A 57,671-nucleotide genomic window follows, 5' to 3' on the forward strand; every position below is an offset into this window, starting at 1 on the left:
TTCGGGGTGGGCCGTGCCCCCCCCCCCAGCGGGGGGGGGGGCCGGCCTTCCGCGTGCCGGTCGAGGGGGTGGCGCCCCCCCCCGCGGGGGGGGGGGGGGCCCCCCGCCCCCCGCCCCCCACGACGGGCTCTGCGCCCACGCACTTCAATGGGCCACTGGTTCGTGCCCTTGCCGCGCACCTCCACGCGCCACCGGCCCGTACCGCTCCGGCGCGCCTCCGCGCGCCACCGGGCCCAAACCCCTCCCGCGCACTCTCCACGCGTCACCGGGCCCGAACCCCTCCCGCGCACTCTCCACGCGTCACGGGTTCGCCCCACCCCCGGCGCCCCGCAAACCGCGATCCGCGGTCCACGGCGTTCCGTACCGCTTCCGCCTGTGCGGCCTCAGCGGCTCGTGCCGAGCGTCCTGACGACGTCTGAGACCCGCGTGTAGACCCCGGGGCTTCCCGCCTGCCCACAGCCGCTTCCCCAGGACACGAGGCCGATCAGCCGCCCCTGGGCGACGAGCGGGCCACCGCTGTCCCCCTGACAGGCATCCCGCCCACCCGCGGCCTCCCCGGCGCACACCATGGAAGCGGCTTGATAGGCCCCGTCTTCACTCCCCGGGTACGCCCGTTCACAGGCCGAGTCGGACAGCACGTTCACGCTTGCGGACCGCAGACTGAGCGCGTAGTCACCGGTGCCTGACGTATCGCCCCAGCCGTAGACCGCGGCGGCCGTGCCGGGCGCGTACGCGGAATCCCCCGAGGCGGCCATACGGATGACCGAGCTCTGGGGCAGCGGGGAGGCGAGCGTGATCACGGCGAAGTCCCCGGCGTTCGTGACGGCGTCGTACTGCGGATTGACCCAGGTGTCGCGCACCGGGATCTCCTTGCCCTTGCTGGACAGCAGGTCGGTACGGTCCGCGATGATCTTCAAGTCGTGGATCTGTCGCGGTGGCGCCCCCAGCACGAGCGCGCTCAGGCAGTGGGCAGCGGTCAGCACGAGCGAAGGGCCGATCACCACGCCGCCGCAGAACTGCCCGGCCCGCGTACCCCCGAACCGGTCACGGCTGGACAGTGCCACCGCCCACGGACTCTGAGCGATGTCGACCGGATGGCCCCCGATGATGACGTCGTCGGTCGCGGCCGCGGCGGGGGATGCCAGCGGTATGAGGGCCGCGGCGGCCGCGAGGGCCAGTACTGGGGCGAAAGGACGGCGCATGCGCGTTCCTCACTCTGGGATGGTCATGGAACACCCAGAGTGATCCAGCGGGCGACAGCGCGCACTCCACGCATGCGCCGAGGGCCCTGCTCCCCATCGGGAGCAGGGCCCTCGGCGACAGTGCGGTCGAGACCTAGTCGAGGTAGTCGCGCAGCACCTGCGAACGCGACGGGTGGCGCAGCTTCGACATCGTCTTGGACTCGATCTGACGGATCCGCTCACGCGTGACGCCGTACACCTTGCCGATCTCGTCGAGGGTCTTCGGCTGACCGTCGGTGAGACCGAAACGCATGGAGACGACGCCCGCCTCGCGCTCGGACAGGGTGTCGAGGACAGAGTGCAGCTGCTCCTGGAGGAGCGTGAAGCTGACCGCGTCGGCCGGGACGACGGCCTCGGAGTCCTCGATGAGGTCACCGAACTCGCTGTCGCCGTCCTCGCCCAGCGGGGTGTGCAGCGAGATGGGCTCGCGACCGTACTTCTGGACCTCGATGACCTTCTCAGGGGTCATGTCGAGTTCCTTCGCCAGCTCCTCCGGGGTGGGCTCGCGGCCCAGGTCCTGGAGCATCTGACGCTGCACGCGCGCGAGCTTGTTGATGACCTCGACCATGTGCACCGGGATACGGATGGTGCGGGCCTGGTCGGCCATGGCGCGGGTGATCGCCTGACGGATCCACCAGGTGGCGTACGTGGAGAACTTGTAGCCCTTGGTGTAGTCGAACTTCTCCACCGCGCGGATCAGACCGAGGTTGCCCTCCTGGATGAGGTCCAGGAAGAGCATGCCGCGACCGGTGTAGCGCTTGGCCAGGGAGACCACCAGACGGAGGTTGGCCTCCAGGAGGTGGTTCTTGGCCCGGCGGCCGTCCTCGGCGATGATCTCCAGCTCGCGCTTGAGCTTGGGGGCGAGCTTGTCGGCGTTGGCCAGCTTGTCCTCGGCGAAGAGGCCCGCCTCGATGCGCTTGGCGAGCTCGACCTCCTGCTCGGCGTTGAGCAGGGGGACCTTGCCGATCTGCTTGAGGTAGTCCTTGACCGGGTCGGCGGTGGCGCCGGCCGCGGCGACCTGCTGCGCGGGCGCGTCGTCCTCGTCCTCGTCGGACAGGACGAAGCCCTGGGCGCCGTCCTCGGCGGGCTCCTCGGCACCGGGCTTGCCCGGGGTCTCCTCGACCGCCTCGTCGTCGATCAGCTCGACGTCGTCCTTCTTGGCGGTGGTCTTCTTCGCGACGGCCTTCTTGGCGACCGTCTTCTTCGCGACGGCCTTCTTGGCGACCGTCTTCTTGGCAGCGACCTTCTTGGCGGACGCGTCCTCAGCCGGATCGTCGGCCACGGGCACTGCCGGGGCGGCGGTGGCGGTGGCCTTCTTGGTGGTCACCGTCTTGGCCGCGACCGTCTTGGTGGCGGTGCGCTTGGCCGGACTCTTCGCTGCGACGCTCTTTCGGGTGCGCTTGGGCTCCGCGGCACTGACCATCAGCGTCACACCCTCTTCCTCGAGGATCTGGTTGAGGCTGCGCAGTACGTTCTTCCACTGAGTGGCCGGAATCTGGTCAGCTTCGAAGGCCCGACGCACGTCATCGCCGGCGATCTGCCCCTCAGCCTTTCCCCGCTCAATGAGCGCCATGACAGAGACGGACTCGGCGATCTCCGGCGGGAGCGTACGGGATGTGCTGGCCGACACGAACAACCTCTCGGAACGTTGGAAAACGGCTTCCGGCCCCGTCCACTGCGGACAGGAACCGACGACCGACGACTTGGGGATGGGTCGACGGCGCGGGCGGGAGCCGGGAAGATGCACAGCGCCGTAAACGGCGTCCGTATTCCCTCCTCGGCTGTCACCTCTTAGGTCATCGCGCAGTTCCGAAGAGCGTTACGCCCAATCTGCGTGGCCCGAGTCACACCCCGTAAGTGCCCAAAAGCGGCCAGATACGGTCAGAGGGGGTCAGTCGATGGACTCATCACCTCAAACCGATGGGTTCATCACCTCAACCGATGGCTTGATCACCTTCATCACATCGCCGGATCCCGCCGGATCCCGGAAGGATCCGACGGGGTCCGGCGGGGGATGCTCCGCCGACCAAGCGATGCCACGAGAGGGCACACGCCCCCCGACCGCGCCGCCCTCGGGGCGCGATCAGTGCTCGCGCGGCGCGGGCACCACGCGCTCCACCTCGGGGTGAACGGCGAGCAACTGCCGCATGGCCGCCTCGGCCGCCGCGCCGTCGGCCTCCGCCAGGGCGTCGACGATCCGGCCGTGGTGCGTCAAGGAGGTCTCGTTCGGTCGGTCGCAGCCGGTGACGGGGCCACCGGAGACCTGGAGCGCGGCCGAGACAATCCCGGAAAGGTGCTCCAGCATGCGATTGCCCGATACCTGGATGAGCAGCGAATGGAATTCGGCGTCGGCCCGCGAGAAGGTGAGCGAGTCACCCTGCGCCATGGCGTGGCCCATGATCTCGACCATGTCTCCGAGACGCTGCTGGACCTCCTCGCGCCCGTGCCCGGCGGCCAGACGCGCGGCGAGCGGCTCGATCGTCCAGCGCAGCTCGCTCAGCTCGCGCCGCTGGTCGTCGCGCTGCGGCCCGAAGGCCCGCCATTCGATGATGTCCGGGTCGAGAAGATTCCAGTCACTGACGGGGCGCACGCGCGTGCCGACGTTGGGGCGGGCGCTGACCAGCCCCTTCGCCTCCAGGACGCGGAGCGACTCACGGACGACGGTACGGGAGACCTCGAACCGCTGTCCGATCTCCTCGGGGACGAGCGGGCGGTCCGCGCCCAGGTCGCCGGAGACGATCATCTGACCCAGCTGCTGGACGAGTTGGCCGTGCAGTCCGCGTCCGCGGCTGCCCGCGGCGCGCCGGCCGACGCGGCCCAGTTCCGGGTCCGCGCCCTCCCACGCGGAGGCGCCGACGCGTTCGGCACCAGGGCCCTCGGCGTAGGGGTAGCGGTCGAGTCCGCCCGGGCCGGCCAGGCCGGAGTCTGAGGAGCGGGCGGCGGTCATCATGGTGTGCGCAAGGGTACTCACGGATCATTTGTCGGCGCTGTCTCCAACTCCCTTGAGGTCTTTGGTGAAAAGCACACGAAAGGGTGATCGCTCACCGCGTCGCAATTGACGCCTTATCGGAAAGAAATGGGCGTTCTCCGGGGAGTTGTGCGCACGGCGGGAACGGAAGGGTAAGGACGGTCGTCATCGCACCCTGCTTCGCAGGGTCGTGAGCAGATACGCGCAGAGCAGAGCGGTCAGCGACAACATCAGGGCACCGCCAACGGGTTGGGCGACAAGGCGCGCCCCGGCCGCGATATAGCGCTCTCCCCCGAACGGCCATTGCATCAGCACGAGCTCGCGCAGTCGCTCGGAAAACCCGGCCGCCTTCCGCACGGACGGTCCCGCCAAGGTTCTTTGTACGAGTGGTACGACCACGACCGGGACGGCGAGCACCGCCGCGAGCCCGGCGGTGGTGGACCGGAAGATGCCCGCCGCCAGCACTCCCGCCCAGGCGCAGCCCACCGTGAGGCCGATCCAACTCGCGCTCAGCGAAAGCCAGTCCGCGGGAACTCCGACGAGCTCTCGTCCGTAGACGAGATAGAGCATTTCGAGGTCGCAGCCCACCGTGAGGACGGCCAGTGCCAGTGCGGTGACCGAGGCGACGAGGAGTTTGGCGGCGAGCAGTCCCAGGCGGCGGGGGACGGTGCCGCGGTCCGCTGCCAGGGCGGGGTGGCGGAACTCCTCGCCGAAGGCGAGCGCCCCGAGCAGTCCCGCACCGAGCGCCGCGGGCGGCAGGGGGCATTCCCGCGGCCAGGCGGCCAGGAGCCGCGGTTGGGGTGTGTGACCGATTCTGGCCAGGAGCACGGACAGCAGGGCGGAGGTGACCAGCACGGTGATCGCGGTGAGGTAGCCGGTGCCCACTCCGGTGGCGCGCCGCAGTTCGTAGCGCAGCGGACGCAGCGGGCTCGGGACCTGGCGTACGGCGATGGGGGGCGGGAGCCGGGGCAGGTCCCGCGCGCCCAGCGAAGCTGCCGGACGGGTCCGCGACTCGGCCGGCCCCGGCTCACCGGCCGTGTGCGCACCGGTCGCGGCTACGGCGGTAGTGGATTCGCCGGTCGCGGCCAGGGCGGTGGCGGAATCGCCAATCGCGGAATCGCCAATCGCGGAATCGCCGGTCGCGGGGGCATCGACCGTGGAGGTCGAGGTCGCGGAGACAGAGGTCATGAGGGCAGATGTCATGGTGACGACGGCCGAGGGGGCGAGGCCGTCGGCGGGGATCGTGGCCTGTGGTCCCATGTCGCCCGTCTCGTCGGCGAGTTGGTGCACGAGGATGCCGTGCCGGAAGGCGGTCTCGCCGATGTCGGCGCAGGTGCTGCCGTACACCGAGAGCCGGTTACCGTCCTCGCGCACGACCTCGACGGAACGCTGCGCGGCGCGGGCCTCCTTGGTGAGCAGGGCGCCGAGGCGGGCGGCGTGCGGACTGCGGACTGCGACCCGGGGGCGGAGCCTGGTGCGGGCGAAGTCCGCGGCCTCCTGGTCGGCGACGAGCCGGCCACCCTCCAGCGTGATGACCCGGTCGGCCGTCCGAGCGGCCTCCTTGGGGTCGTCCGTGCTGAACAGAACGGTGCCTCCGCGGGCCGCGTGCGCCCGCAGAATCCCGTGCAGCCAGCGGCCTTCGGTGATGGCGAGACCGCCGGCGGGATCGTCGAGGACGAGGGTGTGCGGATCGGACAGCAGCGCACAGGCCAGGCCCAGACGGCGGTCCATGCCGTGCGACAAGGTGCCCAGGCGTTCGTCGCGCAGGCTCACGAGCCCGACGACTTCGATCACTTCGTCGACGCGCCGAATCGGGACACCGACGGCCGCGCACATCATGCCGAGCTGCCCGCGGACCGTACGCGCGGGGTGGCCCGGCACCTCGCCCAGAAGCACACCTACTTCACGCGAGGGATGGGCGATCCGGTGCAGTGGACGGCCTCTGAAGTAGGTGATTCCTCGGCCCCGCTGGAGTTCGAGCATGAGCCTCAGCGCCGTCGTCTTGCCCGCGCCCGGGGCTCCGAGGAGCGCTGTGACACGGCCCGAGCGCGCCTCGAAGGACACGTCGTCGACGGCGGGGGGAAGCTCCTTGCGGGGGTTGCTGGTCAATCCGATGGCCTGGATCACTCACAGCAAGATAGCGGGACATTCCCGGTTTTTCGGGCACCTTGCGGCTCATCCGAGGCAGCTCTTCCCACTCTTTCGGGGCGACGGGGCCCCGTGAGTCGATCCGCCTCGTCAGACCTCGGGGCGCAGCATCGGCGGATTGAGCAACGTGGCGCCGCCGGCGCGGAACAGCTGCGCGGGTCGGCCGCCCTGGCGCGTGGTCGTACCGCCCGTGGGCACGAGGAACCCCGGTGTGCCCGTCACCTTGCGGTGGAAGTTGCGCGGGTCGAGTGCCACCCCCCACACAGCCTCGTACACGCGGCGCAGCTCGCCGACGGTGAACTCGGACGGGCAGAAGGCGGTGGCCAACGACGAGTACTCGATCTTGGACCGGGCGCGTTCCACCCCGTCCGAGAGGATCTGGGCGTGGTCGAAGGCGAGGGGGGCCGCCTGCTCTCCGTCGCGGCCGTAACCGCCCTGCTGCAGCAACTCCTCCACGGGCGCCCAGCGCGCGCTGTTGGCGTCGCCTCCGGCCCTGGGTGCGGGCAGATCGGGGGCCAGCGCGAGATGGGCGACGCTGACCACCCTCATCCGAGGGTCGCGCTTGGGGTCGCCATAGGTCGCAAGCTGTTCCAGGTGCGCGCCGTTGTCCTGTGCCGGGGCTGACGGGTCGTGGGCGCGCAGCCCGGTCTCCTCGACCAGTTCGCGCGCGGCCGCCTGCGCCAGGTCCTCGTCGGGCCGTACGAAGCCGCCCGGGAGCGCCCATCGTCCCTGGAAAGGCTGTTCCCCCCTCCGTACCGCCAGCGCACACAGGGCATGGCGACGCACGGTCAGCACGACCAGGTCCACGGTCACGGCAAAGGGCGGAAAGGCCGACGGGTCGTAGGGCATGTCGCGATCATAGTCGTCTGCCTGACGATAAACACGCCCTTCGCCAGTCGCTTCCACTGATGATCCACTTCCGTCCTGTACGGGTCCCACCGGCCGCTGCCGGTCGCCGTCCGAGGACGTGTCGCGCAAGGTCACACTCCCAACTGCAGTCCGTCGGCGGCCTCCTCCACCATCGCGAGACCGAGTCTGCTGACGCGCACGGAGAACGTGGCGCCCGCGATCCGCAGTCCCGTCAGTCCGATCTCGCCCAGCGGCGCACTACTGACCGGGCGCAGCGTCACCGTCCGGGCCGGGGCGTCGGGGCGGATGCCCGCGAGGGAGGTGAGGAGCAGCACCCCGGCGGCGGCCGCCGTGGCCGCAGGCCGACAGGCGGCAGGGTGCGGGAGCGGGGCGCCGCCCTCCGTGCGCTGCTCTCCCGCGTACATCTCGGGCAGCCTGTGTCCGAAGGTCTCGGCCGCCGCCAGCAGCCCCCGGAGCAGAGCGCTCGCCTCCTTCTCGTAGCCGGCGGTGACCAGACCGGTGACGGCGGTCGCGGTCTCCTGGACGCGCACGGCGCCGCCGCGGTGTCCGAAGGGGTTGTACGCCGCCTCCTTGGCACCCAGGCTGCGCAGACCCCAGCCGGAGTCCATGGCCGGGCCGCCGAGCAGCCGTGCGAGCTGCTCGGTCTGCACCTTGTCGAGCAGGCAGGGGGCGAACACGCCGGAGCCGAGCAGCCCCGTGTCGAGGAGGTGGGCGGTGCTCGCGCCGAGGTGGGGTACGAGGCGCCCGTCCGGGGCCCGGGCGGCCGCCGGTCTGCCGCCTCCCCGGTCCTCGGCCCAGAAGTCCCGGCGGAACGCGGTCCGCAGCTCCTGGGCCCACTGCACCAGTCCCTCGCCACCCGGCCGTCCGTACGCGTCGAGCAGATCGGCGCCCAGCAGCGCCGCGCGGTGGGCGTACGCCTGCGTCTCGCAGCGGAACGGCCCGCCGGGGTGCGGGTCGGCCAGATAGGTGCCGTCACCGAGGGTGGTCCGCAGCCATGCGAGGCACCGCTCGGCCGCGGGCAGCAGTTCCTCGGTCTCCTGTTCCGGAAGTCCCCAGCGCCGGGCTTCAGCGAGCAGCACGGGGAACAGCAGGGTCGCCTCGGTGGCCGTGCAGCCCGGAGGCAGATGCGGGCCGGCGTCCCGGCGCGGGCCGGGGATCAGGCCGGACTGTGCTCCCGGGCCCGCGATTTGGGTGCGGGCGAGGGTCCGCAGCGTGCCCGCGGCGAGCCGGGTGCCCAGTGGCAGCGTCATCCGGGCCGCGACCAGCGCCTCGGCCGGCGCCAGGCCGCATCGCCACGGCGCCCCCGCCGCGAGGTACGTGTCCGAGGGGTGGGCGGCATCGCGCAGCAGTAGCGCCTGGAGGTCCTCGACGCAGGTGTCCATGAGCGCCTGGACCCTGGGGTCGTCACCGGTGGCCCGGGCGGCGGAGAGCGGGCTCGTGGCGCCGCGGCTGACGGCTCTGGCCGGCCCCGCACCGCCCGGTCGCACCCGCAGCTCCACGCTCCGGGTGCCACCGGGTGGCAGTTCGAGCTCCCAGCGGAGCAGTCCCGCGGAGGCCAGGGCGTCGGCGGGCGGTGGGTCGGCGGTGACGATCGAGCTCCCGGCGGCACAGGACCATCGCAGGCCCGAGTCGTGGACGCTGGCGGGCAGTTCGGGCCCGGCTCGGCCGGAGGCGACGGAGCCGAGCTCCGCGAGATCCGTAGCGAGGGCGACCTCGACGGGCACCCGCAGGGCGCGCGGGGAGGCGCTGCGCAGGGTGATCCGCTCCGTCCCGTCCGCGTCGCGCGTCCGCTCCACGACGACGTCGGGATCCGGGCCGCCGTCGGCGCAGGCGCGCACCGTCCCGACGAAGCGGGCTCGGTCGGCGGCGACCATCCGGGCCTGTACGGCGAGTGGTTCGCGCCCCGCCACTCGCAGCTGGCAGCGGGACAGCGTCCGGCGGCCCGCGCGGTAGAACCCCTCAAGCCCGCGGCCGGTCAGCTGCCCCTGGTCCGTGGAGATCGCCAGCCCTGGCAGGGCGACGCAGATCAGGGCGTTGTGCACGGGTGGCAGGTCCGTGGTCCGGCGCGGCCCGGGAAGCGGGGTGTGACGAGCCGCCGGAGCGCCGGGCCCCGCGAAGGGGCTCAGAGCGCTCTCGACTCCTGCGAACGGGGCCTGTGAACCGGCGCGACGAGGGAAAGGCTGAGCGGGCCCGCGCACCGGCGGGAGGGCGCCGTCGGGATCGGAGGGTGGAATGGGCAGGGGCATGCGGCTTCCTCGGTCAGTGCGCCTGGGGCGCGCTCGGCGCCGGGTTGGGGGCTCCGGAGAGGCGAGGGCGTTCGGCGGCGCGGCCCGGCCACGGGTACCGCCACACAGGTGAACGGAACGGCCCTGTCCGGGGTCACGCCCTGGACCGGGCAAGCCGACCGAATGGCGGTGGGACGGACGGTGGGGCACGCCGCGGACGGCTGGTAGGGGTGCGGGGAGGGCCAAGGGTTCGGGCTTGGAGATCGCCGGCGCGCGCCGTCCGCCCGTGCCGCGCGGGCGGGAGCGCGCCGCCGCGTCGAGTGGAGTGACATCCGGTGCCGGGCGCACCTCATGTGTCACCCGACCCGACAACCGTCGATCCGCTCCGCTCCCCACGCTCACGTCTCCTCCCCCACGACCCGCCGACCGCCCGTGCGGCGGGCGCGCGGCCGTTCGCTCGACGTCTCAGGCACGCGCCCCGGTCCCTCCCCGCCGGGCGCGGCCTCATCGGTGGGCCGACGCCGACGGAAGCTACCCACCCCGGGGTGACGCCCACTTCCGCGCGGCGCCCCGATCCCCGCCGTGCGTGCCCTGCGCCGGCGTCGGTTCGGGGTGCCCGGCGGCTCGGCGACGTCACGCGGCGCCGCGCGATCGGGACCCGATGACTGCTCCGCTTCCGCCCCTGTCCGGCCGGTGCGCTCCGCGCGCAGGCAGCGGCGGATCGACTCCGGGTTGAGGCCCTCGTTGCACGCCTGGTGCAGGAGACGGGCGAAGAGGTAGTCGGGATCGGCGCCGAGTGCCATGGCCAGGGCCTCACGAGCCTCCAGTTCGTCACCGGTCGACCAGGCGACCCACCCGGCGAGGGTGAGGGGTGCCGCCGCGTGCTCGCCGTAGGGGCCGACGCAGCGGCGGGCCAGCGCCCGCCAGAGGCGCAGAGCCGGGCCGGCCTCGTCGCCCTCCATCCACTCGGCTGCGCGGTCGCGGGTTGTGCGGTCCTGAAGTCCGAGGATCAAGGTGGCGGCCTCGTCGTGCTCCAGGAGGCCGTCGTCACGGAGGTCCGCCGGGCGGGTGCCGGAAACGGGTGGGGCGTCGGCGAACCGCTTCATGATCTGCCGGGCCAGTCCGAGGGTCTCCTCGGCCACCTCCGCACGGCCCTCGCAATCGAGGATCATGGGAACCAGGGCCATGCTCGCCGTGTCGAGCGCGGTCTGCTGCTCCCGTGCGGCCGCGCCTTCCCACGGGATGAACCGAGCGGTGAACTCCCTCAGCGATCCGCGCACTTGGAGGCCGGCGTAGGTCGCGGCGGCGGCAAGGACGGAGGTCCCGGGCAGTCCCATCGGATGGCCCTCGGACGAACAGCACCCCTGGCCGGGGCAGCAGTACGACCAGAAGCGCCCGTCGGAGATGCACAGGGCCTCGACGACGGGGACGTCGAGGCGACCGCAGGCCGTGCGCAGCAACTGCGCGAGCTGCCGCAGACGTTCCATGACGTCCCGTCCCGACTCTCCGGTCCCTGGCTCCTGGCAGAGGTAGGCGACCATGCTCTCGGGCCGGGCCCCTCTGCGCTCGCTTCCCTTCACCAGTCCTTGCGCCAGCTGATCGGCGACGGACGGCCAGTCGTCCGCGTGCGCGGGGATGCCGAGCCGTGCCCGCCCGCCGAAGCGGCCGCGCCTCTCTCCGTCGTGCAGGGCGACCAGCACGATGCTGTCCTCGGGCCGGTATCCGAGCAGGTAAGGCAGGGCATCGGCCAGCTCGGCCGGTGTGCGCAGGGTCACCTGGTGCTGGCCGGGCAGGTCGAGCCCATCGTGCTCGCCCCGTCCGCTGCGCCCGCCCGGCGCGTGGCCCGCGCTGTCTCCCCCGTGCCGACCGCGCCCGCTGATGTCGCTGTCACCGGACGTGCCGGCGGATTCGCTGTGATTCGTCATGCCGTGACCATCCCGCGGATCCTGAAATTCCGCTTTGCCCTGTGGATAACCCTGGTCATGACCACGACATGACTTGTCCACAACCCGGCGGCCTCGTTCGCGCGATGTCCGACCCATCGGGTTGCATGGGGCCATGAGCAACGACGAGCCACGCCCCCCGACCAACACGGACCTGCCCAACGCCGACCTGCGCGGCGCGGCCGATGCCGTACTCGCCCGCCTCGTCGGCGCCCCGGCGGGCGAGGCCCGGCTGCGCGAGGACCAGTGGCGCGCCATCGAGGCCCTGGTGGCCGACAAGCGCAGAGCCCTCGTCGTGCAGCGCACGGGCTGGGGCAAGTCCGCCGTGTACTTCGTCGCCACCGCACTGCTGCGCGAACGGGGCGCCGGGCCCACCGTCATCGTCTCGCCGCTCCTCGCTCTCATGCGCAACCAGGTGGAGGCGGCCGCCCGCGCCGGTATCCACGCTCGGAGCATCAACTCGTCGAACACGGAGGAGTGGGAGACGATCCAGGCCGAGGTGGCCGCGAGCGAGGTCGACGTGCTCCTGGTGAGCCCTGAGCGGCTCAACAATCCCGACTTCCGCGATCAGGTGCTGCCCAAGCTGGCCGCGGCGACCGGCCTGCTCGTGGTCGACGAGGCGCACTGCATCTCCGACTGGGGGCACGACTTCCGGCCGGACTACCGCAGGCTGCGCACGATGCTCGCCGATCTCCCACCGGGCGTCCCCGTCCTGGCCACCACCGCGACCGCCAACGCGCGCGTGACGGGCGATGTGGCCGAGCAGCTGGGTACCGGCGCCAGCACCGACGCGCTCGTCCTGCGCGGGCCGCTGGACCGGGAGAGCCTGAGCCTCGGCGTGCTGCGGCTGCCGGACGCCGCCCACCGGATGGCCTGGCTCGCCGAGCACCTGAGCGACCTGCCGGGCTCGGGCATCATCTACACGCTCACCGTGGCCGCCGCCGAAGAGGTCACCGCGTTCCTGCGCCAGAGCGGGCACACCGTCGCCTCGTACACCGGAAAGACGGAGAACGCGGACCGCCAGCAGGCCGAGGAGGACCTCCTCGCCAACCGCGTCAAGGCCCTGGTCGCCACTTCCGCGCTGGGCATGGGCTTCGACAAGCCCGACCTCGGATTCGTGGTGCACCTGGGCTCCCCCTCCTCCCCCATCGCGTACTACCAGCAGGTGGGGCGCGCGGGCCGCGGGGTGAAGCATGCCGAGGTGCTCCTCCTGCCGGGCAAGGAGGACCAGGCGATCTGGGAGTACTTCGCGTCGATCGCCTTCCCTCCGGAGGAGCAGGTGCGCCGGACCCTGGACGTCCTGGCCCGCGCCGAGAGGCCGCTCTCGCTGCCCGCCCTCGAACCCCTGGTGGAGCTGCGCAGGTCCCGTCTGGAGACGATGCTCAAGGTGCTCGACGTGGACGGCGCGGTGCGGCGCGTCCAGGGCGGCTGGATCTCCACGGGCGTGCCCTGGACGTACGACACCGAGCGCTATGCCTGGGTCGCCAAGCAGCGGGCCGCCGAGCAGCAGGCGATGCGCGACTACGTGTCGACCACCGGCTGCCGGATGGAGTTTCTGCGGCGCCAGCTCGACGACGAGCTGGCGAAGCCGTGCGGGCGCTGCGACACCTGTGCGGGAGCCCGGTTCGAGGCGTCCGTGTCCCCCACCGCGCTCGACGCGGCCAACGGCGAGCTGGGCCGCGCCGGTGTCGACGTCGACCCCCGCAAGATGTGGCCGACGGGCCTGCCCGCCGTCGGCGTCGAGCTGAAGGGACGAATCCCGGCGGGCGAACAAGCCGCACCGGGGCGCGCCTTGGGGCGGCTCTCGGACATCGGCTGGGGCAACCGGCTGCGGCCGATGCTCACACCCCAGGCACCGGACGGACCGGTGCCGGACGATGTGGCGAAGGCCGTGGTCGGCGTCCTGACCGACTGGGCGAAGGGGCCCGGCGGCTGGGCCTCCGGGCAGCCCGACGCGCAGCCGCGCCCGGTCGGCGTCGTCACCATGGCCTCGCGCAGGCGTCCTCAGTTGATCCAGTCGCTGGGCGCGAGGATCGCGGAGGTCGGCCGACTGCCGCTGCTGGGGTCCGTGGAGTACGTCGGCGGGGCCGTCCCACAGGTCTCCCGGAGCAACAGCGCCCAGCGGCTCAAGGCACTCGACGGGGCGCTGTCCGTGCCGCCCGCGCTGGCAGCCGCCCTCAAAGAAGCAGGCGGTCCCGTGCTGCTCGTGGACGACGCCACCGAGACGGGCTGGACGCTCGCGGTCGCCGCGCGCATGCTGCGACGATCCGGGGCGCAGGGGGTGTTGCCGCTGGTCCTGGCCGTACAGGCGTGACCCATGTGTCGCCCTCAAGAACAGTGGGCAGGGATATACACGACCTATAGCCGGAAAACGGTCGGTGGCCCCAATTGCTCGTTGCCGCAACCAAGTTCGACAGGAAGAATTGAGGTCCGCTCCCCGCACGGCTCGCCCGTGATCCGGTAGGGCTCTGCTGCGGCGTGCGCTCCCCCAAGTCCGACCCCGCCCGTTGTGTGGGCGCGTAGCCGAAGGGAGGACCGTGACCTTCGGATTCGCTCCGTCCTCGGCGGCATCCATGTCGACGTCTGCCGATCTGTCCGCCGCTTCCGCCAACCCACTGACCCGTATGCTCGAACCCGCCGAATGGGCCGCTGCGGGGATTCCGCTGCTGCGCAATCCCCGGGAGGTCGTCAGCGGATTGCACGCACGGCACCGGCCGAGACCCACGACCGCCATCGTGGCCGTCCTCGACGCGGACGAGCGGCTGCGGGCGAGCGCCTCGTTCACCCGGCGGACGGCTCCGGCCGACGGCTGGATGTTCCGCAACTCCCTGCTGGCGCAGCTGCGCCGGGTGATCCCGCACGACCTGCGGCGCCGCACCCCGGTACGCACTGCGGTGCTGCTCTACTGCCGCGAGGGCGACGCACGTTGGACCGAGGAGGACGGGGCATGGATGTGGGGGCTGCGGGACGCCTGCACCCTCCACGGGCTGCGCTGCGGGGCGTACATCACGCTGACGCACGACGGCTGGCAGGTACTCGGCGAGGGCCGTGGCGGACGCCGCCCGAGCGCGGACTCCCCACCTGAGTCCTTCTCCCTGACCGAGGCACCGCCGCCGCTCCCGCGCACCGGGGGCGCCGCGTCGGAGGTGCTGCGCCGGGCAGCCGCCCGCTGAGTCGGCGGCCTGTGAGGCGTCGACGCCCGCCCGGGTGCCGACCCGCCTCGAAGGCCCCCTGAGGGGCACTCGCCCCCGTGACCCGGGCGCGCCCGCCCGCGCCGTGGCGGCCCCCGCGGCAGGCGGGACCGGGCGGGGGCAGTGCCGTAGCGCTTGCGCCCGCTCCAGCGGCGTACGCGCCCCTCCGGAACATGCGGACGGCCACGAGGCCGTTCGACGACGGCGTACGCCGAAGAGACACCCCGCCCGCGAAAGACGCGCACCGCCGCCACCATGGCCTCGGCGAGCAAGCACTCACTACGAGGCCACGAACCACAGACACACGGACCGCAGACACACAGACCACAGACACACGGACCGCAGACACACGAACTTCAGGCACTCGGACTTCAGGCACACGAACTCCGTGTACACGGACTTCAGGCACCGACTCCGTGTACACGCACTACATGCGCGCGCGGCCCTCGGACACACGATCTCCAGGCACGCCAAAAGGACCGCCGTACAGGTGGTGCCGTAGTGGCACCACCATCACGCCCGAGACATAGCCCCGACCGTCGCCCGAGCGAATCCCGGACGGTGTCCGGGATTCGTTCAGACTCCGGCGCCCAGCACCGAGTTGATCTGCTGCGGGTCGCCGCAGACGATCAGCAGGGCGCCGGCCCGGCCGAGGGCCAGGGGAAGGGCGGTGGCGGCGACAGCGTCGGAACCGCCGTTGACGGCGACCACGACCACGGGACGGGACGCGGCCCGGCCCGCGACGGAGGCGTCGGCGTAGAAGACGTCGTCGCCCGAGTCGTGCTGCGCCCAGTAGGCGGTTTCACCGAAGGAGAGTTCGTGCGCGGCCCACGGGTGCGGTTCGCCGGTGGTGATCACCAGCACCTCACCGGGGGCTCGGCCCGACTCCAACAGCAGGTCGACCGCTTCTTCGGCGGCGTCCAGCGCACCCTCGGCCGAGGCCGGGATCAGCTGGATCTGTGGGGTGGCGGCAGCGGGCGCGGCCGCCGGGGCGGATGACCCCGGCGTGGCCACGACCGGCTCACGCGGGGTGCGTTGGGCCGGCATCGGCCGAACAGGTCCCGGACGTCCGGGACGCGGCGGAGCCGCGGGACGGGGACCGGGTACGGGACGGGGGGTCGGCGCGGTGCGGCCACTGGCCGGAGTCGCGCGGGGACCCTGGGCACTCTCGTGAATCTGAGGCTCCTCGGGAATGAGAGGCATGAGCTGATATTTATCAAACGCCGGTGCGACACGCGTCGGCGGGTGGCACATGAGTGCGAGCGGAACCGTCAGAAATCGAAGCCGAGCTGACCTTCGATCTCCGGACCGCTTCCGTCCGCCCAGCTGCGGACCTTCTTGAGGTGCCGCCACTGGGGCAGCGCATCAAGATACGCCCATGACAGCCGGTGGTACGGAGTGGGGCCCCGTTCCTCCAGTGCGGCCTTGTGCACCGGAGACGGATATCCGGCGTTGGCCGCAAAACCGAAGTCTGCATGGTCGACACCCAGTTCGGCCATCATTTTGTCGCGCTGAACCTTGGCGATCACCGAGGCCGCCGCGACGGCCACGCAGGACTGGTCACCCTTGATCACCGTGCGAACCCGCCACGGCGACCCGAGGTAGTCGTGCTTCCCATCGAGGATGACCGCGTCGGGGCGGACGGGCAAGGCCTCCAGGGCCCGCACCGCGGCCAGGCGCAGCGCGGCCGTCATCCCCAGGTCGTCGATCTCCTCAGGAGAAGCATGCCCCAGGGCGTACGACGTCACCCATTTCTCCAACTCCGCGGCCATCACGGTACGGCGCTTGACGGTGAGGAGTTTGGAGTCGGTGAGGCCCTCGGGCGGACGGCGCAGTCCCGTGACGGCGGCGCAGACGGTGACCGGGCCGGCCCACGCACCACGGCCCACCTCGTCGACACCGGCAATGATCTTCGCTCCGGTCGTGGCGCGGAGGGAGCGCTCGACGGTGTGAGTGGGTGCTTCGTACGGCATGGCGCCCTCAGCCTACGCCGCCCCGAACCCCTCTCGACACCCAGGTTTCCCTGAGCGACCACAGCCCCGCCACCGACACGCGCCACTCACCCGGCAGTCCAGGGATCCAGGCCCGGGCAGTCCAGGGATCCAGGCCCCGGCGGTCCACGGACTCAGGACCCGGCCGCCCGCGGATCAGCCCCCACCCGTCGCAGCAGCGGGACCATCAGCTGGTCGATCATCTCCTCCAGATCCCGTTCACTCCATTCGCTCGCGCACACCTTGGAGCGATACATCATCATCGCCGGAATGACATCGAAGACGTAGGAATTCGCGGCGTCCGGTCGGACCTCTTCCCGCTCGATCCCGCGGTGAACGATCTCTCGCAGCAGATGCTTGGTCGGCTCGACGACCCCTCCGATGATCAGACCCTGAAAGCGTTCCGCCTGCGCCACATCGCATTCGTGAAGCACTGAGCGCAGCGCGAATCCAGGCTGAGAGAACATCGCCTCACGCACCTGTCGGCACAGTTCCAGCAGGTCATCCCGGACGCTTCCGAGGTCGGGGGCCTCCGTCAGGCTCGGCAGTCCGGCCTTCAGCGCGTCCGCGACGAGGTCCTCCTTGGACGGCCAGCGACGGTAGACCGCGGCCTTGCCGGTCTGGGCCCGGGCGGCGACGCCCTCCATCGTGAGGCCGTTCCAGCCGACCGTACTGAGCTGCTCGAGCGCGGCGTCGAGGATCGCGCGCTCGAGCACGGCACCGCGTCGGCGCAGGGAGGCCGCCTGAGCGGGGGCGGCCGTCCAACGCGAAGTAACCATCTGAGTGTCTCCGTTGTGCATGGGGGAGCGGGGAGTTCGGGGAGGGCGAGCGGTCAAGTGACGACACGCGGCAGCGACTTCAGTGAACGCTTGCGTTCACTGTCGGGGACTCACTACCGTTGACGCGGCAGTGAACGCGAGCGTTCACTAACGCACTTGTGGGGGAACCATAGTGACAACCTCTCAAACCTCTCAGTTGATCGAGGACTCAAAGCCAGGAGCGGCCCGCCGGGAGGGGCATCCCGGCATCGCACTCGCCGTCATCGCGGCCTGCCAACTCATGGTGGTACTCGACTCGACGATTGTGAACATCGCCCTCCCGCACATTCAAGACGCGCTCAAATTCAGCACGACCGACCTGACCTGGGTGATCAGCGCGTACACCCTCACCTTCGGTGGCCTGCTCCTTCTCGGCGGCCGCGCGGGGGACATCCTCGGTCGGCGCCGGGTCTTCATGACCGGCATCATGCTGTTCACGCTCGCCTCGCTGCTCGGTGGACTCGCCCAGGAACCCTGGCAGTTGCTGGCCGCGCGGGCCCTCCAGGGCGTAGGTGGCGCGATAGCGTCGCCCACCGCGCTGGCACTCATCACCACCACCTTCCCCGAGGGCCCGGAACGGAACCGGGCCTTCGCCGTCTTCGCCGCGGTCTCCGCGGGCGGCGGCGCCATCGGGCTCCTCGCGGGCGGCATGCTCACCGAGTGGCTCGACTGGCGCTGGGTGCTCTTCGTCAACGTGCCCATCGGTGTGCTGATCACCGTGCTCGCCCCGATGTACATCAACGAGTCCGAGCGCCATCCTGGGCGCTTCGACGTCGCGGGCGCGCTCACCTCGACGGCCGGTATGGCCTCCCTGGTGTACGGGTTCATCCGCGCCTCGGAGGAGGGCTGGCGCGACAGCGTCACGATCGGGTCCTTCGCCGCGGCGCTGATCCTGTTGCTGGGCTTCGCGCTCATCGAGACCCGGGCCAGGGAACCGATCACCCCGCTGAAGATGTTCGGCGACCGCAACCGCTCCGGCACGTATGTGATCATGCTCAGTCTGGCCGCGGCGATGTTCGGGATGTTCTTCTTCATCGTCCTGTTCGTACAGAACGTGCTGGGTTACAGCCCGATCCAGGCCGGCCTGGCGTTCCTGCCCGTGACGGCGGCGATCGGCATCGGGGCGGGGCTTTCGCAGCGGTTCCTGCCGGTCCTGGGGCCCAAGCCGTTCATGGTCGTAGGCTCCGGCCTCGTCGCGCTCGGGCTCGGCTGGCTGACCTTCATGAGCCCCGGCAGCACGTACGTCGGCGGGGTGCTCGGCCCGATGCTGCTCTTCGCCTTCGGCATGGGCCTGAACTTCGTGACGCTGACCCTGACCGCGGTCTCCGGCGTCGCCCAGCACGAAGCGGGCGCCGCGTCCGGACTCCTCAACGTCACCCAGCAGGTGGGCGGTTCGCTCGGTCTGTCCATCCTGACCACGGTCTTCGGCTCGGCCAGCCGGCACGAGGCGGAGAAGCAGCTGCCGAAGTTCCTGGCGAACGCCTCGCCCGAGCAGAAGGCGGAGTTCGCCAAGACCCACCAGCTGCCCGCTCCGTGGGGCCACGACGTGCTCGCCCAGGGCATCTCGACCGCCTTCGTCCCTGCCGTCGCGATGGCGGTACTGGCCCTGGCCACCGCCGCACTGGTGATCCGGGTCCGCAAGAGCGACCTGGAGGCCCTCGCGGGCACGGCGGGGCCCGCCGGAGGCTGAGGTGGGGCCCACGGGGCGCTGAGGCGTGACCCGCCGAGGGCTTGGGCGGGGGCTGCGGAGAGGCCGGGCCCCGGTCCGGGAGACAGACAGCTCGGACCGCGGTCCGGCCATCCGCGGCGGGACGGCACCCCGGGCCTGGCCTTGCAGACAGCTGCACGGCACCGGGGGCGGGCCTTGAGGCCGTACGGCACCGGGTCCGGGCCTTGAGACCGTACGGCACCGGGTCCGGGCCTTGAGACCGTACGGCACCGCGTCCAGGCCTTGAGACCGTACGGCACCGCGTCCAGGCCTCGCAGTCAGCGGTCGGCAGCATGTGCGGCCCCGCGAGCGGCACCACAGCGCCGGGGTGAGCCTTGTAGGTCACGGCGCGGCACCAAGGGCGAGCCGTGCAACGCGCGGGCCGGCACCAAGGAAGGACCGTCAGGCCGGGGTACGGCATCGCGGGCGGCCCAGCAGGCCACTGCTGTACGGCGCGCCGACGACCAACCCGTGCGATGCGCTACGCGCTACCCCACGAGCCGCCGGACGCCCGGAGCCGTACCCGTGCCGCGCGAGGCCCACCCGGCCCCCGCCGGAGCACGGCGTTCCGCAGGGGACTCCCCGGCGTCACGAACCGGCCCGCGGCCTACGCGCCCGCCCGCACCCAACCCGGCAGGCTCTCCGTCCGCTCCGCCCACTCCGCCGGCGGCGCCCCCGCCTTGCCCGCGGCGATCACACCGCCGACGATGGCGCAGGTCGTGTCCATGTCGCCGCCCACCTGGACGGTCGACCAGAAGCCCTCTTCGTAGTCGCCCAGGGCCCGGGCCGCTGACCAGAGCGCGAACGGCACCGTGTCGTGCGCCGTCGTACGCCGCCCACAGCCCAGTACGGCGGCGACCGTCGCGGTGTCCCCGTAGTCGAGCATGTCGCGAGCGCGCCGTAGACCGGCTCCCACGGCGCTTCGCGGGACGAGCGCGACGACGCCGTCGAGCAGCGCCTCGGCACTCGGCGGGCTCGCCGGGTCGGCCGCGAGGGCGGCGGCCGCGGCGACGGCCATGGCGCCCACGACGGCCTCGCGGTGCTGGTGGGTGGTGTATGCCGAGATCTCCGCCTGGTGGACCGCCTGCTCCGGGTCGTCCGCGTACCAGGCCCCCAGGGGGGCGATCCGCATCGCGGCGCCGTTGCCCCACGATCCCTGTCCCTTGAAGAGGGCGGACGCCAGTGCCCGCCAGTCGCCCCCCTCCCGGATCTGTCGCAGCAGCCGGTTGACCGCGGGGCCGTAGCCCCGGTCATCGTCGTGGTGCTCGGCGAAGGAGCCGGCCAGCGCGTCCTGGTCGATGCGGCGGTGCCGGGCCAAAACGGCCACTACGGAGGAGGCCATTTCGGTGTCGTCCGTCCACTGCCAGGGGCCGGACGGCAGCTCACGTCGCCTGAGCAGCGGGTAGTTCACGGGCACGAAGAACCGCGAGCCCAGCGCGTCCCCCACCGCGAGTCCACGCAGGCTGGCCAGGGCGCGGTCCAGGCGTCCGTCGGGAGAGGAGTCAGAGGTCATCGCCCTGCCACTCTATCCCGGGGTCCCCGTACGACTCGGGTTCACACCAGCGTTCGAACGGACGGTCAAGCGTGTACCTCCCGTTGTCGCCGAGGACGAGCATCCGCATCTCGGCGTTCCCCGGATTCGACAGCGATTCGAACTCCGCGACCGTCCAGTGGAACCAGCGCATACAGAACAGGCGCATGGCAAGACCGTGGGTCACCAGGAGCACGTTCGCCGGGTGGTCGGGGGCCTCGAAGCTGCGGTAGAGGCTCTCCAGGAAACCGCCGACGCGGTCGTAGACGTCAGCGCCGGACTCGCCCTGCGCGAAGCGGTAGAAGAAGTGCCCGTACGCGTCCCGGTAGGCCTTCTGGAGGCGTACGTCGTCGCGGTCCTGCCAGTTGCCCCAGTCCTGCTCGCGCAGCCGCGGCTCCTCGCGCACCCGTATGAGCTCGGGGTCCAGGTGGAAGGCGCGGAGCGTCTCGTGCGTACGGCGGTACGGCGACACGTAAACGCTTACGCGCTCTCGCCCGAAGACCTCCCGCAACCGTTTTCCCGTCTCCTCCGCCTGCTGCCACCCCTTCTCGGTGAGCGCCAGAGCGTGGTCGGGCTCGCGTTCATAGACGGTGTCATCGGCATTGCCCGCTGACTCGCCGTGCCGGACAAGGACGATACGCCGTGGTCGAACCATGCCAAGACCCTAAAACGGCTGACGGCCGATCGAGCACTCGTACGGGCTCCATACAGCGTAGGTCACATGTTCTCCGCGCAGATCACACCCGCGGACGGCGCTCCGGTCAGACCGTCCACGAGGGCTCCAGCGCCACTATGTCGCCGGTCAGGGCCGCGACATCGGCCTCCGTCTGGGCGCGCAGCGCGAGCCGTTCCACGCGCTCGGCCCGGTATTTACCGTGTTCGGCGGCCGACTGCCACATGGACAGGATCAGGAACTCATGGCCCGGCGCCTCACCGAACAGGCCCCGCACCATGCCGGGCGAGCCCGCCATCGCGGGGTTCCAGACCTTCTCCTGCATCAGCGCGAAGTGTTCGGCCCGTTCCTCGTGGATGCGGCAGTGGGCCACCCTCAGCAGGTCGGCGTCCGTGAAGCGCGGCTCGAAGCCGGTCTTCACATCGAACCGGTGATCGAAGAGTTTGGCCTGCGCGTCCTTGAAGGTCCCCGACTGGGCAGCCGCGAGCCGGTCGTGCGAACGGGCCATGAAGGAGTCGTAGAAGGCACGGCTCTCCCAGAAGGCGAAGATGTGCGCCACCCCGGGCCGCCCACGGCTCCAGCCCCCGCCCTGCCCCCGGAATCCCGGCTCACCCAGCAGCCCCGCCCACTTTCGCTGCCCCCGCTCGAAACCGCGGCGGTCCACCACGGTGCAGCGAATCCACTTGACCAGCACCGCGCCATCGTAAGGCCACGGAGCGTGGCGTCGGTCACGCTCCGGCGGAGTGCACCCGCGCGAGCGCCCCCGCGTGCGTGGCACGATGGACAACCGGCCTTGACAACAGAGCAGTTGGGGGCGGAAGAAGATGGGGAACGGGGAGGGGGAGATCCAGTGACCGGTCTCAACAAAGGCATCCGCAAGGTCGAGCTCGCGGTGAAATGGGACCCGAGTCCCGTCGGCGAGCCCGCGACCGACCTCGACATCATCGCGGCGACGTACGTGGCCGCCGATCCGTACGGAAGTCCCGCCTACGTGGTGCACTTCGGCAGCCGCTCCCCGGACGGCACCATCTACCTCAACCGGGACAGCAAGGACGGCAAGGGCTTCGGCTGGGACGAGGTCATGACGCTGGAACTCGACCGCCTCAACAGCGGCTACACGCGTGTGGTGGTGGGCGTACTCATCCAGCAGCGTTCCGGCCACAAGTCGTTCGTCGGTGTCCTCAACCCGGGCCTGCGCATGCGGGAGGGCTACACCGTGCTGGCGGAGGACAACTTCGGCGGCGTCCTGGGGGCGACGGCCGCGACCGTCGGCGAGTTCGTACGCGACGACTCCGGAGAGTGGACCTTCCATCCGGGGATCCACGGCTACGACACCGTCCCGGCGGAGTTCCCACGCGTCATGGGCGCGCGGCACGACGCCTGAAACAGCCCCCTCCGTAGGAGACGCCTGAAACAGCCTTCTCCGTAGGAGCGAGAAAACGCCGAAGGGCGGCACGACCGGTGGTCGTGCCGCCCTTCAGGGCTTCAGGTCAGCTGCAACCGCTGGTCGAGCCGCAGCCCTCGCAGATGTAGCAGGAACCGGCCCGCTGCATCTTCGTACCGCAGGAGAAGCACAGGGGGGCGTCCGCCTGGATGCCCAGCTGCATCTCCACCAGTTCGGCACTGGTGTGGGCCTGCTTCGGGGCGGGCTTCGCCGCCTCGACCTCGGCCTTCGGGGTGGCGACGGCCTTCAGCTCCTGCGCACGGGGCGCGGACTGGGCCAGACCCTCGACGTCCACCTCGTCGTCGGACGGCTCGTACGAACCGGTCTCCAGGTGACGCTGACGCTCCTCGGCGGAGTGGATGCCGAGCGCGGAGCGCGTCTCGAAGGGCAGGAAGTCCAGCGCCAGGCGACGGAAGATGTAGTCGACGATCGACTGCGCCATCCGCACGTCCGGGTCGTCCGTCATGCCGGCCGGCTCGAAGCGCATGTTCGTGAACTTCGAGACGTACGTCTCCAGGGGCACGCCGTACTGCAGACCCACGGAGACCGCGATCGAGAAGGCGTCCATCATGCCCGCGAGGGTGGAGCCCTGCTTCGACATCTTCAGGAAGACCTCGCCGAGACCGTCGTCCGGGTAGGAGTTGGCGGTCATGTAGCCCTCGGCGCCACCCACCGTGAAGGAGGTGGTGATGCCGGGACGGCCCTTGGGGAGGCGCTTGCGGACCGGGCGGTACTCGACGACCTTCTCGACCGCGGTACGGATGGTCTCCTCGGCCTTCGCCGTGACCTCGGTCTTCTCCTTCTCCTTGGTCTTGGCGGAGAGGGGCTGGCCGACCTTGCAGTTGTCGCGGTAGATCGCGAGCGCCTTGACGCCCATCTTCCACGCCTCGAAGTAGACCTCTTCGACGTCCTCGACGGTCGCCGTCTCCGGCAGGTTGACCGTCTTGGAGAGCGCGCCGGAAATCCAGGGCTGGATCGCGGCCATCATGCGGACGTGGCCCATCGCGGAGATGGAGCGCTCGCCCATGGCGCAGTCGAAGACCTCGTAGTGCTCGTGCTTGAGGCTCGGGGCGTCGACGACATTGCCGTTCTCGGCGATGTGGGCGACGATCGCCTCGATCTGCTCCTCCTGGTAACCCAGGCGGCGCAGGGCCTGCGGAACGGTGCCGTTGACGATCTGCATCGAGCCGCCGCCGACCAGCTTCTTGAACTTGACCAGCGCGAGGTCGGGCTCGAGGCCGGTGGTGTCGCAGGACATCGCGAGACCGATGGTGCCGGTCGGGGCGATGACCGAGGCCTGCGCGTTGCGGAAGCCGTTCTTCTCACCGAGGTGCAGCACGTCCTGCCAGGCCTCAGTGGCGGCGGCCCAGATCGGCGTGTCCAGGTCGTCCACACGGACGGCCACGGCGTTGGCGTCGGAGTGCTGCTTCATGACGCGCTGGTGCGGCTGCGCGTTGCGGGCGTAGCCGTCGTACGGGCCGACGACCGCGGCGAGCTCGGCGGAGCGGCGGTACGAGGTGCCGGTCATCAGCGAGGTGATGGCGCCGGCGAGGGCGCGACCGCCGTCGGAGTCGTACGCGTGGCCGGTCGCCATCAGGAGGGCGCCCAGGTTGGCGTAGCCGATGCCCAGCTGACGGAAGGCGCGGGTGTTCTCGCCGATCTTCTGGGTCGGGAAGTCCGCGAAGCAGATCGAGATGTCCATCGCGGTGATGACCAGCTCGACGACCTTGGCGAAGCGCTCGACCTCGAAGGACTGGTGGCCCTTGCCGTCGTCCTTGAGGAACTTCATCAGGTTCAGCGAGGCGAGGTTGCAGGACGTGTTGTCCAGGTGCATGTACTCGCTGCACGGGTTCGAGCCGTTGATACGACCGGACTCCGGGCACGTGTGCCAGTGGTTGATCGTGTCGTCGTACTGGATGCCCGGGTCGGCGCAGGCCCAGGCGGCCTCGGCCATCTTGCGGAAGAGCGACTTGGCGTCGACCTCCTCGATGACCTCGCCGGTCATACGGGAGGTGAGACCGAACTTGCCGCCCTCCTCGACCGCCTTCATGAACGTGTCGTTCACACGGACCGAGTTGTTGGCGTTCTGGTACTGGACGGACGTGATGTCGTCGCCGCCCAGGTCCATGTCGAAGCCCGCGTCACGGAGGGCGCGGATCTTCTCCTCCTCCTTGACCTTGGTCTCGATGAAGTCCTCGATGTCGGGGTGGTCGACGTCGAGGATGACCATCTTGGCCGCGCGGCGTGTGGCGCCACCCGACTTGATCGTTCCTGCGGAGGCGTCGGCACCGCGCATGAAGGAGACGGGACCCGAGGCGTTGCCGCCCGAGGAGAGGAGCTCCTTGGAGGAGCGGATACGGGAGAGGTTCAGGCCGGCGCCCGAGCCGCCCTTGAAGATCATGCCCTCTTCCTTGTACCAGTCGAGGATCGACTCCATGGAGTCGTCGACGGACAGGATGAAGCAGGCCGAGACCTGCTGGGGCTGAGGCGTCCCGACGTTGAACCAGACCGGGCTGTTGAAGCTGAAGATCTGGTGCAGGAGGGCGTACGCCAGCTCGTGCTCGAAGATCTCGGCGTCGGCGGGCGAGGCGAAGTACTTGTAGTCCTCGCCGGCCTTCCGGTACGTCTTCACGATGCGGTCGATGAGCTGCCTGAGGCTCACCTCGCGCTGCGGGGTGCCCACGGCACCACGGAAGTACTTGCTGGTGACGATGTTGACCGCGTTCACCGACCAGAAGCCGGGGAACTCGACGCCACGCTGCTCGAAGTTGATCGAGCCGTCGCGCCAGTTGGTCATGACGACGTCACGGCGCTCCCATTCCACCTCGTCGTACGGGTGCACGCCGGGGGTGGTGTGGATGCGCTCGATGCGCAGTCCCTTGCTGGCCTTGGTGCCCTTGGCGCGGGAACCTCGTGCCGGACCGCTCGCCGTCTCTGTCATGCCGCCTCCCTGTATCGGGCTAAAACGCCCTGAAGTGCCACGTTCTTCCCATGGCACGGTGTCTGTCTGGTGCTGCGCGCGCCGCTACGCGGCCGCCCGCAACAGGTCTTTGGTCGCCACCGATGGGGGCCGATACGAGTCGGCCCTTCCGTCAGTCGGCGGCGTTGGCGGGCACGGGGACCTGGACAGTCCCTCCGGACCCGCGGTCGCTTTCCGGACGCTCCGCGTCCGCGGCTGCCACGTCCGCATCCGCCTCGCCCGCGTCTTCCTCGTCCGCGTCTTCCTCGTCCGCGGCGGGGCGCTGCTTCGTCTCTTCCCTGAGTTCCACGATGGCGGCCTCGAAGTCCTCGAGCGAGTCGAACGCCCGGTACACGGACGCGAACCGCAGATAGGCGACGAGGTCGAGTTCCTGCAACGGGCCGAGTATGGCCAGACCCACGTCGTGGGTGGTCAGCTCGGCGCTCCCGGTGGCCCGCACCGCCTCCTCGACCCGCTGGCCCAGCTGGGCGAGCGCGTCCTCGGTGACCGGCCGCCCCTGGCACGCCTTGCGCACGCCGTTGATGACCTTGGTACGACTGAAGGGCTCGGTGACGCCGGACCGCTTGACCACCATCAGCGAGCACGTCTCCACCGTCGTGAAACGACGGGAGCAGTCGGGGCACTGACGGCGCCTGCGGATCGACGTGCCGTCATCGGTCGTACGGCTGTCGACGACACGGCTGTCGGGGTGCCTGCAGAAGGGGCAGTGCATGGCTCCAACCCTCCTTCACAGCACGACTCATAGACCTCGCGAGACCTCCCGGGCCCCTCGAAGCAGCCCCAAGCATAGGCGATGGCCGGAGGCTCGAAGACCTGGGGGACCACAACTTCTGGGCTGCCGCAGCAATCCAACCACTAGATGTGGGGATCGACCCCTAAATTCACCCAGGACACGCGTGTCGCGCACGTAATGGCATGTGCCGCGCGGTCTTACCGATCCCGGACACACGGAGATACCGTGGTCAGCGCGCGGAAAGGGGGCCGGTACCCGACTTGCGGGGTGCCGGATGGCAGACTGGGCCGCGGCCCACATCTGTCGGCACGGTCATCGCCCCGGCGGTGAAGAGTACAGCAATGAGCCCTTTTGTCCGCCGGATGCAGCGTTGGCTATACACCCAGACACATGATCTCGGCAGGCAATCCGCGATTTTTCACTCGAACGTGTGTTTGGCGCAACCTTTCGAAAGCAACTACCGTTGTCCAGCAGGGAGACCATCGAGAGGGGCCGACGTGACCACCACCGCAGACAGTGCCACCATCACTGCCCAGGACCGCTCCCAGGGCCGACTCGAGCCGGTGCATGCGATGAACGAAGCCACGAATCATGAGGGGCCCAAGCGCTCCCTGCCAGGGCGACCTCCAGGCATCCGCGCCGACAGCTCGGGACTCACCGACAGGCAGCGCCGGGTGATCGAGGTCATCCGGGACTCCGTGCAGCGGCGCGGCTACCCGCCGTCGATGCGGGAGATCGGACAGGCGGTCGGCCTTTCCAGCACCTCGTCGGTCGCCCACCAGCTGATGGCACTGGAGCGCAAGGGCTTCCTGCGCCGCGATCCGCACCGGCCGCGAGCGTACGAGGTCCGGGGCTCCGACCAGTCCTCGGCGCAGCCCACGGACACGGCGGGCAAGCCGGCCGCGTCGTACGTACCGCTCGTCGGCCGCATCGCCGCCGGTGGCCCGATCCTGGCCGAGGAGTCGGTGGAGGACGTCTTCCCCCTCCCCCGGCAGCTGGTCGGTGACGGCGAGCTGTTCGTCCTCAAGGTCGTCGGTGACTCGATGATCGAGGCCGCCATCTGCGACGGGGACTGGGTGACGGTCCGGCGCCAGCCGGTCGCGGAGAACGGCGACATCGTGGCCGCGATGCTGGACGGCGAGGCCACGGTGAAGCGGTTCAAGCGTGAGGACGGCCATGTGTGGCTCCTCCCGCACAACGCCGCGTACCAGCCGATTCCCGGCGACGAGGCGACCATCCTGGGCAAGGTGGTGGCGGTGCTGCGGCGCGTGTGACAGCACACGCCGGGCGGGACAATCCCGCCCCGCCCTTGACCGGGCCCCGGAACCACCTGCGCCGGTTCCGGGGCCCTGTGCGTTGCCCTCCGGGGGTCAGGAGGGGGCGTCGGCAGCGTGCGCGGCGTCCAGAGATGGTCCGCCCCGACGAGTACGCGCCCCCGAGGGGGTTCTGCTCGCGGGGCAGCAGGAGGATCGTCCATCCACAGGCCCCGCGGGATATACGCGGGCGTCGGGAGGATCAACGCAGGTCCGAGACCGAGATCCCGGGCCTGCGAGCGCGCACGACACCTGGGCACGCCCACAGGACGGGCATGTTCGCGGGGCCCAGGTGGTGGCCCTGCGGGTGGTGTTGTCCCGCCGGAGGGGCATCTGAGATGGAGGTCCTCCGCCCGTAGGGGACCCGGGCAGGCCCGCCTCGGGCCGGGCGCGCGGGGCCCCTCGGCCTGCCACGGCGGAGACCTACGCCTCCTCCGTCTCTTCCACCCCCACCGTCTCCTCGGCCTTCCGGGCCGTCGCGTCGATCGCGGTGAGCGACCTGCGTACCTGGTTTCGGTCCGTGGTGTACCAGAAGTCGGGGAGGGACGCCTTGAGGTAACTGCCGTAGCGCGCCGTCGCGAGGCGCTGGTCCAGTACGGCCACCACACCCCGGTCACCCGTGGCCCGTACGAGGCGGCCGGCGCCCTGGGCCATCAGCAGCGCCGCGTGGGTCGCGGCGACGGCCATGAAGCCGTTGCCGCCGTTCTCCTCGACGGCCTTCTGGCGGGCGCTCATCAGCGGGTCGTCGGGGCGTGGGAAGGGGATCTTGTCCATGACGACGAGCTGGCAGCTGGGCCCGGGGACGTCAACGCCCTGCCAGAGCGAGAGCGTGCCGAAGAGGCAGGTCCTGGGGTCGGCCGCGAAGTTCTTGATCAGCTCGCCGAGCGTCTCCTCGCCCTGCAGCAGGATGGGGTACTCGGGGATGCGCGAGCGCAGCTCCTCCGCCGCGAGCTGGGCGCCCCGCATCGAGGAGAACAACCCCAGCGTGCGACCCCCCGCGGCCTGGATCAGCTCGGTGAGCTCGTCCAGCATGTCCGCACGGTCGCCGTCGCGCGCGGGGCGGGACAGATGCTTGGCCACGTACAGAATGCCCTGCTTGGGGTAGTCGAAGGGCGAGCCGACGTCGACACCCTTCCACTGCGGGAGGTCGTCGCCCTCGGTGCCCTCCGGGGCGAGTCCCAGCGACGCCCCCACCCCGTTGAAGTCGCCGCCCAGCTTCAGGGTGGCGGAGGTCAGGACGACGGAACGGTCCGCGAAGAGCTTCTCCCTGAGGAGGCCGGAGACGGACATGGGGGCGACCCGGAGCGAGGCGCCGAAGCGGTCGTGGCGCTCGTACCAGACGACGTCCCACTCGGAGCCGTTGGTGATCCGCTCCGCCACGTCGTGCACCGACTCCACCGAGGCGAGAGCCTGCTTGCGGACGGAGTCCTCGTCCTGGACGGACTTGTCGCGGGTGGAGCCGATCGCCGAGATCACCGTGCGAGCGGCGTCGCGCAGTGCCATCAGCGCGTACCCGAGATCCTCCGGGATCTCCTCCAGGCGGCCCGGAAGCGCGAGCTCCATCAGCCGCTCGAAGCCCTCGGCGGCGGTCTGGAGCTGATCGGCCGCCTTCTCGTTGACGAGCTTCGCCGCGCGGCGCACCGCGCGGTTGACCTGGCCGGGCGTGAGCTCGCCGGTCGCGACACCGGTGACCCGGGAGACCAGCTCATGGGCCTCGTCGACGATCAGCACCTCGTGCTGCGGGAGGACCGGCGCGCCCTCGATGGCGTCGATCGCGAGCAGCGCGTGGTTGGTGACGACGACCTCGGCGAGCTTGGCACGCTCGCGAGCCATCTCGGCGAAGCACTCCGCTCCATAGGCACATTTGGTGGCGCCCAGACACTCACGGGACGAAACGGACACCTGAGCCCACGCGCGGTCGGAGACGCCGGGCGTGAGGTCGTCGCGGTCACCGGTCTCGGTCTCGTCCGACCAGTCCCGCAGCCGCAGCAGGTCCTGGCCCAGCTTGCTGGTGGGCGCGGCCGCCTCGAACTGGTCGAAAAGGCCGTCCTCCTCGTCCTGCGGCACGCCCTCGTGCAGCCGGTGCAGACACAGGTAGTTCGACCGGCCCTTGAGCATCGCGAACTCCGGGCGGCGGCGCAGCAGCGGGTGCAGCGCGTCGACGGTCCGCGGAAGATCACGCTCCACGAGCTGCCGCTGGAGCGCCAGGGTGGCGGTCGCCACGACGACCCGCTCCCCGTGGGCGAGCGCGGGCACGAGGTAGCCGAGCGACTTTCCGGTGCCGGTGCCCGCCTGGACCAGCAGGTGGGAGCTGTCGTCGATGGCACCCGCGACGGCTTCGGCCATGGTCACCTGGCCAGGGCGCTCCGTACCGCCGACGGCGGTGACGGCAGCATGCAGGAGTTCGGGGAGTGAGGGCTCTGTCATAGCGTTGCCAGCCTACGGGGCGCCACTGACAATCGGGCGATCAAGGCCCGGCCGACGGACGCGATCAAGACGAGAACGGGTACGGGGCGGATGATCAAGGCCGGTGGAGGGGGTTCGGGACCGTGCCGTGCACCGCGGCGTGCGGGCGCTCGGGACGGTCGCGGTAGCCGTCGAGGTGCAGTCGGTTGCGGTTGAGGCACAGGCGCTCGATACGCGGAGTGAGCAGGTCGAACATCTCGTAGCGCTCCTTGAGCTCGGGAAAGCGCGCCTGGTGGCGGACGATCTCCGCCCGGACGAGCGACCAGAACTCGGCCTCCGGAACGCCCAGTTGTTCCTCGCAGAGGGGCGCGAGGTAGCGGAAGACCCCCACGAAGAGCCCGGAGTGGATGAACTGGGTCAGGAACGCCGGCGGCTCGGTCAGCAGTACGTCCCGTACGTCGTCCGGCATGGTCGCGTGCTCGGGCAGCGGGTCCGCGCTCACGTTGACGTCGTCCACGAAGTCCTTCACCGCGAGTCGGACGGGGACGTCATGGTCGTCGAACACGACGATCGCGTTCTCTCCGTGGGGGCTGAACACCGTGCCGTAGCGATAGAGGAAGTGCAGCAGCGGTGGCAGGAGCGCGGCGAAGAGGCGGCGCAGCCAGACGTTGGGGGCGAGGCCCGAGCGGGCGACGAGCTCCGCCGTGAAGGCGCGGCCGTCCGGGTCGGTGTGCAGGAGCGCGGCCAGGGTGCGCGCGCGTTCACCGGGCGCCAGATGGCGGGAGACCGGCTCGCGCCAGATCGCGCCGAGCAACTCCTTGTACTGATAGGGCACTTCGGGGAGAGCGTCGTACACGGGGTGGTTCACCGTCACCGAGGCGACCTCGCCGAGCAGAATCACCCCACAGGTGTCCCGCAGGAACGGGTCGGCGTCTCTCAGGGCGTGCATCCAGGCGGTGACGGCGGGCGCCGCGAGCGTCCGTTCCGTCGGCAGGCCGCGCCAGACCAGGGTGTTGAGCACGGACAGCGGCAGTTTCACCGTGTGCCGGTCCGGGTGCGAGACATTGAGGAACGTACGGATCGACTGCTGCGGGAGCCGCAGGTCGCCGTCGGAGGGCAGCGGCACGATCGCGCCCGCGGCCACGGAGGGCGCGAACAGCGGCAGCACGACGTCGTCCCACTGCCAGGGGTGCACGGGCAGATAGAGGTACGACTCCGGAGTGAGCCCACGCGCGCGTAGTACCCCGTCGAAGGACTCCCTCGTGGCGGGGGCGAGTTCGCGCGCGTAGAGCTGTTCGGCGGAGTGGAGGCTCGGGACGCCTCGGTAGGTGGCGAGCGTGGTGTGCACCGCGATCCAGGGAATCGGCGTCGCTCTGCGGGCCTCCGGTGCCCAGTCGGCGGCGTCCGTCGCGGAGAAGCCGAGGCGGCCCTTGTTCAGCACGATCCAGGGGTGGCCGGTCTGGTGGCCCTCCAGTTCGGCGTAGCCGAGGTCGGCCAGTTCGGCCGCCGTATGGGCGTCGCGGTCGAGGCGGGCGTCCGCGGCGAGCGTCGTGCTCAGTTCACGGACCACGTGGCCGAGCGTCGCGCCGTCGATCTCCAGGGTGCCGCGGGCCCGGGTGAGGAAGCCGAGCGGGTCGGTGAAGGGGCACGGCTCCGCCCCCTCCTCGGTGAGGGTGAGCGAGGCGGGGTCGACGCGCCAGCTGTCGTACGAGGCCCGGCGGGCGCGGAAGGAGAGGCTGCCGCCGGCGTCGAGACGCAGGGCGTAGGGGCGGAGGGTGTCGGTGTGCCCGGTGTTCTCGTGCGGGGTGTCCTGGTGGGCGGAGGCGGGGCGCGGTGAGGGGGGCGAGGGGTCCGCTCCCGTGGAGGAATCGAGGCCGGTCGCCGGATTGTGCTCACTGTGGAGGGGGGCCACTTTTCCCTCCGCGCCCCGCTGAACCTGCGAACCCGTCTTCGACCCCGGATCCGGATCGGGCTCCAGATCCAGACCCCGCTCCGAACCCGAACCCGACCCCGACCCCCGCTCCGGCTCGTGCGCCTGCTCCTGCTCCGGCTCCGGCTCCGGCTCCGGCTCCGGTCTGACGATCTCCTCGTGGGCGAACTCCCCGATCATCTTCGCGAGCAGTCGGCGGCCGACCTGGTCCCATCGGTCTTTGCGCAGCTCGGGCGGGTCGTACAAGGCGGGCAGCTCTCCGGAGGCCGGGGGGGCGGATGGATGCGGCACGGGGACTCCTTGACAGGGAACCGGATCGGGACGAGCGGTGCGGTGAAGGCAGGGCGCTACAACAGATCGCGCAGGCTCCGGTCCCGGACCATGAGGGCTGCCCTTTTGCCGGGCAGCTCGACCTCGGCGGAGAACCGGAATCCCGCGCTCAGGAAGGCGGAGACGGAGGGGGTGTTGCGGAGGTCGGGTTCCGCGACGACGCGGGCGCAGGCCGGGCGCTTGTCCAGTACGAGGTCGGCGACGGCTCGGAGCAGGGCGGATCCGAGGCCTCGTCCTCGGTTGGCGACACCGCCGACGAGGAGGTGAAGGCCGGTGTCGTGCGGGCGGGCGGGATAGTGGCGGGCCAGGAGGTCGAGGTCCGCGCGGTAGATCTCCCAGTAGCTCATCGGGGTGCCGTCCAGCACGCCGAGGCAGGGCACGCTGCGGCCGTCGCCGTCGAGCTGGCGGCACAGATGTTCTTCGGCGACCGACTCGGGTCCCGCCAGCTCCCAGAACTCCGCGACGGCGGGGTCGTTCATCCAGCGGGAGACGAGGGGGAGATCACGTTCCACACGGACGGGGACCAGGTGGAACGCGCCCACGGGAGTGGCGATCGGGCCCCAGCCACCGATGCGGTCGAGCAGGTCGTCTCCCCCGGCCGACTCGACCTCGGAGCCGAGGAGCGCGAGGAGCTCGTCGGGCAGGCGCAGGTCGAGAGTGTCCTCGTTGTCCGTGTCCGGCCCGGAGCCGGGGTCGGTGTCGGGGGCGGTACCGGCGTCGGTGCTCGCATCGGTGGGAGGCACGGCGACGCTCCTCTCAGGAGACGGGGTGGGGCATGTTCCTCAGGAATGGAAGCGGTTGGCGAGGATGACTTCGTCAGGAATGGAGGGGCTGGCGAGGGCGACTTCGTCAGGAATGGGGGCGGTTGGCGAGGGCGGCTTCGTCAGGAGTGGAGCGGGTTGGCGAGGGTGACGTAGACGGACTGGGTGTCGACCGGGCCGACGAGTTCGTCGAGGCCGTGCAGCCGGGTCAACAGGTTGGCCTTGCAGCGCAGGACGGGCGAGTCGAGGAGGTGGGCGGGCAGGGGCGTACGCAGTCGGGCCGGGCCGCAGACCACGTCGGTGAGGAAGCGTCGGAAGGCGGCGAGCAGCAGTTGTTCGTCGGCGAGGTGCTGGGAGCCGAACGCGCCGATGAGGCCGAGGACGTTGTTGATCGCCAGGTAGTAGGCGAAGCGTTCGTCGGTGACCTCGTCGGAGACGAAGGTGTCGCTGTGTTCGCCGATGCCGGGCAGCCGGGCGTCCAGTTCGGCGCGCCGGGACGCGCGGAAGTAGTAGCCCTGGTTGTCGCGGTAGCGGCCGCCCGTGGGCCAGCCCTCGGGGTCCAGCAGGAGCAGGGTGTTCTGCTGGTGTGCCTCCAGCGCGATCCCCGCCTCGCTGTCGAGCCAGAGCACGGGGCGTACGACGTGCTCCAGGTAGCGCAGGAACCACTCGGCGGCGACGGCGCCACGGGGCCTGCTGGTGCGTCCGGCGAGGCGGGTGACGATCTCGGCGAGCCGGGACCGCATCACGGGCCGGTCCTCGGAGCCGCCGCGTGCGCCGGGCCGGGCGTGGGGCCGTGGAGAGACGAGCCCCGCGACACAGCCGGCGTCGTCCGTCGGCCCGAACGGGTTGTGGCGGATCATCACGTCGAGCCCGGCCAGGGGGGTGCCGTCCGGGGCGTTGACGGCGAGCCAGGCCGGGTCGCGGACGATGTCGAAGCCCGGGTGGGCGGACTGCCACTGCTTGGACAGGCCGCTGCGCAGCAGACGGTGGACCTCCACGCCCCGGTGGAGCTCCTTGCGGAGGTTCTCACGGCGGGAGTTGGTGATGCGCAGACCCAGCGACAGCTTGAGCATCGCGGGCGCGCCGGACCGGTAGAGGGTGCGGACGGAGGAGGTCGGGTGCCAGGCGGAGCCGTGCGGGCCGAGGTCCCGGAGCAGTCCGGCGTCGAGCAGGGCCGCGGTCTCGGGTCGGTGCCGGACCTCGGCCAGCTGCCAGGGGTGCAGCGGCAGGGCGGCGTATCCGTCGGGCAGGGACAGCCCGGCTCCGGCCAGCCGTGCGGTGAGCTGCTGGGCGGGGACGGGCCGGCCACGCTCCGTCCACGCCGAGTCGGCCGCCAGGACCGAGGGGGCGACCGCCATCCAGTGCAGGGGGAAGGAGCCGCGCAACTCGGGTGAGTACAGCCGCGCTTCGGCCTCGGAGAGCCCTTCCCGGCTCTTCGGGGTGGGGTGCCACGGGTGCCCCAGCACGAGTGCCTGTTCGGCGGCGAGGAAGAAGTCGGGGGTGTCGGCGGGCCGTTCCCTGCGGTCGTTGATGAACACGACGGTCCGCCGCACCGAGTCGGCGACACGGCCGACCAGGTCGGCACCGTCTCCGGCGGGGCCGGTTTCGCAAACGGGCGTCGACGCCGCCTCGGCCGTGCTCGTCGCCCCGTCCTCGGTCGCCCCGTCCTCGGTCGCCCCGTCCTTCGTCGTCCCGTCGCCCGTCGCCGCCTGGCGCGCGAGCAGCGCCGCCACGGTGACGGCGTCGGCGGGCGGTGCATCCTCGGGAGCGTCGGCGAGGTGCGGGAGGCCGAAGCGGTGCCAGCCGGTCGGGGACCAGTGGTGGACCGGCGTCAGGAGGGACGTGCCGCTGGCAGGGAGGGGGATGCGCAGGGTGCCGTCGGAGGGGGCGGGCAGGTTGTTCTCCCGTACCCAGCAGCGCAACAGGTTCTCGACCGCCGCCGCCTGGGCCGCGGTGTGGGCGGCGGGGTGCTCCAGCAGGTCGGCGGCGGCGCCGCGCAGCCGCTCGGTCTCCCGGACCCCTCCCTTCTGCCGGGGGACCGAGTCGGGCCCCAAAGCCAGCGGGGTCTGCGTGCCACAGGCCGCTCGCTCGTGGGTGTCGGGACGGCCGTCGGGTGCGGGGGTGGCGTTCAAGAGAGTTCCTCGGGGTCGTTCAGGCTCGTGCGGCGACGAACCGGGGCGGTACCGGCGTGCGTGGGGCGTGGGGCGTTCCTGGTCGGTCCGGGTGGAGGGCGGCGGTTCGAGTCGAGTGGGGTGGTCCGCGTGGGGTGCTCCGAGTGAGGTCTGCGTCCCGGCCGGGCGCGGAGGCCCGCCGAGGAGGGCGCCGTACGGGCCGCCGGCGACGGTTGCAGGTCCTATCCGGCGTGCTCACCGGACGCGGAACCCCGACCGTGCCCGGCCGGCCCGCCCAGTCCCGCGCGCGCCACCGTCGCCACCGCGTCCGCCAGTCGATCGAGCACCGCGGTCGCCTGTTCGTCGCTGATCGTCAAGGGCGGGAGGAGTCGCACCACGCTGGCGCGGCGCCCGCCCAGCTCCACGATCAGACCGCGGCGCAGGCACTCGCGCTGCACGGCGGCGGCGAGTTCGGGGGCGGCGGGCCGGGGACCGCCGGTGGAGGTGTCCGGGGGTGTCTCGGGATCCACCAGCTCGACACCGATCATCAGCCCGCGCCCCCGTACGTCACCGATGCACGGGAGCTCCTCGGCGAGTCGCCGGAGTTGGGTGAGCATCCGGGAGCCCAGGGTCCCCGCGCGCTCGGCCAGTCCGTTCTTCCGCACGTACGCGAGGGTCGCCGTGCCCGCGGCCATGGCCAGCTGGTTGCCGCGGAACGTGCCCGCGTGGGCGCCCGGTTGCCAGACGTCGAGGTCGTCGCGGTAGACGACGACGGCCAGCGGCAGACTGCCGCCGATGGCCTTGGACAGGACCATCACGTCCGGGGTGATCCCGCTGTGCTCCACCGCCCAGAAGGCGCCGGTGCGCCCGACGCCGGTCTGGACCTCGTCCGCGATCAGGGGAATGGAGCGCGCCGCGGTGATCTCGCGCATCCGGCGCATCCAGTCGTCGGGCGCGGGAATCACCCCGCCCTCGCCCTGGACGGGTTCGAGGATCATCCCGGCGGGGTGTGGCACGCCGGACTTGGTGTCGTCGAGCAGGGACTCGGTCCAGCGCGCGGCGAGTTCGGCGCCGCGCTCACCGCCGATGCCGAACGGGCAGCGGTAGTCCTGGGGGTAGGGCAGGCGCGCGACCCGTACCTCGGTCGCGCCCCCGGATGCTTCGAGCGCCCCCGCGGTCATCCCGTGATAGGCACCGGTGAACGCGAGCATTCCGGTGCGTCCGGTCGCCGCGCGCACCAGTTTGAACGCGGCCTCGACGGCGTCCGTCCCGGCGGGTCCGCAGAACTGCACCCGCGCGCGGGCGGCGAACTCCGGGGGCAGCGTGCGGAACAGCTCGGTGGTGAAGGCGTCCTTGACGGGCGTGGCCAGGTCGAGGACGTGCAGTGGCGCCCCGGAGTCGAGGACTTTTCTGATCGCTTCCAGGACCACCGGGTGGTTGTGTCCCAGGGCCAGGGTGCCCGCGCCGGAGAGGCAGTCGAGGTAACGGCGCCCGTCCGCGCCCTCGATGGTCAGTCCCCGGGCCCGCACGGGGACGATCGGCAGGGCGCGGGCGTAGGTGCGGGCCGCCGACTCGCGCGCCGACTGGCGCCGCAGAATCCCCTCGTGCGCCGCGCGCGCCCTCTCGGACACTCCGGGCGCCCTCTCGGACCATCCGGGCACCGTCTCTCGTACCCCCTCGGCCGCCCCGGGCACAGCGTCCGGCCCCTCTCGCCCCGTCCCGGACACGCCCTCCCGCGTCTCCTCGGGCTCGCGCCCCACCGGTACCACCGCAGACTCGGTCACGGCCACGACTTCAGGTCCTCCCGCTGTCCAGAGGCGAGTTGGCAGGGGGCTCTGAGCGCAGGCGGCAGGTCCCCCGTACGTACCAACGACGCGACTCGCTCGGGGAAGCGGGTGAGTCGAAGATCCTTGCCGTGACGGAACCGTTGCCGTTCCGTGGGATGTCCCCCACAGCGAGCGCATAGTGTGTGGTGCCGTTCAGAGACACCGAACGACGCACCTGTGTCCCGTACCGAGGGACTCCGGATCGGCGGATCCTGACAGGTTCTCTTACGTCCAGGGGGAGTTACACCATGCGATCCATACGCCCGCCCTTCGCCGCTCGTCGAGGGAGGAGCGCGCGCCGCGGAACCTCCCCCGTACTGGCCGCCGTCGGCCTGACGGCGGCGCTGGCGCTGACCGCCACCGGCTGCGGCTCGGGCGACAGCAACGCGAGCGGCCAGGCCGGCGCGTCGGCGTCCCAGAGCGGCGCCGACAAGATCAAGATCCCGGACGACATCAAGAACAAGCTCAAAGAGCACGGGATCGACGTCGACAAGTGGAAGAACGGCGCCTGGAAGAACTGGAACAAGGACGACTGGCTGCGCGAGGCCAACGACTTCGTCAACCCCATCATCAAGGGGCTGTGGAACCCGGACCGGATGCGCGGCGCCGACGACCCGGACAAGAACAAGGGCGTCGACGAGAACGACCTCTCCGGTGACCAGGGCGTCACCGACGCCACTCCGGCGCCCGTCGCGGCGAAGGCCGTGAGCGCCGCCTACCACGACAGCGTGCCCGAGGCGGGCAAGGTGTTCTTCGACTCCCCCGAGGGCACGATGGTCTGCTCGGCGACCGTGGTCGAGGACCCCGCGCACCCGGGCAAGTCGAACCTCGTGTGGACCGCGGGCCACTGTGTGCACGCCGGCAAGAAGGGCGGCTGGTACCGCAACATCGCCTTCGTGCCCTCGTACAACAACGCCGGCAGGACGTCCGCCCAGTTGCAGAACGCCGCGAGGACGGAGGTCGCTCCGTACGGTGTCTGGTGGAGCGACTGGGCGCAGACCTCGGACCAGTGGATCGCCCAGGGCGGCTCCACCGGCGGCCAGGGCGCGTCGTACGACTTCGCGGTCCTGCATGTGACGCCGGAGAAGGGGAGCAACGGCAAGTCCCTTGAGGAGACGGTCGGTTCGGCGCTCCCGGTGAACTTCAACGCTCCGGCCGTGCCCAAGGTCGCGAGCATCACGGCGACCGGTTACCCGGCGGCGGCGCCGTTCGACGGGCAGAGGCTGTACCAGTGCGCCGACAGGCCCGGCCGTCTTTCGATCGCCAAGGCGGACCCGACGATGTACCGGATCGGGTGCACCATGACCGGTGGTTCGTCCGGCGGCGGCTGGGTGGCGACCGGGTCGGACGGCAAGCCCGCCCTGGTGTCCAACACCTCGATCGGCCCGGTCAGCGCGGGCTGGCTGGCGGGTCCGCACCTGGGTGCGGTCGCCAAGGGTGTGTACGACTCGGTGAGCAAGAAGTTCGCGAGCCAGTGAGACATGGGACAAGGGGCCAGTGAGACAAGAGGCCAGTGAGACGACGATGCGCAGGCCAGTGACCCGACGGGCCTGACAGGAATCGCACACGGGCCGCACAGGCGACGGTGGGGTGGCACACAGAAATCTTCACCACTCCACCGTCGTTCGCCCCCAACCGCCCGGGCATAGTGGTGTGTCAGCACTCCAACGGGGGTTTCACCAGCATCCGTTCCGTCGACTACGCGCTCCTGCACGTGAAGCCGGAGCAGGGCTCGAAGTCCCTGGAGGAGACGGTCGGCAACGCGCTGGACGTGGACTTCTCGGCGCCCTCCGCCCCGGACGTCAGCGCGATGGGCGCCTGGGGCTACCCGGCCGCGCCGCCGTACAACGGTCTGAAGATGTTCAAGTGCGTCGACCGGCCGGGCCGGCTGTCGCTGAACCCGAGCCTGCCGACCATGTACCGGATCGGCTGCACGATGGCCGGCGGTTCCTCCGGCGGCGGCTGGTTCCGGGTCGTCGGCGGCAGGACCGAGCTGGTCTCGAACACCTCGATCGGCCCGGCCGGCAACACCTGGCTCGCGGGCCCGCAGCTCGGCACGGGCGCGCAGGCGCTCTACGAGAACATGAGCAAGCGGTACGGCGGACGGTAGGCGCCGCGCTCACCCGGCCACGGCGAAGGCCCGCCCCCTGCGAGAGGGGACGGGCCTTCGTACGTCGCCGCGGGCGGCAACGCGAGGGTCAGAGCGCGACGGGCGCCGGAACGTACGGCATTAGATCCGCCGCCAGTTCCTCGTGCACCCGCACCTTGAGCAGGGTGCCCTCCGGGGTGTGCTCCTCGGAGATCACCTCGCCCTCGGAGTGGGCGCGCGCGACCAGCCTGCCGTGCGTGTACGGCACGAGCGCCTCGATCTCGACCGAGGGACGGGGCAGCTCGTTGTCGATGAGCGCGAGCAGCTGGTCGATGTTCATCCCGGTGCGGGCCGAGACCGCGATGGAACGCTTCTCGATCCGCATCAGCCGCTGGAGGACCAGCGGGTCGGCCGCGTCCGCCTTGTTGATCACCACGATCTCGGGCACGTTGGTCGCGCCTACATCGCGGATGACCTCGCGCACGGCGGCCAGCTGCTCCTCCGGCGCCGGGTGCGAGCCGTCCACCACGTGCAGGATCAGATCGGAGTCGCCGACCTCCTCCATCGTGGAGCGGAACGCCTCGACGAGGTGGTGCGGCAGGTGGCGTACGAACCCGACCGTGTCGGCCAGGGTGTACAGCCGCCCGCTCGGGGTCTCGGCCCGGCGCACGGTCGGGTCGAGGGTCGCGAACAGCGCGTTCTCGACGAGCACGCCCGCGCCGGTGAGGCGGTTGAGCAGGGACGACTTGCCGGCGTTGGTGTACCCGGCGATGGCGACCGAGGGCACCTTGTTCCTGCGGCGCTCCTGGCGCTTGATCTCGCGGCCGGTCTTCATGTCCGCGATCTCCCGGCGCATCTTCGCCATCTTCTCGCGGATACGACGCCGGTCCGTCTCGATCTTGGTCTCACCGGGGCCACGGGTGGCGAGGCCGCCGCCCTTGCCGCCGCCCATCTGACGGGACAGCGACTGGCCCCAGCCGCGCAGCCTCGGCAGCATGTACTGCATCTGCGCGAGCGCGACCTGCGCCTTGCCCTCTCGGGACTTGGCGTGCTGGGCGAAGATGTCGAGGATCAGGGCCGTACGGTCGATGACCTTGACCTTGACGACGTCTTCGAGGTGGATCAGCTGGCCGGGGCTCAGCTCACCGTCGCAGATCACGGTGTCGGCGCCGGTCTCCAGGACGATGTCCCGCAGCTCGTTGGCCTTGCCTGATCCGATGTACGTGGCCGCGTCGGGCTTGTCCCGGCGCTGGACGACGCCGTCGAGCACGAGCGCGCCCGCGGTCTCCGCGAGGGCTGCCAGCTCGGCGAGCGAGTTGTCCGCGTCCTGAATGGTTCCCGTGGTCCACACACCGACGAGGACGACGCGCTCCAGACGGAGCTGTCGGTACTCGACCTCGGTGACGTCTTCGAGCTCGGTGGAGAGGCCCGCCACACGGCGCAGGGCCGCGCGCTCGGAGCGGTCGAACTGGTCGCCGTCCCGCTCTCCGTCGATCTCATGGCTCCAGGCGACGTCCTCTTCCATCAGGGCATCGGCCCGAAGACCTTCGGGGTAGTTCTGCGCGAGGCTCTGCGCGTCCTGGGAAGGGGAAGAAGAGGAGGTCATTGGATCCTTACGTCGATGGGGACACCGATACGTCACTGGTGGTATCGATGGCGTCACTGGTGAAACCTGTTCGGCGACGGGCACCGCCCGTCACAGGGAAGAACGTCCGGGACCACCGGGAGATTCCCGGATTCCGCCGGGCCAACCCTCCGCGGGGCCGCGCCGCCGACCTGATGATGGTCGCACGGCACGTCCCGTCTCGTCACCCGAGTTATCAGGCGCCTCTGCGCGCCTTCGGGGCGTCGCTCCTCCAGTCCGGGTGCCCGGGCATCGGCGGCGTCTTGGTGTCGTAGAGCCAGGCCCGGAAGAACCCGCTCAGGTCACGGTTCGCGAGATCGGACGCGAGCCGCTCGAAGTCCGCGGTCGTGGCCGTACCGTCCCGGTGAAGGGCGACCCAGGCACGCTCCAGGCGCTCGAAGGTGGAGTGTCCGATCTCCTGGCGCAGCGCGTACAGGGCGAGCGCGGCCCCGTCGTAGACGCTCGGCCGGAAGATGCTGATCTTCTGTCCCGGGGCGGGCTCCTTGGGCGCCGCGGGCGGCCCTCCGGCGGCCCGCCAGGAGTCGGAGGCGCGGTAGGCCGCCTTCATGCGGGTCTCCATGGGCTTGTCCGCCTTCTCCTCGGCGTACAGGGCCTCGTACCAGGTCGCGTGGCCCTCGTTGAGCCACAGGTCGGACCAGGCGCGGGGGCTGACGCTGTCACCGAACCACTGGTGCGACAGCTCGTGCACCATGATCGACTCGACGTACCACTTCGGCAGTGCGGGCTCCGCGAAGAGCTCTCTCTCGAAGAGAGAGAGTGTCTGCGTCTCCAGCTCGAAGCCGGTCTGCGCCTCGGCCATCAGCAGCCCGTAGGTCTCGAAGGGGTACGGGCCGACCTTGCTCTCCATCCAGGCGATCTGGTCGGGCGTCTTCTTGAGCCACGGTTCGAGCAGCTCGCGGTCCTTGGTGGGCACGACGTCACGGACCGGCAGGCCGTGCGGACCCTCACGGTGCAGCACGCTGGAGCGGCCGATGGACACCTGGGTGAGTTCGGTGGCCATGGGGTGCGCGGTGCGGTACGTCCACGTGGTGGACTTGCCTGCGCGGTCGACCCCGGCGGGCAGTCCGTTGGCCACGGCCGTGTACCCGTCGGGCGCGGTGACGTGGATCGTGAACATCGCCTTGTCCGAGGGGTGGTCGTTGCACGGGAAGACCATGTGCCCGGCGTCGGCCTGGTTGGCCATGGCAAGGCCGTCCTTCGTCCGCACCCAGCCGCCGTCCCCGTTCCCGGTGGTGACCGGATCGCTCGAGTGGCGCACGGTGATCCGCATCCAGCCACCCGCGGGCACCGGCTTCCCCGGCGTCACCACGAGGTCCTCCCCGGCGCTCGTGAACGTCGCCGGCGCGCCGTTGACCTCGACCGATTTCACCGTGCCGTGCGTGTAGTCCAGATTGACGCGCTCGAGCCGCTCGGTCGTCACGGCGTCGATCGTGGTGACGGCCGCCAGCGGCTTGTCGTTGACGCCGGGGTAGGTGAAGGAGAGGTCGTACGACTTGACGTCGTACCCGGGATTGCCCAGGTACGGGAAGAGGCGGTCACCGATGCCGAGGGGCGTGGCCGGGGACGGGGCGCTCGCGGCGACGAGACAGACCGAGACGGCGGAGGCGAGGAGCGCCCCCTGGATACGACGGTTCCTGGTGCGGGGGGTGAGCAGCATGGACCACGGCTACCAGCGCGCACCCGCCGCACGGCGACGACTCGCGCCGGGCCCACCCGATCGGGTGCTACTGCGTGGCAGCCGCCGCGTGCTGCGCCCGGCTCACGTCGTACACGCCCGGCACGTTCCGCATCGCGCGCATCAGCCCGGGCAGGTGGGCCGCGTCCGGGAGTTGGAGCGTGTACGTGTGGCGTACGCGCTGCTGGCTGGGGGGTTCGACGGTCGCCGAGACGATCGCGACGCCCTCCAGGGCGATGGCTTCGGTGAGGTCGGCGAGCAGATGCGGGCGTCCGAAGGACTCGGCGACCAGCGTGACCCGGCACTCGGTGGTGTCGCCCCAGCGCACTTCCACCTCCGCGCGCCCCGAGCTCTTCATGCGAGCCACTCCGGCGCACTCCACGCGGTGGACGGTCACCACTCCCCCGCGTACGGCGAAGCCGGTCACCTCGTCGGGCGGTACGGGCGTACAGCAGCCCGCGAGGCGTACGGAGGCGCCGGGCTGGTCGACGACGGCGTTCGCGGCGGCGGGGCGGGCGGCAGGGGCGTCGGTGGGGCGGGCGGCGGACGCGTCCGTGGGACGGGCCGCGGGTGCCTCGGCGGACTGCCTGAGGGCCGCGGCCGGGGTCTCAGGGGTTTCCGGGGCTTCCCGGGCCGCCGGGTCCTGCGTGTCGGCGGGCGAGGGGTGTGCGGCCAGCCAGCGCTGGATGGCGATCCGCGCTGCGGCCGTGTGCGCGTGCTCCAGCCACTCTCTGGAGGGCTCCGAGGCGGGGTCCTGGCCCATGAGGAGCTGCACGGTGTCGCCGTCCTTCAGGACCGTACTGAGCGTCGCCAGGCGGCCGTTGACGCGGGCGCCGATGCAGGCGTGCGCGTCCTCGCCGTACTGCGCGTACGCGGCGTCCACACAACTGGCGCCCTCCGGAAGGCCCAACGAGCCGCCGTCGGCGCGGAAGACGGTGATCTCGCGGTCCTGCGCGAGGTCTTCGCGCAGCGTGGACCAGAACGTGTCCGGGTCCGGGGCGCCCTCCTGCCAGTCGAGGAGCCGGGAGAGCCAGCCGGGGCGGGTGGGGTCCACCCGCTCGCCGTCCACCGGGCGTCCGCCGCCGCCCGGCCGGCCCTCGGACTGCTCGTCCGACTGCTCCTCCGAAGGAGGAGCGTAGGGATTGCCGAGTGCGATGACCCCGGCCTCGGCGACCTTGTGCATCTGGTGGGTGCGGATGAGGACTTCGGCGATCTCGCCGTCACCGCTCGCGACGGCCGTGTGCAGCGACTGGTAAAGGTTGAACTTGGGGACCGCGATGAAGTCCTTGAACTCCGAGACGACCGGGGTGAGACAGGTGTGCAGTTCGCCGAGGACCCCGTAGCAGTCGGCGTCCTCGTTCACGAGCACCAGGAGACGTCCGAAGTCGGCGCCGCGCATGGGACCACGCTTGCGTGACACGCGGTGCACCGAGACGAAGTGCCGTGGCCTGATGAGGACTTCGGCCTGGATCCCGGCCTCGCGCAGAACCGTGCGCACCTCCTCGGCGATCTCGGCGAGCGGGTCGCTCGCGCGCGAGGCGTTCTCGACGATCAGTTCCCTGGTGTGCTCGTACTCCTCGGGGTGCAGGATCGCGAAGACGAGGTCCTCCAGCTCGGTCTTGAGCGCCTGGACGCCGAGCCGTTCGGCGAGCGGGATCAGCACGTCCCTGGTGACCTTGGCGATGCGCGCCTGTTTCTCGGGGCGCATGACGCCGAGCGTGCGCATGTTGTGCAGCCGGTCGGCGAGTTTGATCGACATCACGCGGACGTCGTTTCCGGTGGCGACGAGCATCTTGCGGAAGGTCTCGGGCTCGGCGGCCGCCCCGTAGTCCACCTTTTCCAGCTTGGTGACGCCGTCGACGAGATAGCAGACCTCATCGCCGAACTCGTCACGTACCTGATCAAGCGTCACTTCCGTGTCCTCGACGGTGTCGTGGAGCAGGGAGGCGGTCAACGTCGTGGTCTCGGCGCCGAGTTCGGCGAGGATCAGGGTCACGGCGAGCGGATGGGTGATGTACGGCTCACCGCTTTTGCGCATCTGGCCGCGGTGCGAGGACTCCGCCAGTACGTAGGCCCGGCGCAGCGGTTCCAGGTTCGCGTCGGGGTGGTGGGCGCGGTGTGCCTCGGCCACATGACCGATCGCGTCGGGCAGCCGGTCGCGGGACGTCGTGCCGAGCAGCGCGGCGCGGCCGAGGCGGCGCAGATCGATCCGAGGACGGCTCTTCCTGCGGTGCGACGGGGGCACCCCCTGCTCATGGGGGTCCCCCCGCTCGAGCGAAGTCGGGAGCTCGGGGGAGGGCGTTGCAGGGGCTGGCGTCGCGGGGTTCGTCGCCTCCGCACTCATGGGCACCTCCGGCTGCGTAGACCGGCGGACGGGGTGCCCCATGGCGTACACGGCTCAGGGGTTGGTCCCGATTCCCCCGTCCGGGCCGGTGCTTGATGCTACCGAGCCCACCACGCCCGGTTGACCGCCTCTCGCCGAGCGTGAAACGGATCACCCATTCGAGCGAAGGTGCAGGGGGTTTACGGACGCGAGGTTTTGGAAGGAACGGGGGTTACGACGTCGTCCGGGACGTCCGTTCAGAACTGAACGGTCTCCAGCCACTCCGCGTCGAGCTCGCCCTCGGCGACGATCACCGCGGGGCCCGTCATCTCGATCTCGCCGTCCGGGCGCTCGGTGATCACCAGGCGGCCGCCGGGCACGTCGACGGTGTACGTCGACGCAGTCCCCGTCACGGCCGGGTCGGCTCCGTCGCGGCGGGCCGCCGCGACGGCCACGGCGCACGCGCCCGTCCCGCACGAGCGGGTCTCCCCGGAGCCGCGCTCGTGGACGCGCACGGCGACGTGGTGCGGCCCACGGTCGACCACGAATTCGACGTTGACCCCGTCCGGGTAGGCCGCGGCCGGAGCGAACGGCGGCGGCGTGAACAGGTTGCCGGCGTGCGCGAGGTCGTCCACGAAGGCGACGGCGTGCGGGTTGCCCATGTTGACGTTGCGCGCGGGCCAGCTGCGTTCGCCGACGCTCACGGTGACGTCCCCTTCGGGGAGGACCGCCTTGCCCATGCCGACGGTGATGCCGCCGTCCTCGGCGAGGTGCACGCTCTTCACGCCCCCGCGCGTGGCGACCGCGATGTCTCCCTCGGTGACATGTCCGGCGTGCTGGAGGTAGCGCGCGAACACCCGCACCCCGTTGCCGCACATCTCCGCGACGGAGCCGTCGCCGTTGCGGTAGTCCATGAACCATTCCGCTTCGGCCGCCATCTCCTTGGCCTCGGGGTGCGCGGCGGACCGGACGACGTGCAGCAGACCGTCGCCGCCGATGCCCGCGCGGCGGTCGCACAGGGCGGCCACGGCGGTCGGGGGCAGGTCGATGGCGTTCTCCGGGTCCGGGAGGATCACGAAGTCGTTCTCGGTCCCGTGGCCCTTGAGGAAGGCGATCCGCGTGCTCATTCCCCGATCCTACGGGGTCGGTCCGACGCCCCGGTCCCGGCAGGTGGCCAGGTGAAGGCGGACGTCAGCGGGGGCCAGGTCAAGGCGGACGTCAGCGGAGGCGGGCCACGCGCCAGACGGCGAGTACCGCCACCACCGTGACCACCACGACGTACGCGAGCACGACACGCCAGTCCAGACGGCGGCCGGAGCCCCGCGGCGGCAGGCCCGGCCAGACGTAGCCCACCCGGCGGGCCGCCATCATGCCCCAGCCCGCGGCGCACGAGCAGATCAGCAGGCCGAGCATGGCGACCACCGCGCCGCCGTCACCGAACTCGAAGGCCAGCGGGAAGGCGAACATCAGGGAGCCCGTCGCGGCCAGGATCACGATCGGCGCGAGCTGCCAGATCCGCAGTCGGCGCTGCGGGCGCAGCTCGACCTCGACCTCGGGCGGCACCATCTCGTCCGGTGCCGGCCCGTCGGCGCTCACACCGCCGGAAGGGTCGTCGGGCCCGTCGGAGCTCAGCGGAGCGCCGTCGGCACTCGGGCGCTCACCGTCGCCGCCCAGCCGGTCTCCGTCAGGGCCCGGTCGATCTCCGACGACGTCCTGACGTTCCAGCGGCTTCTGCTGCTCCCGCGCGGTGTCGTGCTCCGCGTCCTGTGCGGTGTCGCGAGGGCCGGCCTCCATCGCCACGCGCCCTCCCAACTCGGACTCCACTTGGTCGATCGAAGCTCGATGATGGCACGGCGCCGAAGGCCCGGACGGCGGCCGGAGCGTCCCGATGCCATGACGTGATCAGGCTGTGACCGGTCGTTCGACCAACGCCAGGGCGAGCTGCGGGAGTTCTGTGAGATCCGCCGCAGCGCCGCTCAGCCAGTGCACCCGGGGATCGCGCCGGAACCATGAGTCCTGACGCCGCGCGAAGCGTTTGGTGGCGCGTACGGTCTCGGCACGCGCCTCGGCGTCGGTGCACTCCCCGGCGAGCGCCGTGAGCACCTGCTGGTACCCGAGCGCACGCGACGCCGTACGCCCCTCACGCAGTCCGTGCGCCTCCAGCGCGCGCACCTCGTCGACGAGCCCCGCCTCCCACATACGGTCGACGCGGCGCGCGATGCGGTCGTCGAGCTCGGGGCGGGTGACGTCGACGCCGATCTGCAGGGTGTCGTAGACGGAGTCGTGACCGGGGAGGTTGGCGGTGAAGGGCTTTCCGGTGATCTCGATGACCTCGAGGGCACGGACGATGCGGCGGCCGTTGCTGGGCAGGATCGCGTGCGCGGCCTCCGGATCGGCCATGGCCAGACGCGCGTGCAGCGCTCCGGAGCCACGCAGTGTCAGCTCCTCCTCCAGCCGGGCCCGCACCTCGGGGTCGGTGCCGGGGAACTCCAGATTGTCGACGGCCCCGCGGACGTACAGCCCGGAGCCGCCCACCAGGATCGGCCAGCGGCCCTCGGCGAGCAGCGCGTCGATACGGGCGCGGGCAAGCCGCTGGTACTCGGCGACGCTGGCCGTGACGGTCACGTCCCAGATGTCCAGGAGGTGGTGCGGGATCCCGCCGCGCTCCTGCGGCGTCAGCTTGGCGGTACCGATGTCCATCCCTCGGTACAACTGCATGGAGTCGGCGTTGACGACCTCGCCGCCGAGCCGTTGGGCGAGATAAACGCCCAGATCGGACTTTCCTGCGGCGGTCGGCCCTACGACGGCGATGACCCGGGGGGCGGGGGGTGCGCTACTCACTGCCACAGTCTCGCAAACCTCGGGGCCTCTCCTCGAACGAGCTACGTGACGCCACGGCCCCGGGGTCGTTGCCTGTTGCGAGGTTCCAGCCGCCGGTTTTCGAGAGCCGGTGACCCGTGCGACGCAATGGGACGCACCGGGTGACGCGGGATTTCGCCCTCACGAGTAACGTATGGAGTGGATATGGGCGTTTTTGCACGACTTCTTGGAAGGTCGAAGGCTACGGAGGAGGCGTCAACCGCCGCGGTGCAGGCCGACACACAAACGGCCGATACCGAGGCGGAGGTGACGGAGGAGGCGAAGGGTTCGTCCGAGAAGTCCGAAGGCTCCGCGAGCCCGAGCGGCTCCGCGGGCGAAGGCGGGGCCGCGGCGACCGAGCCCGCGGGGGCCGCCGCGTCGGACGATGTCGAGATCCCCCAGCAGCAGACCGCCGAGAAGGCCGCGGACAACGAGGCCGGCGAAGGCGCCCGCACGTAACTGTCCCGCGAGGGAAGGTGGACCATGAGTCTCCTGGACAATTTGAAAGCCAAGCTGGCACCCGCCAAGGACAAGGTCTCGGACCTCGCGCAACAGCACGGGGACAAGGTCACGCACGGTCTCGACAAGGCCGCGAAGGTGGTCGACGAAAAGACCAAGGGCAAGTACAGCGACAAGATCCAGACGGGCACGGGCAAGGCGAAGGGTGCCATGGACCGACTCGCGCACAAGGAAACCGACGGCGCCACGCCGCCGCCGGACATGCCTCCACCGCCTCCGGCGTCCTGACCGGCATATATCGGTACATATCAGCACACATCGGCGGACGGCCGCGGAGCGCACCGGGCTCCCGGCCGTCCGCCGTGTCCGGACCGCCGTGTCCAGCCGGCCGTATCGGGGCTCGTCTCTGTCGGCCGGTGGCTGTCCCAGGGGGCGTGGTCCTGGGCGTGGTCCTAGGAGCCCAGGCCCTCCCCTAGGACCAGGCCGCCACCACGTACCCCACCCCGTACGGCGCGTCCTCGTACAGCAGGGCGCCGCCCAGGTCCGCACCCTCGGCCGCGCCCGCGAGGACCTGCCAGGGGGCCCGCCCGGAGACCTTCAGTTCGTACGCCAGCTCGGCGTCCAGCGCCTTCAGAGCCGCCACGTCGGCCGCGCCCAGCGCCCGCGCGACCTCCGCGTCGAAGCCCGCCGCCCGTTCGTCGAGATAGCCGGGTGCCTTGAGCGTCCGGCACGCACTGGCGTCGCCCATCACCAGCAGGGCCACCCGGTCGGCCCGCGCGACGATCCCCGCCCCGGCCTGGACGCAGCGCTCGGCCTCGAGAGGTTCTCCCACCCCAAGGCCTTCGACGGGGGCATCGGACCAGTCTGTGCGCTCCAGCAGCCAGGCGGCGACGGCGAGCGAGGGCGGAAGCGGACGCTCCGGCGCCCCGGCAAGCGAAGCCCCTCCCCCGAGGCGTACGTCGAGGTCCACGCCGAACCCGCGGAACGAGCCCGGCGCCCCCTCCGGGAACGGCCCGCGCCCGCTCTGCTCGGCGGGCCCGACGACGACCAGCAGGTCGGGGCGCGAGGCGGCCAGCACCCCCAGGGCGTCCGTGCAGGCCGCGCGCGCGGCGGCCAGTTCCGGTGCCGCGCCGGCGGCGACCTCGGGGACGAGCAGCGGCGGACAGGGGCAGACTGCGGCGGCTACAAGCATGATCCGCAGCGTAACCCCGCCCGGCCTGTCCAGGAGCCCCCTGGCCCGGGGTCAGTCGCAGCCGCACCCGCTGCCGGTGGCGACCGGCAGCGGCTCCGGGACACCGATCTTCGGCAGTCCCAGCATCACACCGGCGGGCTTCGGCGCCTCGGCCGCGTTGCGCTTCTCCCAGGCGTCCCCCGCGCGCGTGCGGCGCACGTCCAGGACGGCACCCTCGGCGAGCAGGTGGTGCGGGGCGGCGTAGGTGATCTCGACGGTGACCACGTCACCGGGGCGTACTTCCTGGTCGGGCTTGGTGAAGTGGACCAGGCGGTTGTCGGGGGCACGGCCGGAGAGGCGGTGGGTGGCGCCGTCCTTGCGGCCCTCGCCCTCGGCGACCATCAGCTCCAGGGTGCGGCCGACCTGCTTCTTGTTCTCGTCCCAGGAGATCTCCTCCTGGAGGGCGACGAGACGCTCGTAGCGTGCCTGGACGACCTCCTTGGGGACCTGGTTCTCCATGGTGGCGGCCGGGGTACCGGGGCGCTTGGAGTACTGGAACGTGAACGCCGCCGAGAAGCGCGCCTCCCGCACCACGTGCATGGTCTGCTCGAAGTCCTCCTCGGTCTCTCCGGGGAAGCCCACGATGATGTCGGTGGTGATGGCGGCGTTCGGGATGGCGGCGCGCACCTTCTCGATGATCCCGAGGTAGCGGTCCTGCCGGTAGGACCGGCGCATCGCCTTCAGGACCGGGTCCGAACCGGACTGCAGCGGCATGTGCAGCTGCGGCATCACGTTCGGTGTCTCGGCCATGGCGGCGATGACGTCGTCGGTGAAGTCACGGGGGTGCGGGGAGGTGAACCGGACCCGCTCCAGGCCCTCGATCTGCCCGCAGGCCCGCAGCAGCTTGCTGAACGCCTCACGGTCGCCGATGTCGCTGCCGTACGCGTTGACGTTCTGCCCGAGCAGGGTGATCTCGGAGACGCCCTCGCCGACCAGTGCCTCGATCTCGGCGAGGATGTCGCCGGTCCTGCGGTCCTTCTCCTTGCCGCGCAGTGCCGGGACGATGCAGAAGGTGCAGGTGTTGTTGCAGCCGACGGAGATGGAGACCCAGGCCGCGTACGCGCTCTCGCGGCGGGTCGGCAGCGTGGACGGGAACGCCTCCAGCGATTCGGCGATCTCGACCTGCGCCTCTTCCTGCACGCGGGCGCGCTCCAGGAGGACCGGCAGCTTGCCGATGTTGTGCGTACCGAAGACGACGTCCACCCAGGGCGCCTTCTTCACGATGGTGTCGCGGTCCTTCTGGGCCAGGCAGCCGCCGACTGCGATCTGCATCCCGGGGCGCTTCGTCTTCATCGGCGCGAGGCGGCCGAGGTTGCCGTACAGCCTGTTGTCGGCGTTCTCCCGGACGGCGCAGGTGTTGAAGACGACGACGTCCGCGTCACCGTCGGACCCCTCGGCCGCGCGCACGTAACCGGCGCCTTCGAGGAGCCCGGAGAGCCGTTCGGAGTCGTGGACGTTCATCTGGCACCCGTAGGTGCGCACCTCATAGGTCTTGGGTTCCTGAACGTCCACTGCCTGACTCCGGTCGCTGCTGCTGGTCATGCCTCAAGGGTAGGCGGTTTCGGGAGAGCCCCCGTCCGAGGGTTTGAAGGAGCGGACCGGGCCCGACCACGAGGTCGGCAGCCGTCCCCACCGGGCCGAGGGGGCCCGTGATGCAATGGGGCACCACAGAACGGATCTCGGGGTGGAGTGGGGCGTGTTGAGCGACGGTGGGTCCGATGCGGGGAGTTTCCAGCCTCTGGAGGACGGCGATCCTCGGGTCGTCGGCGGCTATCGGCTGGTGGCACGGCTCGGGTCCGGGGGCATGGGACGGGTCTATCTCTCGCACACGCCGGGCGGGCGGGCCGTCGCGGTCAAGGTGATCCGGCCGGAGCTGGCCGAGAACGCGGAGTTCCGGAAGCGGTTCCAGGCCGAGGTGGCCGCGGCGAGCCGGGTGCACGGGCTCTACACGGCTCCGGTCGTCGACAGCGACACCGGGGGATCGACGCCGTGGTGTGCGACCGCCTATGTGCCGGGGCCCTCCCTCGCCGACGCGGTACGCGATCACGGGCCGCTGCCCGTCGACACCGTGCTGCGGCTGATCGCCGGTGTCGCGGAGGCCCTGCAGGCGGTGCACCGCGAGGGCATCGTGCACCGGGACCTCAAGCCGTCGAACGTGCTGCTCGCCGCGGACGGCCCGCGGGTCATCGACTTCGGGGTCGCGCGGGCCGCGGACGCCACATCGGTGACGATGAGCGGCACGGCCCTGGGAACCGTCGCCTACATGGCGCCGGAGCAGGTGCTCGGCGCGGATGCCATGCCGTCGGCCGACGTGTTCGCGCTGGGGCAGACCGCGGTGTTCGCGGCGACGGGCGGCGGCGCCTTCGGGGACGGGGATCCGCACGCGGTGCTCTACCGGGTGGTGCACGAGGAGCCCGATCTCAGCCGCGTGCCGGTGGAGATACGGGAGTTGGTGGCACGGTGTCTGCGCAAGCCCGCCGCCGAGCGGCCATCCGTCGAGGAGGTCATACGCTCCGTCCAGACGATCCAGGCGGATCTCGGTGCCGAAGCGCGGTCCGCGTCCGGGGCGTGGCTGTCGGGCGAACTGGCGGCGGGTATCGCGGCTCGGGCCGAAGGCGCGGATCGGGCCCGGGCGGAGGCCGTTCCGGACGCTCACGCTTCGGCGGCTTCGGCGGCTTCGGGGACTTCCGGGACTTCGGGGGCTTTCGGACCCGCTGGATCCGGCGCTTTCGGTCCCGCCGGTCCCGTCGGCCCCGGCGCCTTCGGGCCTCCGATGGCCTACTCCCCCACCGCGCCGTCCCATGCCGCGCTGCCCGGGCCCTTCGTGATGGGGCCAGGGGCCGCGCCGGGTCCGTACGCTCCGCATCCCTGGCCGCAGCCGCAGGAGCCGGACGCCGCCCAGACCTCCGCGGTGGGCACGGGCCGCCGGAGCCGCAAGGCCCGTGCCTGGGTATTGGCGGCAGCCGCGATCGTACTCGTCGCCGGTGGGGCGGCCGCCGCGCTGCTGCTCGTACCGGGGGACGGCGACAAGCACGACAGCCGGGCGCAGGAGGTGGCCGCGTCGCAGTCGGCCACGGCCGCCGAGGCTTCGCCATCGGCGTCCGGCTCACCGTCCCCCCGGGTCTCGAAGAAGCCCAAGACGACCAAATCCGCGCTGCCGCCCAGCCCTTCGGGGCCCCCGACGCCCACGCGGACCGCTGCCTCGGCTCCCCCGACCGCCGCGTCCAGCAAGCCCGCGGCCCCGACGGCCCACGTCCCGGTGACGTACTCCGGGATCCGGATGACCGCGAGCCACGACCTGTATCTCGCGGACACCCCGGTGCGGTCCAAGGCGGACACCGGAACCTCCGACGAGGATCTGACGTACGCCGTCTACTCCTCGGGCGCGGTCCTCGCCCCCGGCACCGACTCCGGCAGCTCCCTCGCCCTGCTGCCCGTGGGGCGGCAGGGGAGCCTGGACGCGTGCAAGGCGGCGACAGGCTACAAGAGCTACATCTGGGTCAAGGACCTCACCGTCGGCCAGCAGATGTGCGTGGTCAGCGGGACGGGGCACGTGGGGCTCGTGACGTATCGGGGTTCGTCCGGGACGACGTACGCCACCTTGGACGTGAAGGTCTGGCGCAACGCGGCCTAGGGGCAGGCCTCTTCCCGCAGGAACCTCTTCCCTCGGGGGACCTCTTCCCTCAGGAACCTCTTCCCGCACGAACTTCCTCCCTCACGGGCCCCTCCCCCACAGGCCTCTCCCCTCATGGGCCGAGAATGCCCGCACCCGGTCGTCGCACCATGAAGACGTCGATCGGGTCCTGAACCTCCACGGTGAACCCGTGGCGCTCGTACAGTCGCCGGGCTGCGCTGCCCCGCAGGACATTCAGACGGACGGGCATGCCGTCGGCGTCGACGCCGTCCAGCAGGGTGCGCAGGACGGCCGAACCGAGCCCCCGGCCCTGCAAGGCCGGAACGAGATAGAAGTGCTCCAGCCACAGCCCGTCCTCGGCCGGCCTCAGCGTGACGCAGCCCGCGAAGTCGCCGTCGGCGATGACTACCGACGTGTGCCCCGGGGAGAAGGACTCCCGCAGCCGCCGGCGGACCCGGCGCTCGTCGAACCGGCCCAACCGCTCCAGGTCCGGGCGCATCACCGTCGCCCGCAGCTCGGCGATCACCTCGACATCCGCCTGCTCCGCGGAGCGCAGCGCCCATTCCATGGAACGGCCCGACCCGTTCCCGGGCAGCGCCCGCCCCGGCCGCATCCGGTCCGCCCCCGCACTCGTCTCCATGGTGGGAGTCTCTCAGCGGCCCGCCGAGACCCTGAATCCCCGTCCCGAGGGAGCTGAAGTGACCGAAGTACCCGAAGTACCCGAGGTGACCGGCGACGATGACGCATCCCGGTGGTCGCGTGCCGAAGCCTTCCTGCGTGCGCGGGGAACCGCCGGGATGCCGCATCCGGGCGGCACGCTGCTGGAGCATCTCGGCCGTGTCCGGCGGCTCCTGGCCGACTGGGGCGGCGACCCCGTGGTCCAGGCGGCGGGACTGTGCCATGCCGCGTACGGGACCGACGGCTTCGACCCGTACCTGCTGCCGGTCGCCGAGCGGGCGACCCTGGCGGAGTTGATCGGCGACCGCGCCGAGGCACTGGTGTACCTGTACGCGAGTTGCGACCGCGGCGCCGTCCTTCCCCGGATCGGGCGCGATCGGCCCGTGGTCTTCCGTGATCGCTTCATCGGCCGCGAGCACATCCCCGCGGACGACGACCTGCGAGCGTTCTTGGAGATCACCGCCGCCAACGAGCTCGACGTACTGGCCCACAACGAGGAACTGGCCGCGCGGTACGGCCCGGCCCTGTACCAGCTGTTCGCCGGGGCGGGCGACCTGCTGTCCGCCCCGGCCCGGGACGCCTGCACCCGGCAGCTCGGCCCGCACGCCGCGCTCCCGGACCACTGATCACCGAGTACGACCCAGTCGTACCGACCACGGCCGCGGCCGGAGTCCGAACACTTGAGGTCAGCGAACACTTTTACCCGCCACTGATGGCATGCCCCGGTCAAATCTGCCAGGCTTCCCGCAGCCGTCGCCCTGACCACAGGGAGACGCGACGGAAATCTCACCCCAGCGATCGCGCAAGCGATGCGCGCAGCCCCCCGGCTGCCCCCGGCGCACCCAGGCCGTCAGGGCGGCCACCGAGCAGGCCGGAATCCCGGCCACCTCAAAGGAGTTTCGAGTGAGACCGACCCCCCACAAGGCCCTCGCCGCGAGCGCACTGGGCATCGCCGCGTTGGCCGCCGCCCTGCTCCCCGTCACCCCGGCGGCAGCCGCGCCGCCCACGGCGCCACTGGCCGCCGACTGCACTCCGGCGCAGGTGGTCACCAACGGCGGTTTCGAGAGCGGGACTTCGCCCTGGACCCAGTCGTCGTCGACCGTGATCACCAGCCGTTCCGGTCAGAGCGCCCACGGCGGCACCAGCTTCGCCTGGCTGAACGGTGTCGGCAGTACGCACACCGACACCCTCTCGCAGAGCGTCACGATCCCGTCCGGGTGCAGCAGCGCCACGCTCACCTTCTGGCTGCACATAGACACCGCCGAGACGACCTCGTCGACCGCGTACGACAAGCTGACGGCGAAGATCGGCAGTACGACACTGGCGACGTACTCGAACCTCAACAAGGCCACCGGCTACGTACAGAAGTCGTTCGACGTGTCGGCGTTCGCGGGCCAGACCGTGAGCCTCGCCTTCACCGGGACCGAGGACTCCAGCCTCCAGACGAGCTTCGTCCTCGACGACATCGCGCTGAACACCTCCGGCGGCACGACCCCGCCGGCGGACTCCACGCGCACGCCGGCCGCCCCCTCGTACACCGTGAGCCTGAGCAGCAACACGAGCGGCACGGTCTGGACGGGCCACGAGAGCGCGACGTTCACCAACGCCTCCTCCACCACGCTCAGCGAGGTGTACCTGAGGCTGTGGGACAACTACCACGGCACCTGCTCCGCGATGCCGATCGCGGTCAGCAACGTCACCGGGGGCACCGCGGGCGCCCTGTCGGTCGGCTGCACCGCCCTGCAGATCGCCCTCCCGACCCCGCTGGCGCAGGGCCAGTCGACCACGATCGGCTTCGACCTGGGGATCACCGTCCCCAGTGGCGCCGACCGCTTCGGCTACGACGGCGCGTTCAGCATGATCGGCAACGCGTTGCCGGTCCTCGCGGTCAAGGACGGCTCGGGCTGGCACCTCGACCCGTACACGAACAACGGCGAGTCGTTCTACTCCCTGGCCGCCGACTTCAAGGTGACCCTCGACCACCCGACCACCCTGCTGGTCCCGGCCACGGGCACCTCGGTGGACACCCCCGGCTCCAGCGGACGCACGGTCACCACGGCCACCGCCGCCAAGGTCCGTGACTTCGCCTGGGCGGCGGGCCCGTTCACCAAGATCTCGGGCACGTCGACGGCGGGCACCCCGATCAACATCTACTCGGTCTCGGGGATCAGTTCGTCCAGCGCACAGTCCATGCTCACCACCGCGAAGACCGCGGTGGACGCCCACGCGGGCCGCTTCGGCGCCTACCCGTACGGCGAGTTGGACGCCGTCATCGACAACAACTTCTGGTTCGGCGGCATGGAGTACCCGGGGTTCGTCCTCGACCTGGTCTCCACCACGGCGCTCACCCATGAGATCGGGCACCAGTGGTTCTACGGGATCGTCGGCGACGACGAGTACAACAGCCCGTGGCTGGACGAGGCGTTCACCGACTATGCCACCGACCTGGCGCTGGGCAGTACCGGCACGAACTGCTGGAACAGCGTCTCCTGGGCCTCGACGGCGGAGAAGATCACCAACTCGATGGCGTACTGGGACGCCCACTCGTCCCGCTACTCCACCGTCGTCTACGGCTACGGCAAGTGCGCCCTGCACGATCTGCGCCGCGTCCTCGGTGACACCACCATGGCCAAGTTGCTGAAGGACTACGCCACTTCGCACTGGTACGGCGTCTCGACCACGGCCGAGTTCAAGGCGGCCGCCCAGGCCGCCACGACCACGGACCTGACCTCGTTCTGGACCCAGCACCGCATCGACGGCTGACACGGCGCCGGTTCGCCGCGGTGGGCCCCTTGGGGCGTCATCCGCGGCGAACCGGTGACCGGGCCGTGCGTGATCAGCGTCGTGACGTCGACCCACGGCTACCGGCCGACCCACGCCTACCTGCCGACTCACACCTACCGGCCGACCCACGCTTACTGGCCGACTCACGCCTACTGGCCGAAGCCCTCGCCGTACACGACCGGCCACGGGCGGGCTGAACCGTCCGCCGGGCGGCCCCCGTCCGCACTTCCCCGTGGAGCGGCGCGGGCCCGGTCGTCTCGGCCCGGGGCCGCGGTGCGGTCGCCGGTGAGTACGTCGGCCGCGAGCTCCGCGAAGGGGCGCACGGCCGGGTGGACGGCGTGGCCGGCGGGCCACGCGCCGCTCAGCCGCTGGGTGAGGGGACGCCCCGCCAGGGGCCGCCAGGCGACGCGGCGCTCCCTGCGGGCCACCGGCCCCTGGTCGAAGGCGATTCCGTGCCCCGCCGTCATCAGCGCCAGCGGGAACTCGGAGTTCGACACGTGCCGCAGCCGACCGGGCACGAAGCCCGCGCCACGGCAGACGTCGAGAATCCGGTCGTACCAACAGGGGGGCGTGGGCCCGCGGAAAGAGCACGAGATCGTGGCCGGCCAGCTCGCCGAGCGCCACCTCGGGCAGCCTGGCCAGCGGTGAGGTGCGGGGCGGGACGACTCCGAGATGCGCCCGTTCCCGCGAGCTGACCGCCACCCGGCCGAGGGTGGACGCCGCGATCGGCGCCGCGGCTGGAATCGCCGTCGGCTTCCTGCGGAGCGAGGGTGTCTGACCAGGCCTCATATGTGCTCGCGTATCGCGAGGACACCGTTTCGATCTTGGACGCGGGAGACCGGTCCCTGGTCTGCTGACGCCATGAGCGACACCGGCGTCGTCGTACCCGTCCACTGGGACAACTTCGAGGAGCCACTGAGCGAGCCACCGCGCCACGACCCGTCGATGGACCTGGACGGCTTCCTCACCCAGGTGCACCGGGAGTCCCCGGCGAGCCGGATCGTCGTCCCGGACTACCGCACGGTGTACGGCGGGGACATGCGCCCTCGCTCCTGACGGGGACCGCCGGGTGCCGTCAAGTCCGTCCGGCGGACACGAGGCATTCGCTGTTGTCGCCGCCGGACGGGCATCCTGATCGCTCCGAGCACCCTGA

Annotated in this window: 40 protein-coding genes and 3 pseudogenes; 13 read left to right on the forward strand and 30 right to left on the reverse strand. The window is 71.1% G+C overall.

All coding sequences use genetic code 11. From position 1 onward, the window contains the following. Positions 1-383: 383 nt before the first annotated feature. The 7 genes from ACIQTP_RS42355 to ACIQTP_RS42385 all read right to left on the reverse strand — a co-directional run bounded on the left by ACIQTP_RS42355 (position 384) and on the right by ACIQTP_RS42385 (position 11,377). Positions 384-1,202 (reverse strand): S1 family serine peptidase, encoded by an 819-nt coding sequence (locus tag ACIQTP_RS42355; protein WP_403410385.1) that lies wholly within the window; start codon positions 1,200-1,202, stop codon positions 384-386. 133 nt (positions 1,203-1,335) lie between these two features. Further along, positions 1,336-2,871 (reverse strand): RNA polymerase sigma factor, encoded by a 1,536-nt coding sequence (locus ACIQTP_RS42360; protein WP_402038703.1) that lies wholly within the window; start codon positions 2,869-2,871, stop codon positions 1,336-1,338. 453 nt (positions 2,872-3,324) lie between these two features. Then, positions 3,325-4,212 (reverse strand): FadR/GntR family transcriptional regulator, encoded by an 888-nt coding sequence (locus tag ACIQTP_RS42365; RefSeq protein WP_159064415.1) that lies wholly within the window; start codon positions 4,210-4,212, stop codon positions 3,325-3,327. 162 nt (positions 4,213-4,374) lie between these two features. Beyond that, positions 4,375-6,336 (reverse strand): ATP-binding cassette domain-containing protein, encoded by a 1,962-nt coding sequence (locus ACIQTP_RS42370; RefSeq protein ID WP_403410389.1) that lies wholly within the window; start codon positions 6,334-6,336, stop codon positions 4,375-4,377. A 111-nt stretch (positions 6,337-6,447) separates the two neighbouring features. Next, the gene (locus ACIQTP_RS42375) at positions 6,448-7,206 is read right to left on the reverse strand and encodes an NUDIX domain-containing protein (protein ID WP_054229890.1); all 759 of its coding nucleotides are present in this window, start codon (positions 7,204-7,206) and stop codon (positions 6,448-6,450) included. Positions 7,207-7,337: 131 nt separating this feature from the next. Beyond that, positions 7,338-9,278, reverse strand: coding sequence for a glycogen debranching N-terminal domain-containing protein (locus ACIQTP_RS42380; protein WP_403410535.1), 1,941 nt, complete (start codon positions 9,276-9,278; stop codon positions 7,338-7,340). Between the two features lie 572 nt (positions 9,279-9,850). Beyond that, complete coding sequence (locus tag ACIQTP_RS42385) at positions 9,851-11,377, reverse strand: DUF4192 domain-containing protein (RefSeq protein WP_403410392.1); 1,527 nt, start codon at positions 11,375-11,377, stop codon at positions 9,851-9,853. Between the two features lie 133 nt (positions 11,378-11,510). On the opposite strand from ACIQTP_RS42385, the gene ACIQTP_RS42390 reads away from it, so the two are divergent. Together ACIQTP_RS42390 and ACIQTP_RS42395 are read left to right on the forward strand one after the other, a co-directional pair. Next, positions 11,511-13,709: a RecQ family ATP-dependent DNA helicase gene (locus tag ACIQTP_RS42390; RefSeq protein WP_403410395.1), complete on the forward strand. Its 2,199-nt coding sequence runs from the start codon at positions 11,511-11,513 to the stop codon at positions 13,707-13,709. 223 nt (positions 13,710-13,932) lie between these two features. Then, entirely contained in the window at positions 13,933-14,568 is a 636-nt protein-coding gene (locus tag ACIQTP_RS42395; protein WP_403410398.1) for a hypothetical protein, read from the forward strand. A 594-nt stretch (positions 14,569-15,162) separates the two neighbouring features. On the opposite strand, the gene ACIQTP_RS42400 is transcribed toward ACIQTP_RS42395, so the two are convergent. From ACIQTP_RS42400 to ACIQTP_RS42410, 3 genes are all read right to left on the reverse strand, one after another. Then, the gene (locus ACIQTP_RS42400) at positions 15,163-15,789 is read right to left on the reverse strand and encodes a hypothetical protein (RefSeq protein ID WP_403410401.1); all 627 of its coding nucleotides are present in this window, start codon (positions 15,787-15,789) and stop codon (positions 15,163-15,165) included. A gap of 68 nt (positions 15,790-15,857) precedes the next feature. Next, positions 15,858-16,559: a ribonuclease HII gene (locus ACIQTP_RS42405; protein ID WP_402038713.1), complete on the reverse strand. Its 702-nt coding sequence runs from the start codon at positions 16,557-16,559 to the stop codon at positions 15,858-15,860. Between the two features lie 152 nt (positions 16,560-16,711). After that, a complete protein-coding gene (locus ACIQTP_RS42410; protein WP_403410404.1) occupies positions 16,712-17,356 on the reverse strand; it encodes a TetR/AcrR family transcriptional regulator in 645 nt (214 codons plus the stop codon). Between the two features lie 196 nt (positions 17,357-17,552). Between ACIQTP_RS42410 and ACIQTP_RS42415 the strand changes: the two genes are divergently transcribed. After that, the gene (locus ACIQTP_RS42415) at positions 17,553-19,085 is read left to right on the forward strand and encodes an MFS transporter (protein WP_403410407.1); all 1,533 of its coding nucleotides are present in this window, start codon (positions 17,553-17,555) and stop codon (positions 19,083-19,085) included. 625 nt (positions 19,086-19,710) lie between these two features. Here the strand turns inward: ACIQTP_RS42415 and ACIQTP_RS42420 are convergent. The 3 genes from ACIQTP_RS42420 to ACIQTP_RS42430 form a co-directional block, all read right to left on the reverse strand. Next, positions 19,711-20,616 (reverse strand): ADP-ribosylglycohydrolase family protein, encoded by a 906-nt coding sequence (locus ACIQTP_RS42420; RefSeq protein WP_403410409.1) that lies wholly within the window; start codon positions 20,614-20,616, stop codon positions 19,711-19,713. Then, the gene (locus tag ACIQTP_RS42425) at positions 20,606-21,289 is read right to left on the reverse strand and encodes a histidine phosphatase family protein (protein ID WP_403410412.1); all 684 of its coding nucleotides are present in this window, start codon (positions 21,287-21,289) and stop codon (positions 20,606-20,608) included. Before ACIQTP_RS42425 ends, ACIQTP_RS42420 begins: the two co-directional genes overlap by 11 nt. 106 nt (positions 21,290-21,395) lie before the next feature. Beyond that, a complete protein-coding gene (locus tag ACIQTP_RS42430) occupies positions 21,396-22,001 on the reverse strand; it encodes a YdbC family protein (protein ID WP_319748431.1) in 606 nt (201 codons plus the stop codon). A gap of 156 nt (positions 22,002-22,157) precedes the next feature. On the opposite strand from ACIQTP_RS42430, the gene ACIQTP_RS42435 reads away from it, so the two are divergent. Further along, positions 22,158-22,691, forward strand: coding sequence for a TerD family protein (locus ACIQTP_RS42435; RefSeq protein WP_403410415.1), 534 nt, complete (start codon positions 22,158-22,160; stop codon positions 22,689-22,691). 106 nt (positions 22,692-22,797) lie between these two features. On the opposite strand, the gene ACIQTP_RS42440 is transcribed toward ACIQTP_RS42435, so the two are convergent. Further along, positions 22,798-25,692 carry a vitamin B12-dependent ribonucleotide reductase gene (locus ACIQTP_RS42440; RefSeq protein ID WP_403410418.1) on the reverse strand — a complete coding sequence of 965 codons (2,895 nt, stop codon included), beginning with the start codon at positions 25,690-25,692 and terminating at the stop codon, positions 22,798-22,800. A 151-nt stretch (positions 25,693-25,843) separates the two neighbouring features. Further along, positions 25,844-26,443 carry a transcriptional regulator NrdR gene (nrdR, locus tag ACIQTP_RS42445; protein ID WP_403410421.1) on the reverse strand — a complete coding sequence of 200 codons (600 nt, stop codon included), beginning with the start codon at positions 26,441-26,443 and terminating at the stop codon, positions 25,844-25,846. A 518-nt stretch (positions 26,444-26,961) separates the two neighbouring features. On the opposite strand from nrdR, the gene lexA reads away from it, so the two are divergent. Next, on the forward strand, positions 26,962-27,738 hold the full coding sequence (gene lexA, locus ACIQTP_RS42450; RefSeq protein WP_054229877.1) for a transcriptional repressor LexA: 777 nt from the start codon (positions 26,962-26,964) through the stop codon (positions 27,736-27,738). Between the two features lie 462 nt (positions 27,739-28,200). On the opposite strand, the gene ACIQTP_RS42455 is transcribed toward lexA, so the two are convergent. The 5 genes from ACIQTP_RS42455 to ACIQTP_RS42475 all read right to left on the reverse strand — a co-directional run bounded on the left by ACIQTP_RS42455 (position 28,201) and on the right by ACIQTP_RS42475 (position 36,976). Then, positions 28,201-30,204: an ATP-dependent DNA helicase gene (locus ACIQTP_RS42455; protein WP_403410425.1), complete on the reverse strand. Its 2,004-nt coding sequence runs from the start codon at positions 30,202-30,204 to the stop codon at positions 28,201-28,203. 94 nt (positions 30,205-30,298) lie between these two features. Continuing rightward, on the reverse strand, positions 30,299-32,404 hold the full coding sequence (locus ACIQTP_RS42460; protein ID WP_403410428.1) for an IucA/IucC family protein: 2,106 nt from the start codon (positions 32,402-32,404) through the stop codon (positions 30,299-30,301). 56 nt (positions 32,405-32,460) lie between these two features. Continuing rightward, the gene (locus tag ACIQTP_RS42465; protein WP_403410430.1) at positions 32,461-33,186 is read right to left on the reverse strand and encodes a GNAT family N-acetyltransferase; all 726 of its coding nucleotides are present in this window, start codon (positions 33,184-33,186) and stop codon (positions 32,461-32,463) included. A gap of 140 nt (positions 33,187-33,326) precedes the next feature. Next, complete coding sequence (locus ACIQTP_RS42470; protein WP_403410433.1) at positions 33,327-35,336, reverse strand: IucA/IucC family protein; 2,010 nt, start codon at positions 35,334-35,336, stop codon at positions 33,327-33,329. A gap of 221 nt (positions 35,337-35,557) precedes the next feature. Then, entirely contained in the window at positions 35,558-36,976 is a 1,419-nt protein-coding gene (locus ACIQTP_RS42475; protein WP_403410537.1) for a diaminobutyrate--2-oxoglutarate transaminase family protein, read from the reverse strand. Positions 36,977-37,389: 413 nt separating this feature from the next. On the opposite strand from ACIQTP_RS42475, the gene ACIQTP_RS42480 reads away from it, so the two are divergent. Next, positions 37,390-38,619, forward strand: coding sequence for a trypsin-like serine peptidase (locus tag ACIQTP_RS42480; protein WP_403410436.1), 1,230 nt, complete (start codon positions 37,390-37,392; stop codon positions 38,617-38,619). Positions 38,620-38,837: 218 nt separating this feature from the next. After that, a pseudogene (locus ACIQTP_RS42485) lies at positions 38,838-39,251 on the forward strand (hypothetical protein); the annotation flags it as partial. 88 nt (positions 39,252-39,339) lie between these two features. On the opposite strand, the gene hflX reads toward ACIQTP_RS42485, so the two are convergent. The 6 genes from hflX to miaA all read right to left on the reverse strand — a co-directional run bounded on the left by hflX (position 39,340) and on the right by miaA (position 47,714). Next, positions 39,340-40,836, reverse strand: coding sequence for a GTPase HflX (hflX, locus tag ACIQTP_RS42490; protein ID WP_403410439.1), 1,497 nt, complete (start codon positions 40,834-40,836; stop codon positions 39,340-39,342). A gap of 214 nt (positions 40,837-41,050) precedes the next feature. Further along, a complete protein-coding gene (locus ACIQTP_RS42495; RefSeq protein ID WP_403410442.1) occupies positions 41,051-42,532 on the reverse strand; it encodes a M1 family metallopeptidase in 1,482 nt (493 codons plus the stop codon). Positions 42,533-42,599: 67 nt separating this feature from the next. Then, positions 42,600-44,894 (reverse strand): RelA/SpoT family protein, encoded by a 2,295-nt coding sequence (locus ACIQTP_RS42500; RefSeq protein ID WP_403410445.1) that lies wholly within the window; start codon positions 44,892-44,894, stop codon positions 42,600-42,602. A gap of 236 nt (positions 44,895-45,130) precedes the next feature. Further along, on the reverse strand, positions 45,131-46,000 hold the full coding sequence (gene dapF, locus ACIQTP_RS42505) for a diaminopimelate epimerase (protein WP_403410448.1): 870 nt from the start codon (positions 45,998-46,000) through the stop codon (positions 45,131-45,133). Positions 46,001-46,091: 91 nt separating this feature from the next. After that, on the reverse strand, positions 46,092-46,667 hold the full coding sequence (locus ACIQTP_RS42510; RefSeq protein WP_403410540.1) for a hypothetical protein: 576 nt from the start codon (positions 46,665-46,667) through the stop codon (positions 46,092-46,094). A gap of 108 nt (positions 46,668-46,775) precedes the next feature. Next, on the reverse strand, positions 46,776-47,714 hold the full coding sequence (gene miaA / locus ACIQTP_RS42515; protein WP_402038733.1) for a tRNA (adenosine(37)-N6)-dimethylallyltransferase MiaA: 939 nt from the start codon (positions 47,712-47,714) through the stop codon (positions 46,776-46,778). Between the two features lie 285 nt (positions 47,715-47,999). Between miaA and ACIQTP_RS42520 the strand changes: the two genes are divergently transcribed. Next, complete coding sequence (locus tag ACIQTP_RS42520) at positions 48,000-48,191, forward strand: gliding motility protein (protein WP_403410452.1); 192 nt, start codon at positions 48,000-48,002, stop codon at positions 48,189-48,191. A 24-nt stretch (positions 48,192-48,215) separates the two neighbouring features. Next, positions 48,216-48,479: an antitoxin gene (locus ACIQTP_RS42525; protein WP_101401052.1), complete on the forward strand. Its 264-nt coding sequence runs from the start codon at positions 48,216-48,218 to the stop codon at positions 48,477-48,479. Positions 48,480-48,663: 184 nt separating this feature from the next. Here ACIQTP_RS42525 and ACIQTP_RS42530 read toward each other — a convergent pair whose 3' ends face one another. Beyond that, the gene (locus ACIQTP_RS42530) at positions 48,664-49,383 is read right to left on the reverse strand and encodes a class III extradiol dioxygenase subunit B-like domain-containing protein (protein WP_402038737.1); all 720 of its coding nucleotides are present in this window, start codon (positions 49,381-49,383) and stop codon (positions 48,664-48,666) included. A 51-nt stretch (positions 49,384-49,434) separates the two neighbouring features. After that, on the reverse strand, positions 49,435-50,964 hold the full coding sequence (gene miaB, locus ACIQTP_RS42535; RefSeq protein WP_403410456.1) for a tRNA (N6-isopentenyl adenosine(37)-C2)-methylthiotransferase MiaB: 1,530 nt from the start codon (positions 50,962-50,964) through the stop codon (positions 49,435-49,437). A 154-nt stretch (positions 50,965-51,118) separates the two neighbouring features. Between miaB and ACIQTP_RS42540 the strand changes: the two genes are divergently transcribed. Further along, positions 51,119-53,056 (forward strand): serine/threonine protein kinase, encoded by a 1,938-nt coding sequence (locus ACIQTP_RS42540; RefSeq protein WP_403410458.1) that lies wholly within the window; start codon positions 51,119-51,121, stop codon positions 53,054-53,056. Between the two features lie 112 nt (positions 53,057-53,168). Here ACIQTP_RS42540 and ACIQTP_RS42545 read toward each other — a convergent pair whose 3' ends face one another. Beyond that, positions 53,169-53,669 (reverse strand): GNAT family N-acetyltransferase, encoded by a 501-nt coding sequence (locus ACIQTP_RS42545; RefSeq protein WP_403410543.1) that lies wholly within the window; start codon positions 53,667-53,669, stop codon positions 53,169-53,171. Between the two features lie 85 nt (positions 53,670-53,754). On the opposite strand from ACIQTP_RS42545, the gene ACIQTP_RS42550 reads away from it, so the two are divergent. Beyond that, entirely contained in the window at positions 53,755-54,360 is a 606-nt protein-coding gene (locus tag ACIQTP_RS42550; RefSeq protein ID WP_403410461.1) for a DUF6817 domain-containing protein, read from the forward strand. Positions 54,361-54,637: 277 nt separating this feature from the next. Further along, entirely contained in the window at positions 54,638-56,497 is a 1,860-nt protein-coding gene (locus ACIQTP_RS42555) for a M1 family aminopeptidase (RefSeq protein WP_403410464.1), read from the forward strand. 170 nt (positions 56,498-56,667) lie between these two features. Here ACIQTP_RS42555 and ACIQTP_RS42560 read toward each other — a convergent pair. Beyond that, a pseudogene (locus ACIQTP_RS42560) lies at positions 56,668-57,190 on the reverse strand (LysR substrate-binding domain-containing protein); the annotation flags it as partial. A gap of 186 nt (positions 57,191-57,376) precedes the next feature. On the opposite strand from ACIQTP_RS42560, the pseudogene ACIQTP_RS42565 reads away from it, so the two are divergent. Next, positions 57,377-57,574 (forward strand): annotated as a pseudogene (locus tag ACIQTP_RS42565) (MBL fold metallo-hydrolase); the annotation flags it as partial. Positions 57,575-57,671: the final 97 nt, after the last annotated feature.

Source organism: Streptomyces sp. NPDC090798 (assembly GCF_044768965.1).
GTDB lineage: Bacteria > Actinomycetota > Actinomycetes > Streptomycetales > Streptomycetaceae > Streptomyces.

Bases quoted from the DNA above. Each gene is read 5' to 3' on its own strand.
- ACIQTP_RS42425 (WP_403410412.1), bottom strand. From the start codon at position 21,289: ATGGTTCGACCACGGCGTATCGTCCTTGTCCGGCACGGCGAGTCAGCG.
- ACIQTP_RS42495 (WP_403410442.1), bottom strand. From the start codon at position 42,532: ATGCTGCTCACCCCCCGCACCAGGAACCGTCGTATCCAGGGGGCGCTC.
- ACIQTP_RS42455 (WP_403410425.1), bottom strand. From the start codon at position 30,204: ATGACAGAGCCCTCACTCCCCGAACTCCTGCATGCTGCCGTCACCGCC.
- ACIQTP_RS42510 (WP_403410540.1), bottom strand. From the start codon at position 46,667: ATGGAGGCCGGCCCTCGCGACACCGCACAGGACGCGGAGCACGACACC.
- ACIQTP_RS42480 (WP_403410436.1), top strand. From the start codon at position 37,390: ATGCGATCCATACGCCCGCCCTTCGCCGCTCGTCGAGGGAGGAGCGCG.
- ACIQTP_RS42545 (WP_403410543.1), bottom strand. From the start codon at position 53,669: ATGCGGCCGGGGCGGGCGCTGCCCGGGAACGGGTCGGGCCGTTCCATG.
- ACIQTP_RS42375 (WP_054229890.1), bottom strand. From the start codon at position 7,206: ATGCCCTACGACCCGTCGGCCTTTCCGCCCTTTGCCGTGACCGTGGAC.
- ACIQTP_RS42530 (WP_402038737.1), bottom strand. From the start codon at position 49,383: ATGCTTGTAGCCGCCGCAGTCTGCCCCTGTCCGCCGCTGCTCGTCCCC.
- ACIQTP_RS42385 (WP_403410392.1), bottom strand. From the start codon at position 11,377: ATGACGAATCACAGCGAATCCGCCGGCACGTCCGGTGACAGCGACATC.
- ACIQTP_RS42500 (WP_403410445.1), bottom strand. From the start codon at position 44,894: ATGAGTGCGGAGGCGACGAACCCCGCGACGCCAGCCCCTGCAACGCCC.
- ACIQTP_RS42405 (WP_402038713.1), bottom strand. From the start codon at position 16,559: ATGCCGTACGAAGCACCCACTCACACCGTCGAGCGCTCCCTCCGCGCC.
- dapF (WP_403410448.1), bottom strand. From the start codon at position 46,000: ATGAGCACGCGGATCGCCTTCCTCAAGGGCCACGGGACCGAGAACGAC.
- miaB (WP_403410456.1), bottom strand. From the start codon at position 50,964: ATGACCAGCAGCAGCGACCGGAGTCAGGCAGTGGACGTTCAGGAACCC.
- ACIQTP_RS42355 (WP_403410385.1), bottom strand. From the start codon at position 1,202: ATGCGCCGTCCTTTCGCCCCAGTACTGGCCCTCGCGGCCGCCGCGGCC.
- ACIQTP_RS42390 (WP_403410395.1), top strand. From the start codon at position 11,511: ATGAGCAACGACGAGCCACGCCCCCCGACCAACACGGACCTGCCCAAC.
- ACIQTP_RS42410 (WP_403410404.1), bottom strand. From the start codon at position 17,356: ATGGTTACTTCGCGTTGGACGGCCGCCCCCGCTCAGGCGGCCTCCCTG.
- nrdR (WP_403410421.1), bottom strand. From the start codon at position 26,443: ATGCACTGCCCCTTCTGCAGGCACCCCGACAGCCGTGTCGTCGACAGC.
- ACIQTP_RS42420 (WP_403410409.1), bottom strand. From the start codon at position 20,616: ATGACCTCTGACTCCTCTCCCGACGGACGCCTGGACCGCGCCCTGGCC.
- ACIQTP_RS42440 (WP_403410418.1), bottom strand. From the start codon at position 25,692: ATGACAGAGACGGCGAGCGGTCCGGCACGAGGTTCCCGCGCCAAGGGC.
- ACIQTP_RS42525 (WP_101401052.1), top strand. From the start codon at position 48,216: ATGAGTCTCCTGGACAATTTGAAAGCCAAGCTGGCACCCGCCAAGGAC.
- ACIQTP_RS42400 (WP_403410401.1), bottom strand. From the start codon at position 15,789: ATGCCTCTCATTCCCGAGGAGCCTCAGATTCACGAGAGTGCCCAGGGT.
- hflX (WP_403410439.1), bottom strand. From the start codon at position 40,836: ATGACCTCCTCTTCTTCCCCTTCCCAGGACGCGCAGAGCCTCGCGCAG.